Consider the following 57671-nt stretch of genomic DNA (forward strand, 5'->3'; position numbering starts at 1 on the left):
GTTGTACCCCCCCTGCTCTTTCATGGCCTTGCCCACGGGCATGCGCGCCACGTAAATCAACAACGCACTGATAAACACACACCAGAACGGAATACTCATCAAGCAGCCTCTTTGATCGTTTCGGGCAACGGCGCCTCTGTAGGGGTATAGACCATTACATCGAGCACGTCGGAATGAAACTCGCGGCGGTACAACACCAGTACCACACCGGCACTCATCAGCATGAACAGCCACGGGCTGACGAACCACGCCAGCATGCTCATGCCGAAGTAATAGGAGCGCAGACCGAAGTTGAACTGGTTCGCCGCCATCGAAATCACCCGCGCCGCCCGGGAAGCGAACGCCTTGCGCTCCTGCTCGGACACCTGACGCTCACCGATCATCGGCGCCGAGCCCACCAGAACCGCCGCAAAGTTGTACTGGCGCATGCACCAGCTGAAGGTGAAGAAGGCATAGACAAACACCAGCGCCAGGCACAGCAACTTGATCTCCGACATGCCCTGGGAGGCCTGCTGCACCATCGGGATGTCCGCCAGCAACGACACTGCACGTTCCGAAGCACCGAGCACTGTCAGGATGCCGGCCAGGATGATCAGTGTGCTGGACGCGAAGAACGAGGCGTTGCGCTCGAGGTTGCCGATCACACTGGCATCGGCAATGCGGTTGTCACGCAGCAGCATGCGGCGCATCCAGTCTTCGCGGTACAGGTGCAACACGCTGGCCAGGCACGCGGTGTCACGGGCCTTCCAGGTGGCATAACGGGTGTAACCGCCCCAGCAGATGACGAACCAGAGCGCGGCAAGCAGGTGGATCAGGTTGGCTTGGATGAACGACATGCAAATTCCTGTGTGGAAGATTTCGGCTCCCCTTCGACGTTAGCCGAAAGGAAAAGACACTGCCTGACGCCCATAAAAAATGCCCCGTATCGATTGATACGGGGCATTTCTGTTTAATCGCTCAAGCCCGCTTGTGACGGGCCGGCAATCTTAGGCCAGGGCTTCGGCGCGCTTGCCCAGCAGGCGGTCACAAACCACTGCGACCACCAGGGTCATCACGCATGGCACCAGCCACGCCAGGCCCTGCTCGCTCAGCGGCAGGTGGGACAGTTGCGATGGCATCCAGTCAGCCAGACCGGCACCTTTCAACGCATCGATGGTGCCGAACACGAACGACACCAGCATCACCGGGCCCATGATGCGGCTCTGCTCATGCCAGAACGCGGCACAGAAGCTCAGGGCCACCAGCACGATGCACGGCGGGTAGATCGCGGTCAGCACCGGGATCGAGAACGCGATCAGCTTGGTCAGACCCAGGTTGGACACCAGCAGCGAAAATGCCGCGAGGATGATGACCAGAGTCTTGTAGGACAGCGGCACGATGCGGCTGAAGTATTCGGCGCAGGCACAGGTCAGGCCGACCGCCGTCACCAGACACGCCAGGGAGATCAGCACCGCGAGGAAACCGCTGCCCAGCGAACCGAAGGTATGTTGCACGTAAGCGTGCAGCACCGCCGCGCCGTTGGTTGCACCTGCAGCCACTTCATGGCTGCCGGAGCCCAGACGGAACAGGCTGACGTACACCAGCGCCAGACCGACGCCGGCGATCAGCCCGGCGATGATCGCGTAACGGGTGATCAGCGCCGGCGATTCAACGCCACGAGAACGGATCGCGTTGACGATGACGATGCCGAACACCAGTGCGCCCAGGGTATCCATGGTCAGGTAACCATTGATGAAGCCTTGGGAGAACGGCGCAGCGACGTATTCCGGAGTGGCCACGCCGATGTCACCGGCCGGCAGCGCGAACGCGGCAATGCCGAGTACCGCCAGGGCGATGATCTTCAGCGGCGCGAGGAAACGCCCTACGGTATCCAGCAGACGGCCCGGATAAAGCGAGATGAAGAACACCAGCAGGAAATACACCGAGCTATAGAGGAACAGCGCCAGCGGGCTTTCGCCGGTCAGCGGCGCCAGTCCCACTTCAAAGGACACGGTCGCGGTACGCGGCGTGGCGAACAACGGGCCGACCGCCAGGTAGCACGCGGCTGCCAGCACACCACCGGCGATCTTGCCGATCGGCGTACTCAAGGCATCCATCGCCCCGCCGACCTTGGCCAGCGCGACAACGGTGATCACCGGCAGACCGACCGCCGTGATCAGGAAGCCCAGCGCCGCCATCCAGACGTTTGGCCCGGACTGCAAACCGACGATAGGCGGGAAGATGATGTTGCCGGCCCCGACGAACAGGGCGAATGTCATAAAGCCAAGTGCCAGGATGTCCTGACCTTTCAAAACTTTCATTAAGGAAATACCACACTACTGAATCGGAATTTAGAGGGGGATTTCCCTGTGGGGTTAGGGAAATGCTGTCAATCCGTATAAGACTGACCCGTTTAGCGCGTTGCATGCCTTGTGGGCGGCAGACGCAAAAATGGCTGCTAGCCTAACGAATTTGTCTGACAAACGCACTGTTTGAGGGCGAACTATCCGATACGCGACGTGTCTGTGTCGCGTTTTTGCATGTAATTGGGCAGGTGCCTATAAATCGCCATCGTCAAACCGAACATCAGAAACGACAAAGGCCACCCGAAGGTGGCCTTTGTTGCTGGAGCTGAAAAGTCAGCCGAGGCTTACTTCTTCACTTCCCAGCCAGTCAGCTCGGCCAGGGCCTTGCCGATGTCTGCCAGCGAACGCACGGTTTTCACGCCTGCGTCTTGCAGAGCAGCGAATTTCTCGTCTGCAGTGCCTTTGCCGCCGGAGATGATTGCACCAGCATGGCCCATGCGCTTGCCCGGAGGAGCAGTCACACCAGCGATGTAGGAAACAACCGGCTTGGTCACGTTGGCCTTGATGTAGGCAGCCGCTTCTTCTTCAGCCGAACCGCCGATCTCGCCGATCATTACGATCGCTTCGGTCTTCGGGTCTTCCTGGAACAGCTTCAGGATGTCGATGAAGTTCGAACCCGGGATCGGGTCACCGCCGATGCCGACGCAAGTCGACTGACCGAAACCGGCGTCAGTGGTCTGCTTAACAGCTTCGTAGGTCAGGGTGCCGGAACGGGAAACGATACCGACCTTGCCTGGCAAGTGGATGTGACCTGGCATGATGCCGATCTTGCACTCGCCCGGAGTGATCACGCCTGGGCAGTTAGGGCCGATCAGGGTAACACCCAGTTCGTCGCACTTAACTTTCGCGTCCAGCATGTCCAGGGTAGGAATGCCTTCGGTGATGCAGACGATCAGCTTGATGCCGCCGAAAGCCGCTTCCAGGATCGAGTCCTTGCAGAAAGGAGCCGGAACGTAGATCACGCTGGCGGTGGCGCCAGTGGCTTCTACAGCTTCTTTCACGGTGTTGAACACAGGCAGGTTCAGGTGAGTGGTGCCACCCTTGCCTGGAGTCACGCCGCCAACCATTTTGGTGCCGTAGGCAATGGCTTGTTCGGAGTGGAAAGTACCCTGCGCGCCGGTGAAGCCCTGGCAGATTACTTTGGTGTCTTTATTGATCAGGACGCTCATTACTTGCCCTCCGCAGCTTTAACGACTTGTTGAGCAGCGTCGGTCAGGCTGGTAGCAGCGATGATGTTCAAACCGCTTTCTGCCAGTACTTTAGCGCCCAGTTCAGCGTTGTTGCCTTCAAGACGAACAACAACCGGGATTTTCACGCCGACTTCTTTCACTGCACCGATGATGCCTTCGGCAATCATGTCGCAACGAACGATGCCGCCGAAGATGTTAACCAGTACTGCAGCGACATTGCTGTCGGACAGAATGATCTTGAAAGCTTCGGTAACGCGTTCTTTGGTAGCACCACCACCTACGTCGAGGAAGTTGGCTGGCTTGCCGCCGTGCAGGTTGACGATGTCCATGGTACCCATGGCCAGGCCGGCACCGTTCACCATGCAGCCGATGTTGCCTTCCAGCGCTACGTAGTTCAGTTCGAACTTGGCAGCGTGCGCTTCGCGCGGATCGTCCTGGGACGGATCGTGGAAAGTCTTCAGCTTAGGCTGACGGTACATTGCGTTGGCGTCGATGTTGATCTTGGCGTCCAGGCAGTGCAGATCGCCGTCAGCCTTGATCACCAGCGGGTTCACTTCCAGCAGAGCCAGGTCGTGATCCTTGAACAGCTTGGCCAGACCTACGAAGATCTTGGCGAACTGAGCAACCTGCTTGCCTTCCAGACCCAGCTGGAATGCCAGCTCGCGACCCTGGAACGGCTGAGCGCCAACCAGTGGATCGATAGTGGCTTTCAGAATTTTTTCTGGAGTGTCGTGAGCGATTTTCTCGATGTCCACGCCACCTTCGGTGGAAGCCATGAACACGATGCGACGGCTCGAACGGTCAACGACAGCGCCCAGGTACAGCTCTTTAGCGATATCAGTGCACGATTCAACCAGGATCTTGGTGACTGGCTGGCCATTGGCATCAGTCTGGTAAGTCACCAGACGCTTGCCCAGCCACTGCTGTGCGAAGGCTTTGGCGTCTTCTTTGCTGCGAACCAGCTTGACGCCGCCCGCTTTACCGCGACCACCGGCGTGAACCTGGGCTTTGACAACCCACTCGTTGCCGCCGATTTTGTCGCAAGCTTCTGCTGCTGCTTCCGGGGTGTCTACTGCGAAACCAGTGGAAACTGGCAGGCCGTATTCAGCGAACAGCTGCTTACCCTGATACTCGTGAAGATTCATGCTTTTTACCGTCTTCGTTAGGTACTGCGCATTCGGCGCTGCGCTCTTGATGAGTGCCGCGCCACCTGTGACTGCTGCTTGCGTAGCCTTTCCGGATACCCGGTGCAGCTACGCAAGGCTGCGTCCAGCGGACATTCCGCGGTGAGTCTTGCACGCAAGGCTCACGACGGGCCGTACCGCCGTGGTTTCTTATTGTGTCTTAACGCTTCTTGCGGTTGGCAATGTGGATGGCGCCGCCATTCACTGCCAGAGCTGCTTCGTGCAAGGCTTCGGACAGGGTCGGATGGGAGAAAACCATCATGCCCAGATCTTCAGCGCTGGTGCCGAATTCCATACCGATCGCGCCCTGCTGAACCAGTTCTGCAGCGCTCGGGCCAATCACGTGCACGCCCAATACGCGGTCAGTCTTGGCATCGGCGATGACCTTGACGAAACCACCGGTATCGTTGGCGGCCATGGCACGGCCGGATGCTGCGAACGGGAAGGTGCCGACGTTAACTTCAACGCCTTCAGCTTTCAAGGCCTGCTCGGTTTTACCAACCCATGCGATTTCCGGGTGAGTATAAATAACCGAAGGGATCAGGTCATAGTTCATCTGGGCCTTGTGGCCCTTGATGCGCTCGACAACCATGATGCCCTCTTCCGAGGCTTTGTGAGCCAGCATCATGCCGCGAACCACGTCACCGATGGCGTAGACGCCCGGTACGGTGGTGGCGCAGTGATCGTCAACGTGCACGAAACCGCGCTCGTCCAGGGTCACGCCGCTGTCGGCAGCCAGCAGATCAGTGGTCACCGGACGGCGACCAACGGCTACGATCAGCTTGTCGAAAGTGATGGTCTGTTCGCCGTTGGCATCGGTGTAGTTCACAACGACTTCGTCGCCGTTCACTTTCGAACCGGTTACGCGAGCGCCCAGCTTGATGTCCAGACCCTGTTTGGTCAGGGTTTTCAGCGCTTCCTTGGAAACAGCGGTGTCCGCTGCCATCAGGAAGGTGTCCAGGGCTTCCAGGACAGTCACTTCTGCACCCAGACGCGACCATACCGAACCCAGTTCCAGACCGATCACGCCAGCGCCGATCACGCCCAGACGCTTGGGTACGGCCTGGAATTCCAGGGCGCCAGTCGAATCGACGATGACTTTCTGATCGACCGGAGCCGGTGGAATGTCGATCGGACGCGAACCTGGAGCCAGGATCACGTTTTCAGCTTCGATGACTTCAACCGAGCCGTCCGGCTTGGTGACTTCGACTTTCTTGCCGGCCAGCAGTTTGCCGTGGCCCTGGATCGAAGTTACGCCGTTGGCCTTGAACAGGGTGGCAACGCCGCCGGTCAGGTTCTTGACGATGCCGGCCTTGCGGCCAACCATAGCAGCGACGTCCATTTTGACTTCGCCGGTCGAGATACCGTGAACGTTGAAGCTTTCTTTGGCTTCCTTGTATTTCCAGGAGCTGTCCAGCAGCGCCTTGGACGGAATGCAGCCTACGTTCAGGCAGGTGCCGCCCAGGGCTTGCTTGCCTTCAGCATCGGTGTACTTCTCGATGCAGGCAGTGCTCAGACCGAGTTGCGCGGCCTTGATGGCAGCTACGTAGCCGCCAGGGCCGGCACCGATCACTACTACGTCAAATTTCTGCGACATTCAAAAAATCCTCTTTAGCGAAAAGCTTCAAGCCGCAAGCTGCAAGCCAGACTGCCGTTTCCGGCAGCCTGAAACCTGCAGCTCATGGCTGCTTCTATCAGATATCCAGCAACAGACGAGCCGGATCTTCCAGCAGGTTCTTGATGGTCACCAGGAAAGTCACAGCTTCTTTGCCATCGATCAGACGGTGATCGTAGGACAGTGCCAGGTACATCATCGGACGGATAACGACCTGACCGTTGATGGCCATCGGACGCTGGATGATGTTGTGCATGCCCAGAATCGCTGCCTGCGGCGGGTTGACGATCGGGGTCGACATCATCGAACCGAAGGTACCACCGTTGGTGATGGTGAAGGTACCGCCGGTCATCTCGTCCATCGACAGTTTGCCGTCACGGGCCTTCTTGCCGAAGGTGGCGATGCCGCCTTCGATTTCAGCCAGGCTCATGTGTTCGGCGTTACGCAGAACCGGAACCACCAGGCCACGGTCGCTGGAAACAGCAACGCCGATGTCGGCATAACCGTGGTAAACGATGTCGTTGCCGTCGATCGAAGCATTGACAGCCGGGAAGCGTTTCAGCGCTTCGGTGGCAGCCTTCACGAAGAACGACATGAAGCCCAGGCGAACGCCGTTGTGGGACTTCTCGAACAGGTCCTTGTACTTCGAACGCAGGGCCATGACTTCGGTCATGTCGACTTCGTTGAAAGTGGTCAGCATCGCCATGTTCGACTGGGCTTCAACCAGACGCTTGGCAACGGTGGCACGAACGCGGGTCATCGGAACGCGCTTCTCGATGCGGTCGCCAGCGGCGAACACAGGAGCGGCAGCGGCCGGAGCAGCGGCTTTCGGTGCAGCAGCCGGAGCGGATTTCTTCGCTTCAACAGCGGCAACCACGTCTTCCTTGGTCACACGGCCGTCTTTGCCGGTGCCTTTTACGGAAGCCAGGTTGATGCCGTTTTCTTCGGCCAGCTTGCGAGCGGCCGGAGCAGCGATCGCGTCTTCGTCAGCGCCGGCAGCAGCCGGGGCAGCGGCAGCAGCGGCCGGAGCAGCAGCGGCAGCCGGAGCAGCGGCAGCAGCGCCGCCCTCAACGATGGAGCCCAGGACTTCGTCGGACAGGACGGTGTCGCCCTCGCCCTTGACGATTGCGCCCAGCACGCCGTCGGCGGTGGCCAGCACTTCCAGAACGACCTTGTCGGTTTCGATGTCGACGATCAGTTCGTCACGCTTGACGGCGTCGCCCGGTTGTTTGTGCCAGGTGGCAACGGTGCCATCGGCAACCGATTCCGGGAAAGTGGGGGCTTTGATCTCGATAGCCATTGTCTGTGGTTCCTTAAATTCGGTTTCAGGTGCGCGAAGGCGTTAAACGGTAAACGCGTCTTGCAGCAGTTTTTCCTGCTGCTCGGCGTGCATCGATGCGTAACCACATGCAGGTGCAGCAGAAGCCTCACGGCCCGCGTACTCAAGTACGAGAGATTTGTTGAGGTTGCTGATGCTGCGACGCAGGTGGTGCTGGCTGCAGTACCAGGCGCCCTGGTTCATCGGCTCTTCCTGGCACCAGACAGCCGCTTTGGCGTTGGTGTAAGGAGCCAGGACTTCTTTCAAGTCGTCCTCAGGGAATGGGTACAACTGCTCGATACGCACGATGGCGATATCTTCGCGGCCTTCGGCACGGCGTTTTTCCAGCAGGTCGTAGTAGACCTTGCCGCTGCACAGAACCACGCGCTCGACCTTTTTCGGGTCCAGTGCATCGATTTCCGGGATAACGGTCTGGAACGAACCTTCGGCCAGATCTTCCAGCGTCGAGATTGCCAGTTTGTGACGCAGCAGCGACTTCGGAGTCAGGACTACCAGCGGCTTGCGCAGCGGGCGGATCACCTGACGACGCAGCAAGTGGTAGATCTGCGCCGGAGTCGTTGGCATGCACACCTGAATGTTGTGCTCGGCGCACAGCTGCAGGTAACGCTCAAGACGTGCCGAGCTGTGCTCAGGGCCCTGGCCTTCGTAGCCGTGCGGCAGCAGCATGGTCAGACCGCAGAGACGGCCCCACTTGTGCTCGCCGCTGGTGATGAACTGGTCGATAACAACCTGCGCACCGTTGGCGAAGTCGCCGAACTGGGCTTCCCAGATCACCAGCGCGTTCGGCGTGGTGGTCGAGTAACCGTATTCGAACGCCAGTACCGCTTCTTCCGACAGGAACGAGTCGTACAGGTCAAAGCGTGGCTGACCTTCGTACAGGTGTTTCAGCGGAATGTAGGTGCCGGCATCTTTCTGGTTGTGCAGAACAGCGTGACGGTGCGAGAACGTACCGCGGCCGATGTCCTGACCGGTCATGCGGATCGGGTGACCTTCGAACGCCAGGGTCGCGTACGCCATGGTTTCGGCGTAACCCCAGTTGATCGGCAGGCCGCCGGCTTGCATCTTCTGACGGTCTTCGTAGATCTTCGCGACCTGACGCTGAACCACGAAGCCTTCCGGAATTTCCAGCAGCTTGGCGGACAGTTCCTGCAGGGTCTTCAGATCGAAGCGAGTGTCGTGACGCGCAGTCCAGGCGTGGCCCAGATACGGACGCCAGTCCACGAACAGCTCTTTGTTCGGCTCTTTGACCAGCGATTTCACTACGTGCAGACCGTTGTCCAGCGCGTTGCGGTATTCGTCGACTTTCGCCTGAACACGCTCTGCGTCCAGCACACCGCCCTGGGTCAGACGATCAGCGTACAGCTCACGGGTGGTGCGCTGCTTGGTGATCTGCTGATACATCAGAGGCTGGGTGCCGCTTGGCTCGTCGGCCTCGTTGTGGCCGCGACGACGGTAGCAGACCAGGTCGATCACCACGTCACGCTTGAACTGCATGCGGTAGTCGATGGCCAGCTGGGTCACGAACAGTACGGCTTCCGGATCATCGCCATTCACATGGAGGATCGGCGCCTGGATCATCTTCGCAACGTCGGTGGCGTACTCGGTGGAACGCGAGTCCAGCGGGTTGCTGATGGTGAAACCGACCTGGTTGTTGATCACGATGTGCACGGTACCGCCGGTCTTGAAACCGCGGGTCTGCGACATCTGGAAGGTTTCCATCACCACGCCCTGACCTGCGAATGCAGCGTCACCGTGGATGGAGATTGGCAATACCTTCTCGCCGGTCGCGTCGTTGCGACGGTCCTGACGGGCACGTACCGAACCTTCGACCACCGGGGAAACGATTTCCAGGTGGGACGGGTTGAACGCCATGGCCAGGTGAACTTCACCGCCGGCGGTCATCACGTTGGACGAGAAGCCCTGGTGGTATTTAACGTCACCGGAACCCAGCTCGACCTTCTTCTTGCCTTCGAACTCGTCGAACAGCTCGCGCGGGTTCTTGCCGAAGGTGTTGACCAGCACGTTCAGACGGCCACGGTGGGCCATGCCGATGACGACTTCCTTGGTGCCGTACGAGCCGGAACGCTGGATCAGTTCGTCGAGCATCGGAATCAGGCTTTCGCCGCCTTCCAGACCGAAACGCTTGGTGCCCGGGTATTTGGTGCCCAGGTATTTTTCCAGGCCTTCACCGGCAGTCACGCGCTCGAGCAGGTGGCTCTTGATGTCGGCGGAGTATTCCGGACGGCCACGTACGCTTTCCAGACGTTGCTGGAACCACTGGCGCTGCTCGGAATCGGTGATGTGCGTAAATTCAGCGCCGATGGTGCGGCAATATGTCTGCTGCAACGCTTCGTGAATTTCGCGTAGGCTCGCTTCCTCTTTGCCGATGAACAGGTCGCCGGCACGGAAGGTCGTATCAAGATCGGCATTGGTCAAGCCGTAATGATTGATCGACAGGTCTGCAGGTGCAGGACGCTGCCACAGCCCCAGCGGGTCAAGCTGGGCTGCCTGGTGGCCACGCATACGGTAGGCCTGGATCAATCGCAGCACTTCAACTTGCTTCTTCTCGTGCTCACTGCTCACGCTGCCGGCGGAAACCGGTTGGGCGCGGCGCTGGTTCTTCGCCAGCAGCACGAAATGATCGCGAATTGTGGAGTGCGAAACATCGGTGGCAGAGCCGCCGTCGGCGGGCAGCTTCTGAAAGTAGGTGCGCCACTCTTCTGGCACAGCGTTAGGGTCGTGCAGGTAGAGCTCATAAAGCTCTTCCACATAGGCAGCGTTTCCACCTGAAAGGTAGGCGCTGTTCCACATGCGCTGCATCACGCTTTCTTGCATGCTTGGTCACCCTCGGTTAGGGGAACACCATCGGTGTCGACACCGAGCAAACTTGCAGAAGTCCGAATGCAGCGACCAAAACAAGCCACTTAGGATCACACTGATAGTCCGGGTACCAGCCCGGATGCCCCTGCTTGTCTCATTTCTTCAAAATAAGAGCCGCAGCTTATGGCTGTTGCTCTGGTTATAGCCAGGGCGCGGGTTGAAGCCCGCGCCTTGACCTGTACGGTGCAGCGATGCCGCTTTTTACAGCGGCAGTTACAGCTTCTGAATCACACGCCGCTCGAAAGCAGCATGTTACGGATGTGACCGATGGCCTTAGTCGGGTTCAGGCCTTTCGGACATACGTTGACGCAGTTCATGATGCCCCGGCAGCGGAAAACGCTGAACGGGTCATCGAGGGACGCCAGACGCTCGGACGTCTTGGTGTCACGGCTGTCTGCCAGGAAGCGGTACGCTTGCAGCAGTGCAGCCGGACCCAGGAATTTGTCCGGGTTCCACCAGAAGGACGGGCAAGAGGTCGAGCAGCAGGCGCACAGGATGCACTCGTACAGACCGTCGAGCTTTTCACGCTCTTCAGGGGACTGCAGACGCTCGATGGCCGGAGCCGGCGTGTCGTTCTGCAGGAATGGCTTAACCTTCTCGTATTGCTTGTAGAAGATGCTCATATCGACGACCAGGTCACGGATAACCGGCAAACCTGGCAGAGGACGGATGACCAGCTTGTTACCTTTGACGACAGCGGACAGCGGCGTGATGCACGCCAGGCCGTTCTTGCCGTTGATGTTCATGCCATCGGAGCCGCAAACACCTTCACGGCAGGAGCGACGATAGGAGAAACCCTCGTCCTGCTCTTTGATCAGGGCCAGCACGTCCAGCACCATCAGGTCCTTACCACCGGTATCGACCTGGAATTCCTGCATGAACGGCGCAGCGTCCTGATCAGGGTTGTAACGATAAACACTGACTTTCAACATGGCGGTCACCCTTAATAAGTCCGGACTTTTGGTTCGAAAGTCGGAACAGTCTTCGGCGAGAAGTTCACGGCACGCTTGGCGACACGTTTCTCACCCGGGAAGTACAGGGTGTGGCACAGCCAGTTTTCGTCGTCACGGTCTTCGAAGTCTTCACGGGCGTGAGCGCCGCGGGACTCTTTACGTACTTCGGCAGCAATGGCGGTAGCTTCAGCCACTTCCAGCAGGTTTTGCAGTTCCAGCGCTTCGATACGTGCAGTGTTGAACGCCTGCGACTTATCGTTGATCTTCACGTTGGCGATGCGCTTGCGCAGATCGGCCAGCTGGGCAATACCCTTCTGCATGTATTCGCCGGTACGGAATACACCGAAGTAGTTCTGCATGCAGCTTTGCAGCTCGCGACGCAGGGTAGCGACGTCTTCGCCGTCGGTACGGTTGTTCAGCGCGCTCAGGCGTGCCAGGGCAGCTTCGATGTTGGCTTCGGTGGCGTCATCGTATTCGATGCCGTCAGTCAGGGCTTTCTCGAGGTGCAGGCCGGCAGCGCGACCGAAGACCACCAGGTCGAGCAGCGAGTTGCCGCCCAGACGGTTGGCGCCGTGAACCGATACGCAAGCCACTTCACCTACGGCGAACAGACCAGGAATGATCTGATCCACGCCTTCGGCGTTCTGGGTGATTGCCTGGCCGTGAATGTTGGTGGCAACGCCGCCCATCATGTAGTGGCAGGTCGGAACAACCGGAACCGGAGCAACCACCGGGTCAACGTGTGCGAAAGTCTTCGACAGTTCGCAGATGCCTGGCAGACGGCTGTGCAGCACTTCCTCGCCCAGGTGGTCGAGTTTGAGCATTACGTGGTCGCCATTCGGACCGCAACCGTTGCCGGCGATGATTTCTTTAACCATCGAGCGAGCAACCACGTCACGACCGGCGAGGTCTTTGGCGTTCGGAGCATAACGCTCCATAAAACGCTCGCCGTGCTTGTTGATCAGGTAACCACCTTCACCACGGCAACCTTCGGTAACCAGTACACCGGCGCCGGCGATGCCGGTCGGGTGGAACTGCCACATTTCAATGTCTTGTACCGGCACGCCAGCACGCAGAGCCATGCCGACGCCGTCACCGGTGTTGATCAGGGCGTTGGTGGTGGACGCGTAGATACGACCTGCACCGCCGGTCGCCAGCACGGTGGCCTTGGCGCGGATGTAGGTGGTTTCACCGGTTTCGATGCAGATGGCGATCACACCGACGAAGTCGCCTGCGTCGTTCTTGACCAGATCGACAGCGTAGTACTCGTTCAGGAACGTGGTACCGGCTTTCAGGTTGCCCTGATAAAGGGTGTGCAGCAGCGCGTGACCGGTACGGTCGGAAGCGGCGCAGGTACGGGCAGCCTGCCCGCCTTTACCGTAATCCTTCGACTGACCGCCGAACGGACGCTGGTAGATACGGCCGGTTTCGGTGCGCGAGAACGGCAGACCCATGTGGTCCAGCTCGAAAACGGCAGCCGGGCCTTCCTGACACATGTATTCGATAGCGTCCTGGTCACCGATGTAGTCGGAACCCTTGACGGTATCGTACATGTGCCAGCGCCAGTCATCGTTCGGGTCGGCCGACGCGATGGCGCAGGTGATGCCGCCCTGGGCGGATACAGTGTGCGAACGGGTCGGGAAGACCTTGGTGATCACGGCAGTCTTGTGACCGCCCTGTGCCAGCTGCAGCGCAGCGCGCATGCCGGCACCGCCGCCACCAATGATGATGGCGTCGAAAGAAATCGTTGGAATGTTAGCCATGAATCAGATACCCCAGAGAATCTGCACACCCCAGACGAAGTAAGCGAACATCGCGACGCCGCATACTGCCTGGAAAAGGAAACGTACTGCAGTCGCGGACTTGCCCAGCGCCATCGGCGTCAGGTAGTCGGTCGCGATGGTCCACATGCCGACCCAGGCGTGAGCGCCCAGGGCAACCAGTGCCAGCAGACTGAAGATACGCATTCCGTTGTGGGCGAACAGGCCATGCCATTGTTCATAGCCGATGCCCGGGTGAGCGGCGAGGTAGCCGATCAGGAAAATGAAATAAGCCGCGAGAACGACCGCAGACACACGCTGTGCCATCCAGTCATAGAGGCCCGAACGCGAAAGGTTTGTAACGCTGGTTACCATATCCAAACTCCTGCCAGAACGATCAGCACCACGGAAACGGCGATGATCAGTTTCGAGCCCAGGCGGCCGCCTTCCAGCGTCTCACCGATGCCCATGTCCATGATCAAGTGGCGCACACCGGCAACCAGGTGATACAGCAGAGCGGACAGGAGGCCCCATGCTACGAACTTGGCCAGCGGGCTGGTCAAGCATGCCTTCACCTCGACATAACCTTCCTCGGAACCCAGGGATTTGCCCAATGCATAAAGCATGATGCCAAGGCCCAGGAAGAGGATGATGCCGGAAACACGGTGAAGAAACGACGTAACGCCGGTGATGGGGAGTTTGATGGTCCTTAGGTCTAGGTTTACAGGTCGTTGGCTTTTCACGGCTTTTTTTTCACACTGAAGAGCCCCTAACAATCAGGGCAAAGTTGTTGGGGAGTGCACTGGTCAGGTAACCACCACCCAGGGATGCGACCCCCAATGAAAGCAAGCCCAAAAGCCCTTGGCGGTCGGTCGCCGAGTATAGACAGTTAGGCTACTAATGACAACGCAATCGCCTACCCCCAATAGCTGATTGCACAAGTTGTATAAAAGGCGTAAATGGCAGGCAATTTCGAGGAAAAAGTGCGGTTAAAGCCTTCTGGAGCAAGACTTTAGGCAAATTGACATTCGAATTTATCTCACTATAGTGGTGCGGGCCCTGCGTGGGGGGTCTGTCTGATGATTTCAAGCATAAATAGGAGGCCACATGGCTGACAAAAAAGCGCAGTTGATCATCGAGGGCGCAGCCCCCGTCGAGCTGCCCATTTTAACCGGCACCGTTGGTCCCGATGTAATCGATGTTCGGGGCCTCACGGCCACGGGCCGCTTCACTTTCGACCCCGGTTTCATGTCGACCGCTTCCTGCGAATCGAAGATCACCTATATCGACGGCGACAACGGCATCCTGTTGCACCGCGGCTACCCGATCGAACAGCTGGCTGAAAAGTCGGACTACCTGGAAACCTGCTACCTGCTGCTGAACGGCGAACTGCCGACTGCAGAGCAAAAGGCCCAGTTCGTCGGCACCGTGAAGAACCACACCATGGTTCACGAGCAGCTGAAAACCTTCTTCAACGGCTTCCGCCGTGACGCCCACCCGATGGCCGTCATGTGTGGTGTAGTCGGCGCCCTCTCGGCCTTCTACCACGACTCCCTCGACATCAATAACCCGCAGCATCGCGAAATCTCCGCGATCCGCCTGGTTGCCAAGATGCCGACCCTGGCCGCGATGGTTTACAAGTACTCCATGGGCCAACCCATGATGTACCCGCGCAACGACCTGTCGTACGCGGAAAACTTCCTGCACATGATGTTCAACACCCCGTGCGAGATCAAACCGATCAGCCCGGTACTCGCCAAGGCCATGGACCGGATCTTCATCCTCCATGCCGACCACGAGCAGAACGCTTCGACCTCCACCGTGCGCCTGGCGGGCTCCTCGGGTGCCAACCCGTTCGCCTGTATCGCCGCCGGTATCGCCGCACTGTGGGGCCCTGCCCACGGCGGTGCGAACGAAGCCGTGCTGACCATGCTCGATGAAATCGGCGATGTCTCGAACATCGACAAGTTTATCGCCAAGGCCAAGGACAAGAACGATCCGTTCAAGCTGATGGGCTTCGGTCACCGCGTCTACAAGAACCGCGACCCACGTGCGACCGTGATGAAGCAGACCTGCGACGAAGTGTTGAAGGAACTGGGCATCCAGAACGATCCGCAACTCGAACTGGCCATGCGCCTGGAAGAGATCGCCCTGACCGACCCGTACTTCATCGAGCGCTCGCTGTACCCGAACGTCGACTTCTACTCGGGGATCATCCTCAAGGCGATCGGCATTCCGACCAGCATGTTCACCGTGATTTTCGCCCTGGCACGTACTGTCGGCTGGATCTCGCACTGGAAGGAAATGCTCTCCAGCCCGTACAAGATTGGCCGTCCACGCCAGCTGTACACGGGTTATGAGTCGCGGGATATCACCAAGCTGGAAGACCGCAAATAAGACCTGTCTTGCGATAACGTCTTAACGTTGTATCGGAAACGGCCTCCATGTGAATGGGGGCCGTTTTTTTGTGGCTATTTTTATTGGGGGCATATCCGTTTCTTCGGGTGCTGCCGCTGGCGGTTTCGCTCTTACAGCGAGTCACTTTTGACAAACGCCCGGAATGCCGGCCCAGTCAAAAGTAACCAAAAAGTCTTGGCCCCGGCGTACGGCACTTCGCTTAGGCTCAGTGTTCCCTCGCTACGGTGTCCATCAGGGGGCATCGCCTACGGTTTGCTTCGCTGCACCTCCTCTCGATGTATGCGGCTTCGCCGCACGGCGCTGCGCGCCTACCCCCTGATGAACACCTCCGCTCGGCCTGCCGAAGGGGCAAAAAAATCAAAAGCCAGAGCCAGAGCCAGAGCAAAGGCCAGATCAAAAGCTCCTTCTCCCACTCAACACGATGAGCGTTAGCTCAAGTACCGCTTTTGATCTTCGGGCGACGTCGGAAGGCTGAGTGGAGGGATTTATCCGGGGGTGGGAGCGTAGCGACCGTTTGGCGAAGCCAAACACATCGAGAGGAGGTGCAGCGAAGCAAACCGTAGGCGATGCCCCCCGGATGAATCCCGGAGCGAAGGAACCCCGAGCCTCAGCGAGCGGGCCGGACGTAGGAGCAAGACCTTTTGGTTACTTTTGGGGCGTTTGCCAAAAGTGACCCGCCGTAAGGGCGGAACCCTAAGAAGCCGTTACCGCAGCAACGGATATACACCCAACCCCCAAGAACATCCGATAACCGCCCACAAAAAAATGCCCCAATCTCTCGACCAGGGCATTTTCCATTCAACTCATCCTACAAAGCCTCAGTGCGAAACCGCCCCACTAGCCCCCAACCCCGTCTGCGAACGCACAAACTGCGGGAAGAACAGCGCACGCTCGTTCTCTGCCGCCGCCGACTTATCGGTGATCGAGAAGAACCAGATCCCGATAAACGCAATGATCATCGAAAACAGCGCCGGATACTCGTAAGGGAAGATCGCCTTCTCGTGATGCAGAATCTGCACCCAGATGGTCGGGCCAAGGATCATCAGCCCCACCGCACTCACCAGCCCCAGCCAGCCGCCAATCATGGCACCGCGGGTGGTCAGCTTCTTCCAGTACATCGAAAGCAGCAGCACCGGGAAGTTGCAACTGGCCGCAATGGAGAACGCCAGACCGACCATGAACGCGATGTTCTGACTTTCGAACAGGATGCCCAGGCCGATGGCCAGCACGCCCAGTGCGACGGTGGTGATCTTCGAAACGCGGATCTCATCCTTCTCGTTGGCCTTGCCCTTCTTGATCACGCTGGCGTACAGGTCGTGGGACACCGCCGAAGCACCGGCCAGGGTCAGACCGGCCACTACCGCCAGGATGGTCGCGAACGCCACGGCCGAGATGAAGCCGAGGAAGATGCTGCCGCCCACGGCGTTGGCCAGGTGCACCGCCGCCATGTTGTTGCCGCCGAGCAGAGCGCCCGCTGCATCTTTAAAGGCCGGGTTGGTGCTGACCAGCAGGATCGCGCCGAAGCCGATGATGAAGGTCAGGATGTAGAAGTAGCCGATGAAACCGGTCGCATACAGCACGCTCTTGCGGGCTTCTTTCGCGTCGCTCACGGTGAAGAAGCGCATCAGGATGTGCGGCAGGCCGGCGGTACCGAACATCAGTGCCAGGCCGAGGGAGAACGCCGAGATCGGGTCTTTCACCAGACCGCCGGGGCTCATGATCGCTTCGCCCTTGGCGTGAACCTTGATGGATTCGGAGAACAGGGTGTTGAAGTCGAAGTTGACGTGCTTCATCACCATCAGCGCCATGAACGAGGCACCGGACAGCAACAGCACCGCCTTGATGATCTGCACCCAGGTGGTCGCCAGCATGCCGCCGAACAGCACGTACAGGCACATCAGGATACCCACCAGAATCACCGCAACGTGGTAGTCGAGGCCGAACAGCAGCTGGATCAGCTTGCCGGCGCCGACCATTTGCGCGATCAGGTAGAACGCCACTACCACCAGCGAACCGCAGGCCGACAGCGTGCGGATCTGGGTTTGCCCAAGGCGGTAGGACGCCACGTCGGCAAAGGTGTATTTGCCCAGGTTGCGCAGGCGCTCGGCGATCAGGAACAGAATGATCGGCCAGCCCACCAGGAAGCCGATCGAGTAGATCAGGCCGTCGTAGCCGGAGGTGAACACCAGCGCGGAAATCCCCAGGAAGGACGCCGCCGACATGTAGTCACCGGCAATCGCCAGACCGTTCTGGAAACCGGTGATCTTGCCGCCCGCCGCATAGTAGTCGGCAGCCGACTTGTTGCGTTTGGAGGCCCAGTAGGTGATGCACAGGGTCGCGCCGACGAACACCACGAACATGACGATCGCGGAAACGTTGAGCGGTTGTTTGTGGACTTCGCCGGTCAGGGCGTCAGCGGCCCAGGCGGCCGGAGCGAACGCTGCGATGCTCAAAAGAGCCAGTAGACGCCGGATCATTGCTGAGCCTCCTTGAGAATCGCATTGTTCAGGTCGTCGAACTCGCCATTGGCGCGGCGCACGTAGATACCGGTCAGGATGAAGGCCGAGACAATCAGCCCGACACCGATGGGGATGCCCCAGGTGATCGATGAACCGGCACTGATCTTGGTCCCGAGCACTTGCGGCCCGTACGCGATCAGCAGGATGAATCCGGAATAGAGCCCTAGCATGATCGCCGAGAGTATCCAGGCGAACCTTTCCCTTTTTTTCACCAGCTCCTTGAAGCGCGGGCTGTTCTGAATAGAGAGGTAAATGCTGTCGTTCATTGTTTTTATCCTCGCAGCACAGATTTTTATTTTTGGAACGTATCCACTGTATGCGGCTGCGAGCCGGCTTCCAGACGACCTTAGTAGTAGAACGCCATGGCGTTTTTGCCAATTTCCAGACGGCCCGAAAAAGGTGCGCATCCGCCATTAAAAGAACGGCAATAAAAAAGGCCGCCCGACGTGAATGCCGGGCGGCCCTGGGAAGCGCAGACTAGACGCTTCGACTTATATTACTTGGTCCATTCAGCCACGCGGTCCGGGTGTTTGGCGACCCAGTCCTTGGCGGCGGCTTCAGGTTTGGCACCGTCCTGAATCGCCAGCATGACCTGACCGATTTCGTCTTTGGAGGCCCACTGGAAGTTCTTCAGGAACTTCGCCACTTCCGGCGCCTTGGCATCCAGCTCTTTGCTGCCGATGCTGTTAACGGTTTCAGCAGCGCCGTACACGCCTTTTGGGTCGTCGAGGAAGCGCAGTTTCCACTTGGCGAACATCCAGTGCGGCACCCAGCCGGTCACGGCGATGGATTCGTTCTTTTTCTCGGCGCGGGTCAGCTCGGCGATCATGCCGGCGCCGGAACTGGCCTTGAGGGTGTAACCGGTCAGGCCGTAATCCTTGATCGCCTGGTCGGTCTTGAGCATCACGCCTGAGCCGGCGTCGATGCCGACGATGCGATTCTTGAAGCTGTCGTCGGTTTTCAGGTCTTCGATGGATTTGGCTTTGACGTACTCGGGCACGATCAGGCCGATTTTCGCGTCCTTGAAGTTCGGGCCGTAATCGACGACCAGATCCTTGTTCTTCGCCCAGTACTCGCCGTGGGTCACCGGCAACCAGGCCGACAACATGGCGTCGAGTTTGCCGGTGGCAACGCCCTGCCACATGATCCCGGTGGCGACGGCCTGGAGTTTCACGTCGTAGCCGAGTTTCTGCTTGATCACCTCGGCCGCCACGTGGGTGGTCGCGACGCTGTCGGACCAGCCGTCAACGTAACCGATGTTCAGGGTCTGTTTTTCAGCGCTGGCGAAAGTGGAGCTCATCGCAAGCACCAGAGCGGCACCTGCGCCTAAAAGTCGTCGCATCTTCATCGTTACTTCCCCGAAATGCTGCGCCCGACGGATGCCGGGCATCGTCAACGTATTGTTATGGTGCACAGCGCCCCCATCACGCCTGACCGCAAACTCGTTCGAACATCAGCGGAGTACTGATGGCTTTGATCATCAACCTGACGCACACAGCGACCTGCTCTGCCAGCGACCTCGAAGCAACGAGAAACGACATCAGAAAGCCATTAACTGCGTCTGAATATTTGACGCCAGACAATCCGCCCGAACTTTGCATGTCAAAAACATGCAGGCCACCAACCCCTCTATAAATGCAGGTAACATGCGTCGCTTTGCAGCCACTCGGCCTGACCATGTCCGCATCCTCCCGCTTCCCTTTTCTTCCTTATCTGTTCGCCTGCCTGCTCGGCCTGTTTGCGCTTTGCGGCTTCTGGTATGGCCTCGGAAAACCGGTGATTCTGCCGGACGTCGCCACCCCGACCCACAAGTTGCAATGCGCCTCCTACACGCCGTTCGACAAGGATCAGTCGCCGTTCGACGTGCCGTTCAAACTGCGCCCGGAACGCATGGACGCCGACCTCGCCCTGCTCGCCACCCGCTTCGAATGCATCCGCACCTATTCCATGACCGGCCTCGAAGCCCTGCCGGAACTGGCGCGCAAGCATGGTTTGAAGCTGATGATCGGCGCCTGGGTCAACAGCAATCCGATGGACACCGAGAAAGAAGTCGATCTGCTGATCGCCTCGGCCAACGCCAACCCGGACGTGGTCGGTGCGGTGATCGTCGGCAACGAAGCCTTGCTGCGCAAGGAAGTCACCGGTGCGCAACTGGCGAAGCTGATCAACAAGGTCAAAAGCCATATCAAGCAGCCGGTGACCTACGCCGATGTCTGGGAGTTCTGGCTCAAGCACCCGGAAGTCGCACCGGCGGTGGACTTCCTGACCATTCACTTGCTGCCGTACTGGGAGGATGATCCTTCGAATATCGACGCTGCCCTGCAACACGTGGCGGAAGTGCGTCAGGTGTTCGGCAACAAGTTCGCGCCCAAGGACGTGATGATTGGCGAAACCGGCTGGCCGAGCGAAGGTCGCCAGCGTGAGACTGCGTTGCCGAGTCGGGTCAATGAAGCCAAATTCATTCGCGGTTTTGTCACCCTCGCCGAACAGCAGGGCTGGCATTACAACCTGATCGAAGCGTTTGACCAGCCGTGGAAGCGCGGCAGTGAAGGTGCGGTCGGCGGTTACTGGGGGCTGTTCGATGCGGATCGCCAGGACAAAGGCGTGCTGGCCGGGCCGGTGTCGAACGTGCCTGACTGGTCGCGCTGGCTGGCAATCGGCGGTTTGATCTTTTTCGGCACGTTGGTTCTTGGCGGTCGGGTTCGCACCACGGGTTCAGCGCTGGTGCTGCCATTGCTTGGCGCCCTCGCCGCTTGTTCGATCGGTGCCTGGGCGAACCTGGCATGGTTGACCACGCGCTTCGCCAGCGAATGGGTGTGGGTCGGCCTGCTGACCGTATTGAATCTGCTGGTGCTGGCGCACGCCGCGCTGACCTTGAGCGCCCGCAGCGGCTGGCGTGAACGCGCCTTCAATGCCTTCGAACGACAAGCCGGCTGGCTGGTTGCCGCGGCCGGTTTTGCGGCAGCGGTGATGGTGCTGGAGATGGTGTTCGATCCGCGCTATCGCAGCTTCGCGAGTGCAGCGTTCATTCTGCCGGCACTGGTTTATCTGTGTCGCCCGGTGCCGGTGGCCCGCCGGGAAATTGCGCTGCTGACCTTCATCATCGGTGCCAGCATTGCGCCGCAGCTGTTCCGTGAAGGTTTGCAGAACCAACAGGCCTGGGGCTGGGCGCTGGTCAGCGGGTTGATGGTGGCCGCATTGTGGCGCTGCCTCCGGGTTCGCAACCGCTGACCTACAGTAACTAAAAGCATCGCGGGCGAGCCCGCGATGCAGCACTACCAGTCAGTTGGCGACTCGGGATTCCCGCACCAGCCGCAACCCGGCAATTACCACCGCAAACACCGCCAGCGTGGTGTTGTACAACGCCAGCGCCGGAAACCCGAACACCAGCGCCAGCACCGCCAGCCACCACCCTGCCCGCCCCGGCACGACAAAACCGATCACGGCAGTCGCGACCGCCGCCCAGCCGAGCATCTGGAAATGAATCATCAGGCCCAGGTTCGAGCGTACCGAGCATTCCCAGCGGCTCGCCTCGTCAACGCAGATGCCCACCCATTGCGCGTCCTCCATGAAGCCATAACGCGCGCCATAACTGGCGGCCAGCCATAACGGCAACAGAACGAGCAGCAGAATCACGGGCAAGCGGCGGGACATGGAACACTCCAATCGATGAAATCGGCGGCCAGCTTAATCTGCCGCCGCGCATACGCAAGGACTAACAACTCTTAACTGGTCATTCGATCCGCGCAAAGTGTATCGTCCGGCTACTATTACCCCGAATTCCGTCTGATTGGTGCCGATGCATGGCACTTTGGCGCAAACCCAGTGGTCATAGCCTGCGAACCTCATTCGGCACCTTCCTTTAAGGGATTCACTCATGCTCCGATCCTTGCGCTTCGCCGCCCTGTTTGGCGGCCTTATCCTGAGTGCGTCCGCGCTGGCGGTGGATATCGACGCCGCCAGTTATGGCTATCCCCTGACCAATCCGTTCGAAGCGACCATCGCCACCACGCCGCCGGACCTGCGTCCGGAGTTGCCTTCGGACGACGACATTAATCAGACCGACCGCAGCGTCACCCTGCGCCCGGAACGCGAGTTCATCCTGCCGGACAATTTCTGGGCAGTGAAAAAACTCACCTATCGCATCGCCACCCAGGACAAGGCAGCCCCGCTGATCTTCCTGATCGCCGGCACCGGCGCGCGGTATGACAGCAGCCTCAACGAATACCTGAAAAAGCTCTACTACAAGGCCGGCTACCACGTAGTGCAGCTGTCCTCCCCGACCAGTTTCGACTTCATGAGCGCCGCCTCGCGTTTCGCCACTCCCGGCGTGACCAAGGAAGACGCAGAAGACATGTACCGGGTGATGCAGGCCGTGCGCGCGCAAAACCCGAAAGTGCCGGTCACCGACTATTACCTCAGCGGCTACAGCCTTGGTGCGCTGGACGCAGCGTTCGTCGCTCACCTGGACGAAACCCGCCGCAGTTTCAACTTCAAGAAAGTCCTGCTGCTGAATCCGCCGGTCAACCTGTACACCTCGATCACCAACCTCGACAAACTGGTGCAGACCGAGGTCAAGGGCATCAACAACAGCACCACGTTCTATGAACTGGTGCTGGCCAAGCTGACCCGCTACTTCCAGCAGAAAGGCTACATCGACCTCAACGACGCGCTGCTCTATGACTTCCAGCAGTCCAAGCAGCACCTGAGCAACGAGCAGATGGCGATGCTGATCGGCACCTCGTTCCGCTTCTCGGCGGCAGACATCGCCTTTACTTCGGACCTGATCAACCGTCGCGGCCTGATCACCCCGCCGAAATTCCCGATCACCGAAGGCACCAGCCTCACGCCGTTCCTCAAGCGTGCGCTGCAATGTGACTTCGACTGTTACCTGACCGAACAGGTGATCCCGATGTGGCGCGCCCGCACCGACGGCGGCAGCCTGCTGCAACTGATCGATCAGGTCAGCCTGTACGCCCTCAAGGATTACCTGCACGACAGCCCGAAAATCGCCGTGATGCACAACGCCGACGACGTGATCCTCGGCCCCGGCGACCTCGGTTTCCTGCGCAAGACCTTCGGCGATCGCCTGACGGTTTACCCACTGGGCGGCCATTGCGGCAACCTTAACTACCGCGTCAACAGCGACGCCATGCTGGAGTTCTTCCGTGGCTAAATATCTCCTGCTGTTTGCAGCGTTACTCTGTGCAGGCGTGGCCCAGGCCGACAACAGCAAAGCCAATGCACCGGTGGTGGTCGACAGTGACGGTTTCAAGGAGCCGCTGTCCAAACTCAAGTTCAACCCGGGGCTGGACCAGCGCGAATTCGAGCGCTCGACGCTCAACGCACTGAACGTGTATGACCCGCTGGAATCGTGGAACCGCCGGGTCTACCACTTCAACTACCGCTTCGACCAATGGGTGTTCCTGCCGGTGGTCGATGGCTATCGCTATATCACGCCCGGTTTCGTGCGCTCCGGTGTGAGCAACTTCTTCAACAACCTCGGCGACGTGCCGAACCTGGTCAACAGCCTGCTGCAGTTCAAGGGCAAGCGTTCGATGGAAACCACCGCGCGCCTGCTGCTCAACACCACCATCGGCATCGCCGGGCTGTGGGACCCGGCCACCGCCATGGGCCTGCCGCGCCAGAACGAAGACTTCGGCCAGACCCTGGGCTTCTACGGCGTACCGGGCGGCGCCTACTTTGTGCTGCCGATCCTCGGCCCGTCGAACATCCGCGACACCGCCGGCCTGGCCGTGGACTACACCGCCGAATCGGCGATCAACTACCTGAACGTGTCGAAAGTCAGCGAAAACCACCCGGAAATCTGGGCGCTGCGGGCAGTCGACAAGCGTTATCAGACCCGCTTCCGCTACGGTCAGATGAACTCGCCGTTCGAATACGAGAAGGTGCGCTACGTGTACACCGAATCGCGCAAACTGCAGATCGCCGAGTAAACCGGCAGCCACAAAAAAAGGCCATTCGATGCAAATCGAATGGCCTTTTTCATTGAGCCGTAAATCAGCCCTTCAGCGCTTTCCAGAGCTTGCCGACGACCGACACAACCGCCAGCACCACCGCGCCCGCCACAACCCCCGCCACGCCATTGAGCAGCACCGGTACTGCAAACCCTGCACTGCCCGCCGCTGCGGCAACGCTCTCGATCCAGTGATGCACCACCGGTACGCCGTGGGTCAGGATGCCGCCGCCGACCAGGAACATCGCCGCCGTGCCGATCACCGACAGGCCTTTCATCATGTACGGCGCGGCACGCAGGATGGCGTTGCCGATGCGTTTCGCCGCAGCGCCGGGTTTCTGGGTCAGCCACAGGCCGAGGTCATCGAGTTTGACGATGCCGGCCACCAGGCCGTAGACGCCCACGGTCATGACGACGGCGATGCCCGACATCACGATCACTTGCTGGGTCAGCGACGCCTCGGCCACGGTGCCGAGGGTGATGGCGATGATTTCCGCCGAGAGGATCTTTTAACCACCGACTTCTTGCACAATACGTCGGTCAGCTTGACCTGCATGGGCGATGGAGGCTTGTGCATCACCCGATTTAGCACAATGTGGGCTCATCTGCCCCAGCTCGTCCCCCACCAAACGACAAGGCCGTTTTTCCATTAGCGCCGACGTCCTGACGCAGCTAGCGGCCCTTTAGTAATGCCTGCCCTGCTTAGTAAATTTGACGGCACAATGACAATGTCCCGTATTTAAAATTCTCAGAAAATGCCCCTTCAGGCAGCAACGAATGAAGTGAGATCAGTGGTTTCCCCCAGTCTGTCTCTATTGATCATCGCCAACTCCGACTCAGCACCAAATCAAATCCACACGTTGAAAGCCGCACTCATGTGAAACAGATACACTCGACATCGGCAATTTGCCATTACGACTACCATTTCTCGCAACGGACGCAACATGGATTACAGACGCATCAGAGGCATGGATTCAGGGCAGCGCCTCGCCTTTGAAGAACTCATATGCCAGCTAGCCAGACGTGAGCAGCCAGCTGCTGATGCAGAATTTAGGCGAATAGAAGGTGCTGGAGGAGACGGGGGAATCGAGGCGTACTGGTTGCTCAGTGATGGGAGCGAGGTTGGTTATCAAGCTAAATACTATACAAAATCGGGTGATATAGATTGGGCTAACATTGACGACTCAGTACGGCGAGCCTTGGAAACGCACCCAGGATTGTCCAGGTATGTTGTCGCTCTCCCCTGTGACCTGACTGATAAGACTGGCAAGCAAAATGGCGGCAACACAGGTTGGGAACGTTGGCACTCTCGAAAGGAAAAATGGGCAAAGCTCATTGCGCCAGGTAACCATGTCGACTTTATTGCATGGACGGCCTCAGAAATCACGGATCGACTAACTCATCCCAATGCTGAAGGGTTACGCAGATATTGGTTCGGCGACGTTGAATTCTCACCAAAATGGTTTTCCGATCACATTGACCTAGCAGTCAAATCGCTGGACGAAAGATACCACCCTGAAGACCATGTGGAAGTCGGCATTGAGAGAATATTCAAAGTCATATTGCGCGACGGAAGTATTATTACTGAGATTCAAGGGCACTTTTCAAAGATACAGAGCGCTGCGCAACTTGATGGCATTGAGCAGTCATTAGAAGGCAGCTTAGGGCTTATTGAAAGTATACAGACTCATTCAGCTGCCTTGGATAAACTTAGCCTGGCCTTCACTTCAGACGCATGGAGAGTGTGGCCTATAGCGGCAGCCCTGGAGATAATCGAGTCGATTTCAGACTGTGTTCATGACCTAGAAAGGACTCTTTGGCAAGCGAAGCAAGAAAAGACAAAGCAACCGAAATCTGGCAGCCCCTCACTGGACTACGTAGAGCACCGATTACGAGACCTCAGTGATGCATCATACGTCTTCAGGTCACTGATTGAGGGACGATACTTTTCTGCGGAATCAGGCCGCAGTATTTTTATATTTGGAAAAGCGGGAACGGGAAAGTCGCATCTGCTGGGGAGCGTAGCGCAGAACGCCATATCAGAGGGCAGAGCTGTCGTCCTGATCCTTGGCCAACAGCTAAACGGCGACAGCGTCTGGGCTCAGATTTCCAAGCGCCTGGGAGTCGGAGAAATTAATCCTGACGCATTACTACAGGCACTGAGTGCCGCCGCAGACGTTACCGGCAAGCGCGGATTGATCCTAGTGGATGCGGTAAATGAGGGCGCTGGATTAACCCTCTGGCGTAATGAGCTTGCAGAGTTCGTCGCGAGAGTCGAACGCCACCCGAATCTCATGCTGGCTTTCAGTTGTAGGACTGAATACATCCCTTATATTATCCCCCCAACAGTAAGTGAGAAGGTTCCAGCATTCCGAATTCGCGGATTTGAGACGCAGGAAGAGCAGTCCAGGGCGGCTCGCATATACTTGGGAAAGCGCGGTATATCTCAACCGAACACACCGTGGCTAGCTGCCGAGTTTGTAAATCCGCTTTTTCTGCGCAGCGCTTGCGTTGCTCTTGAAAAGGAAAATCAAAAGTGGTTTCCAAAGGGGTTGGTAGGCACAAAGCAGGTTTTTTCGTTTTACACGAAAAGCATTGCTCGCAACCTAGGCGCCGGAAGAGATGGTAGCGATGAACTGGTAAAGCCAACCAACCAAGCACTCGCTGCCATTGCATCGGAGATGGCGATAAATAGACGGGACTACGTGCCCCATAACGACGCTATACGCATCGTCGGTGGGAAATTTCACGCATATCCTGCACCTCCCGGAACCACATGGTTCGAAGTTCTTCAGAGAAACGGATTATTCCGACTTGATCCAGATCCTAGGGAAAGGAGCATCGATCCTTTTGCCGCCCCTGATGACATCGTTCGCTTCAGCTTCCAAAGACTTGAAGATCACTTGATAGCCTCAGTGATTCTGGATACGGTGCAAGATCCTTCTGATGCACTGAAATCTGGCTCCCTTCGATTCATCCATGATGATGATAGTATTCATGGAGACTGGGTTGGATTGGTAGACGCTCTGTCGGTGCAACTGCCTGAGCGTTTCAAGCAAGAGCTCCTCGATCTGCTGCCAGGCGATATCAATGCATGGGCAAATGATCCAGCGGTCAACGATGCCTTCATAGAAAGCATCAGGTGGCGCAGTAATGAGTCGTTCAGCCCCCGGACGCTTGAGCTGTTCAATGCGTTCTTGGAATTTGATGATCGACATTTCGATATTATTATTCAGGTTAGCGCGAGTGCTGGGCACCCCTGGAATGCAAAAGCGCTGCATAAGCGGCTAATCGTCCTTGATATGCCGAAGCGGGACGCAAACTGGACTGTTCACGCGAATACTCTTCCTTTAGATGAGGGGGATACTGCCAGACGGCTCATAGAATGGAGCGCTCTTGAGCAAAGTGAGCAGACAGACCCTGAGGTGCAGTACCTTTGCGCGATAATCCTCACATGGTTTTTTGCTAGCTCTAATCGGGAGCTGCGGGACAAGGCCACCAAAGCGCTTACCTCCCTGATGATCCGCAACCTTTCTCTGTACGCGAAGCTTTGTGATGACTTCGCCGCAGTGGACGACTTGTACATCCTGGAGCGCCTGCACACAGCTGCCTTCGGCGCGTGCTGTGTCAGCAGTTGTGAACGGCTCCTGCGAACCTTTTCTGAGGTAGCCTACACGGCTGTATTCGACCGAGCGGACGTCCCCGCGTCCATCCTGCTTCGAGACGCCGCCCTTGGGGTTATCGAGCTCGCCGATTGCAAAAACTGCTTACCAGAAACTGTGGACATTCAAAAAGCCCGGCCACCCTATAACTCGAAGCTCATTCGGCTTTCCGTTACAGAAGAGGCGGTCGAGAAGGCTGCCAAGCGTGCTGGCGACTCTCAGATACAGAGCTCATGCGCCCAGTGGGGTGGCGACTTTGGCTGCTATGAAATACGACCTCGCGTGACTTCGTTCCTGGATATCTCGCTCAGCACGCCTGAGCCCCTGACCCCTTCTGAAAGATATGAAATCTTTGAGCAAGAAGTCATCGACCATTGCTCTGAACGCGTCGAACTCCTTGAGATGATGCATGCCTTTACGCCCAACCGTTTCCGAGATCTTCTTCAGCGCCGGCAGGGCACTGCTGCACCTGACTACTCTGAAAGCTTTAAAGCGTGCGAGACACTCCTTCTAAGAATGCTGAGCACAGGTGAAAAGGCTAGGTATCGCAAGGAGTACAGGCCGCGATTCAATGCCCCCGAGGAACGGCCTGACCAGCTACCGCATATCGATGTGACTGCAGCCCAGCTCTGGGTTGCGAAGCGTGCCTATGCCCTAGGCTGGACGAAGGATCTGTTCCCCGATGATCGTAGCAGGCGTCATGATTACAGTCGGGACAGACCGTTGGTTGAGCGTATTGGTAAGAAATATCAGTGGCTGGCTTTGGATGAGCTTCTCTGCAGCCTTGCTGATAACAAATGGATGTCCGAACGTGCCCTCCATGGATCGCGTCAGTATGTTGGCCCTCTCGATGTAGGTTTTCATCGGGACATAGATCCAACAATCCTCCTAACTTCCGAAAAGGCGGCGAGTCCGGAAGATCTCATTCCCAGATCCGAAATCACCATGCGACAGACCTCAGAACAGGAACTCGGGAGTTGGCCTTTCGAAGAGGATCCGGCTTTGGGTATGGCAAGCCTTGTCAGCAGGACGGATGCGAAGGGCCGGGCCTGGATAGTCCTGCATGAGCATCGGTCGGTATCGGAGCGCTACAAAGATAAGTCCAGCCGCGAGCACGGGCTTAGAAAGCAGGAATGGCGCTTCCTACTACCTGTGATCGTCAGACGGGAAGATGAGCAGAGGCTCATAAAATACATCCGTATAGAAAAAGAGGTTCGAGTAGACAACTGGTCAACCCGAAACGCGACGGACGATGGCTATCTGCTGGAAGCCCCTTGGCGCTCGACGTGGGAACAGGAACAGTGGTCAACCATGGACTTTCACAATATTGGGGAGATTGAGGTTGCCTACCCGTGTTTCCGTTACCACTGGGAGTCCCATCTAGATGCGTCACTGAACGACGGCGCTCACGCTCTGATACCTGCACCATGGCTCGCAAAACGACTAGGGCTGACGCCGCATCACGCAAACTCAAACAGATACGCTGACAGCTCTGGCAGAACACTTTTCGTCAGTGGGCAGAGTTCTGACGACGGCTCTCATGCCTTTATCGATCAGAATTTGTTTGACTCCTTTCTCGAGGAGGACGGTCTGTCATGTGTATGGATTTTTGTCACAGAACGGGGTGCTTGGCCTGGCGGTGGAAACAGCCATGCCTCCTGGCGTCGATCTGAAGGGGTCGTTTGGTTTAGCAAGCGCGAACCACAGCTGCAACATTGGAAAAGGGATGTGGACAAGGGAGAGCCAGGAGAGCCATTCGACCTGGATTCCTGAGTTAGGGGCAACCGGGGTGGTCATCAGGTCGAGGCTCAGCTTCAGTTAACTGGGCCAGCTTCAACCTTATGGCTGATGACAGTTCGAATAGTGCGTAGCCAAACAGGAAGTAGCTCATGTCTAACAGGAAGAAAAAGCCAAATCGCTCCGGAAAAGTTACGTCGTCACTGGCAGATCACAAAAGGGTAGGAAAAGCGCTCATACCCCCCATTATGCAGCTCACAGGGATGAGCTTCTCGTCATGGGCGAACACTCGCCTACCGGAGATGCTTTGGGCCTGCCTGGTCATTACTGTAATTCCGCGTGAGGAGGCAATCGAGGTTTTTCGGGACATCGCTTCCATCGGCATTCGCTATCGACGTGATGATGAACACGAGCAGGAGCCAAAAGAAGCACTGGGCTGGTCGCTTCGCCACTCTGATTTGCCGAACCAGCCGAGAGAGCTCTTCAACGCCCTCGTGAGCCGGGTGCTCCGCTGCCATTCAGGCTTGCAAGCGTTGCGTCCGTTACTGCTCCTCGAAAACCTTCCAGGTCGCGACTGGTGGAAGGCAACACTCGCTGTTGAGGCAACCGAAGACGACTGGCAAACCCTAGCCCAGGCGGTGTTAAAAACCTTTGATCATCAGTCCCAAGAAGCCACAGATGTGCGCTGGCTAAGCGTGCTGTTCAAGCTAGGCCTAGGGGAGATCTTCGTCATGGAGGAGATGAGGGAGCAGATTCAGGAGATTATCGAATATCCACATCGGGGAGATATGAGATCAGTCCGCCCCTCCATCAGATCGATGGAGATGGCTGTAACCAGCCTCAAACAGGATCGAAAAACGAACCCATGGCCCGAATTATTCTGGGCTGACACATTGGAACATACCCATTGCCTCCCGGCTCCATTGGAGGCCAGAGGCAGGACTACCCACGACCCCAAAATCTTGGGCAAGACGATTAATGATGTTCGCGAAGCTCTACTGGCTCACTGGTTCACAAGCCTGAGCACCACTGGCCTGAATCCGAAACACGATGGCGTTTTTGGGTTCGGGTTCTTCGCTCTCGCCTGCTTAGCCGAAATGAGCATGGGCCCATTGAGCTCAGCAATCACCGGAAGGCTACTGCTTCGATCTCTCACTGAATGCAGGATCTCGCTGGCTTACCTAGTGCGCTGCGGGAACGACGAGATGTGGAAGAAGTTCCGCTCCTATGGTGCCGGCCAAGCCAAGCTAGCCCTGCTCAAGCACGAGGAGATGGCCGGCCAAAAGCCTCGGTTTGTGACCCAAGAGGCTTTGGAAACTTTGGCGAACGAGGACTACTTCCAAGAGTACGTGGAGATCGATTTGGGCCACTGGGCCGGTAAAGATCTTCGCCGGCTGGCAGAGGAGTCAAACACGAAGGATGATTACGACCGGTACTACGGCTGGGCCTCGGGCTTCGTCCATGGTCAGTGGGGTGCGATAAGGGACAGTAACTTCACTCACTGCCTGAATCCGCTACATCGGTTTCACAGGATTCCGCTGCCGATGCACCGCATGCTGGAGCCCACCATTGCTGATGCGATGCACTTGGTCAACTCCATCCTGAATGATGTGAGCACGGCTTATCCTGATTTAGATTCCCGATTTGAGATCGAGGACGTATCGGGGGACAAGGAGGAGAATGTGGAGGCCCCTACGGAACCAGCATAGCCACGAGTCTAGTGCTAAATCTTGCACGTGATACTGCTCCCGAAACGGCACCTTAAACATCAGGGCGTGGTGGAGTATGCCGTTTCGGATTCCTTCCGCGACTTCTCCTCTAGGATTTCAGCCCGCAGAGGGAGCGTTGAACTCAATGCTCGTTGCGATGTTAGGTAGCTGGGGCAGCGTTTAATCTACCTAAGAACCTTCCGGGCTAAGTCCCACACATCAGATGTATTCATAGATATATCAGAACCCTCCGCCTTAATCCTCACTAGCGGCCAAACCCTATCAACATAAAGGTTAAGGGCAGTATATGGGCGTAATGGTGTGGAGCGTTCGTGGAGCCTTAATATCCCGCTGTTCGCTGATGATGTGACCAGACATAGTTGACCCCGTAGCCTTTGACAAGATCTTCTGTCTCAGCAATTAACTGGAAGGCTTTCACCAGCTCGCTTGCCGGCTCGACTTTATAGACAAGCTTATCCTGTGCGTACCGAACCAAGAATCCTGTGAGCACGTCTGCCGCCTGGATGCCCAGGGAGTCTTCCGAGCGTTTGATTGACATCTCCGCTGTCTGCAGGAAGTCATAGTTCGAAGTGGGTGAAACCTTGTGCCCAGGCTTAGAGTCCTCTGCCGCTTTTTTAGCTCCGAAAAGGATGTCATCAAACTGCGTTTGGACGTCGTGCACCAGCTTCACGTGCTCGATATTTCCGTCATGGGCATGGTTTATACGTGCGTAAAGACTAGTAAGGGACGAGTAGTTTGGAAGGATCCATACATCCTTACCTTTTTTTCCTGTGTCAGGACTCGGCAGAAAGCGCTTGATGGTTTCCTCTTGGCTGACTTCTTGCTTGAGCACCTTTTGGAAAGTGCCCATCGCGCTCACAACAGCATCTGCAAGGTATGTGTGTAGCATACTTGAGCCTGACCGAGCAAACTCCAGTAGCGTTTCGAATGCAACGAAAAGTTTTTCCTTATCTTGCGTGTGGCAGGCTTTAAAATAATTCGTAAACACCTCATTTGGCGCATGAAGTGCAATGAACTCAGAAAGCAGGTTACGCGTATATTGTAGGTCTGGATCGGAGTTATCGACAAAGTAAGGAGGGAGAGCCAGGTAAAATATGACGTTCGTTGCGACGAAATATTTCTTTTCAGTTAGCTCAACGAAAAAAGGAAGCTCTTGGTCGACAATAAGTTTTATTAGATCTAGAACAAACTTTGGCTTCCCCTTATAAATCTTGACTGACTTCAAGTCGCTGGATCTAATTCGGTGCTTGTCTTTGAGCATTGAAATTTTGTTTTCGAATTCTTCGATGTTTTTTACGCCGATGCACCCCAAGCCAAAATACGGTTGCTCGCCAAAGCTCAGCGTATCGCCGCCGAGCGTCAAGTCTCCGGTGTTTCCAGACTCATCAATGAAGTAAGTGATTTGCGTGGTGCCGTCAGTGGCGGAATCCTTCATTTTTGCTCCTAGCTAACTACATCCAAATTCGTAGCCATTAAAGCATGCTTGCGTGCTGTAGAGCACGCTATTAGGTCTTATCAGGTCTTCCAGAGCGCGGCTTGACTAAAGGCGTGAGCATTCGATCCTCGTGACTCCAACTCAGAGACCTCAGGTTAGTGAACTGAGCATGTGACTTCTTTAACTCCTGCTTGTGGTGGCATCTCATTCACAGGGCTATAGCTACCTTCAGCGAGCTCACCGCCACAAAATACCCACAAATAAAATGTTTATTTGCATGATTGTTTGGCATCAAAAGCTAACCGGGCCCTAAGCCCCCCTAAAAAATCGATCCTGCAAACAGGACATGTAGCAGCACCCTATTTCTACGCGAATTGCTTATCCGGATGCGGCTTGGGCTTCCTGGGGTGACTATGATGCACGACAGCTTGAGTGAGACGCAGGGTTTGCTGGCTGCCCTTCCCCGCTCGAAGGCTTGCCGCATTTCAATGCCAGGAAATGGCATGCCGGTTTATATGACGATCGACCCAAGTCACTTAAGTAAACAGTTGAGTCGTTGGACTTGGTTTGATTGGGTACCTATTATCGTGGAATAGACGATGCTAGGAACGCTGCATTCATCAATAAAGAAATGCTCGGCTGATCAGCCCCCAGTTACTTCAAACCACAGCTTAGCTATGGGCAAGCGGAATGATTTAAACATAACCTTTCCTCTTACCGCCGGCGAGGTCTACCTGGTGCTGACAGACGTCGTACTTGGTGAACGCCTCATGATGCGAAGCTCTATACAGTCCACGTCCTGAATCTTCTGCGCAAAACACAGATTTCAACCTCAGACGCGAACATTTCTGCGGTGGACACTGAAGCCAACTTTTTCAACATGATCGGCCGATAGCCATATCTCAGTTTGTCGCGCTATAGCGACGAGTTGAGCTCGGAGATTAGCGTCTCACGATACTTAAGCGCTTCTACCGATGCCTCCCCGAGGGAGCTCGCGACTGCACTCAGTAACCCTTGGGCCAGCAACATGAATGCACACATGCTGTTGCTGAAAAAGAGGCTATGGTTAGGCACGTAAAAGCTATGCGTTGCTGTCTTGGCCAGAGGTGAACTGGCCGAGTCTGTCAATGCGATCACCTCAATGCCATGGCGGGCCGCAACTTCAGCGGTCACTAAAACACTCGGTGTGTAGGGGAAACAGCTGGCCACAACCAATACATCCCCCGCGTCCATCTGCGCCAAGGCATCGGCAACACCTTGCCGACTAGAGTCCAGTGTGCTGACGTCCGGTCGAAGCATGCCAAGGCCGTAGGCCATGAACAGGGCGAGCGAGTTGAACTGCCGCATCCCGTGAATTCGCACACGCCTGGCTTCGCTAAGCCGCGCCACGGCCTGATCAAAGACGACCGGGTCGATCTGCTCGATCATGCTAGCGATGTTGGCGCTTTCCTGACGCCCCAGGCGAGCGAGCTGGCTGAGCGGGCCGTTGTCATCAGTTCCGACGACCAGCCTTGAAGCCTGATCGCTGTAAAAGCTCTTGCCCTCAGTAAGCTCCCGGCGAAAAACGTCCTGAAGCTTGCTGAAACCCGAATAGCCCAGGCGCCGAGCCAGCCGCGACAAGGTGGAGGCGTTGACCCCTAACTGCCCAGCCAGCTCAGTAATGGACGATACGGCGGCCCGATGAGGCGACTCGATCAGTGACATCAGTACTCGCGCCGAGCTACTGCCGAGCACGATGTCGACTTCTTGCCGTTCGATAGCGGCCAGCAATTGTTTCAGGCCGGCCACGGTCTCGGGCAAATGTTCGCTGGATTGAATCATCGGGTCATCCACTATCGAGAAACGAAAACCACACCTTCGGCATCGGGACGAGCCGTATCGTGGCGGGTATAAACGCGCCATTCTACAGTGGTCGCCGTCAGCGTGAAGACGGCTGTGGCCAGCGTATTTTCATCGTCGGAATCATCCGGTGCGCAGCGGTAGATTGGCAGGACAGCGTCATGCTCATCGCGCAAAATGCGCAACGCCAGTGATGCATCCAGTTCGCCCTCGGCGTCAGCCAGCAATTTGTCTACGCGGTACTGGCGCGATTCAGAGCTGCCTGTGATCAATTGCCCGACGCTGTCGAGCCCGTCATGCACGATGTGATTGGCGTGGCCGCGTGTCTGGTGCACTTCCATGAGGGCCGTCACAGTCGATGTCGCCTCCGCACTGACAATTCGTGCCAATCCCGCTTGACCGAACGTGTGATGGAAGGCACCAGCGCGAGGCGTTGCGGCGACCGCGGCGATTGCCTCATCGATAGACCTGGCCTCCAGAGAAGCGCGGCCCAGAATCATGCGTGGCAAACCTGCCGGGATAGTCGTTGGTCGCAGGTTGTTGACCGTCGCGACGACGCCAAACTCGTTGACTGCAAACGTATGTCCCGCAATTGAGCCCGGATAAATGAAGCTGACGAAGGCTGCGCCCTCATCGGGCCTGGCGTGGACAATTGCGCAGTCGCCCCGCAGTTGCGGCAAGCCGTCCTCGTTGTGAGCGATCAGCGTCCCTTGGGGCGTCTGGCCAAACACGGTTGTACAGCCATCCACGCTTGGGAGCGCCGCATAGTCGCCACGGCAGTTCCACATGAACACTTCGTTGACGGGTAACTCCAGCCCGGCTGCAAGGCCTTCGATTTCTTGCCAGTAACGCGCAAACCGTTCGCGCACCAACGTTTGCATTTGCTGTGCCTTGTCCGTGTCGGCCTGTGAGGCGAGGTACTGCCAGAGTGGCAGAGGACGCAGCTTGGCGTTGACCGATTCACGACCGAACTCACCCAGGCGCAATCCGAGTTCGAACGCACTGCCGGCGATGTGAAGTTGAGCGAGCATCGCTGTGCCCCCTTATGAAACGTGCTGGAGAAATTCGCGCAAGCGCGGGCTGGGCGGATTCGCAATCAGTTCTTGCGGCTTGCCATCTTCGGCGATGCGTCCCTTGTCAATGAAGATCAAGCGGCTGGCAACTTTGCGCGCGAAGTCCACTTCGTGGGTCACGATGACCATCGTCATGCCTTCTTCTGCCAGTGCCTTCATCACGGTCAGTACCTCATGACGCAGTTCCGGATCCAGCGCGGAGGTCGGCTCGTCGAACAGCATCATCTTGGGTTTCACCGCCAGTGCGCGAGCAATGGCGACCCGTTGCTGCTGGCCTCCGGACAACTGCGATGGATAGTGCTCGGCGCGCTCGGCCAGGCCCACCTTGGCCAGCAATTCACGCCCGAGCGCATGCGCCTCGGCTTTGCTTGCACCGCGTACGCGAATAGGCCCGAATGCTACGTTTTCCAGCGCGGTCATCTGTGGAAACAGATGAAACTGCTGGAACACCATGCCTGCTTCCTGGCGGATGAGACGTTCATCGACCTTGGGGTCGTTGACCTTCAAGCCATCGACGATCAACTCACCCTCGGTGACCTCTTCCAGTTTGTTGATGCAACGCAACAGGGTGGATTTGCCGGAACCCGACGGCCCGATGATGACCACAACCTCGCCACTGGAGATACTCAGGTCGATGTTATGCAGCACCTGGGTGCTGCCGAAGTGCTTGGAAACGTTCTTGAATTCAATCACAGGATTTTCAACCTCGCTTCCATACGGCGCAGGATGTAACTGAGCACCAATGTAATGATTAGGTAGATCACGGCGACGGCAGACCAGACTTCCATCGCGCGGAAATTGCCGGCGATCACTTCCTGGCCCTGGCGGGTCAGCTCAGCCACGCCGATGACGATGAACAGGGAAGTGTCCTTGATGCTGACTATCCACTGGTTGCCCAGCGCCGGAATCATCCGGCGAAACGCCAGAGGCGTGATGACATAACGCAGCGTGTCGCGGCGGGACAAGCCCAGTGCAAGCCCGGCCTCCCGAAAACCATTATTGATCGACAACACGGCTCCTCGGGTGATCTCGCCGATATAGGCGCCCGAGTTGATCATGATGGTGAATACGGCGGCGCCAAACGGATCGATGCGCACCGGAATCATCAGAGGGAGAGCGAAGTAGATGAACATCACCTGCACCATGATGGGCGTGCCACGGATCAGCTCGATGAATACCAACGCTACCCGGCTGCTGAAAAATCCGCCGTAAGCGCGGGCGAAACCCGCGATTACGCCGATGACAGCGCCGCCGATCAGACCCAGGATCGAGATCCAGAGTGTGAGCTTGGCGCCGTCCAGCAGAACCGGGAGCGCATCCCAGATGGCGCTCCATTGAAATTGCATATCGATGAACTCTCAGAAAAAACTCGGGATGATTTACTGCGGTTGGGTGCCAAACCACTTCTCATAGATTTTGGCGTATGTACCATCTTCCCGAAGCTTCTTCAGTGCAGCGTTGACCGGCTCACGCAACTCGCTGCCTTTGGGGAAGCCGATACCATATTGCTGGGCCATCATCTGTGCGCCCACGGCTTTGACCTGGCCTTCGCCAGCGGTCTTGATGTAATAGAGAACGTTCGGTGTATCGTGCATGGCAGCGTCGACGCGCCCGGTGCGCAGTTCCAGGTAAGCGTTGTCGATGTTGGGGAACTGGCGCAAATCCTTGGCCTTGAGGTTGGCCTTGGCGTAATCAGCCGCTGATGTTCCGCTCTTCACTGCCAGGGCCTTGCCGGCAATGTCCGCCTCGCCCTTGATCGTGTCGTTGTCACTTTTCACCATCAGCAGGAATCCGCTGTCGTAGAAGCCGTCAGAGAAGTCGATGGCCTGCTTGCGCTCTTCTTTGATGGTGATCCCGGCCAATGCGGCATCCACGTTGTGGGTCTGCAGTGCAGGAATGATGCCGTTGAAATCCATCGGTTTAAGTTGATAGGTCACGCCCATTTCTTTGGCGATAGCCGCCCAGAGATCGATGTCGAAACCCACGTACTCACTGCCCTGCTTGAACTCGAAAGGCACGAATGCCGTGTCCGTTGCGATCAGAAGCTCCTTGCCGGCGGCCATTGAAGTACCTGAAATGACAAGAGCAACAGCTGCAAACGATACCTTCAGAAATCTTTTCATCGTCTTTCCTCTTTAAGGGGGAGGCTCGGTTGCCGTGGTCGGCCCGAGGGAAAACGGCAGTAGCAATGTATTGGGCAGGCCCCTGATTGTTATGGGCGGCATGTCCATGCCAGTGGTGCGCGGGTCGCGGGGTAAGTGCGAGCGATACTTCGTGCATCGCCATGCAAATATCCGTTGCCTATCGTTTTGATGCAAGTATTATTTGCATCAAATCCGGAGGGTACCATGAGCCACGTACTACATCGAAGCTTCACCCAAACCTATCCCACAGCCGTTGGTGGGGAAGGGCCCTATCTGATCGACAGCACCGGTCGTCGCTACCTGGACGCCAGTGGCGGTGCGGCGGTGTCGTGTCTGGGCCACAGCGATGCCGAGGTGATTGATGCGATCAGGCACCAGGTCGGTCGGCTCGCCTATGCCCACACTTCGTTCTTCACCACCGAGGTCATGGAAGAACTTGCCGACTTTCTGGTTGCTCGCGCGCCTGCCGGACTTGAATCGGTGTATTTCGTATCGGGTGGTTCCGAAGCCGTGGAAACCGCACTGAAGCTGGCGCGGCAATACTTTGTGGAAATCGGTCAGCCAGCACGCAAGCACGTCATTGCCCGGCGCCAGAGCTATCACGGCAACACCCTGGGCGCGCTCGCAGCTGGTGGAAACGAATGGCGCCGCCGGCAATTCGAACCGCTGCTGATCGATGTCAGCCATGTCAGCCCGTGCTATGCCTACCGTGAGCAGCGTGCCGGTGAAAATGACGAGCAGTTTGCCACGCGTCTGGCCCAGGAGCTGGAAGCGGAAATCCTGCGGCTGGGTGCTGACAATGTCATGGCTTTCATTGCCGAGCCTGTGGTGGGCGCCACGTTGGGCGCGGTTGCGGCGGTGCCGGGTTACTTCAGGCAAGTACGTGAAGTGTGCGACCGTCATGGCGTGCTGCTAATCCTTGACGAAGTCATGTGCGGCATGGGGCGTACCGGTTCTCTGTTCGCCGCCGAACAGGAAGGTATTACCGCCGACCTGATCACCATTGCCAAAGGCCTGGGCGCGGGTTATCAGCCCATCGGCGCGACCATGGTCAGCGGCAAGATCCGTGACGCTATTGCCAACGGCTCTGGATACTTCCAGCACGGTCACACGTATATCGGTCACGCCACGGCATGCGCAGCAGCACTGGCGGTGCAGAAGGCCATCGAGACACGCGGATTGCTCACTCAGGTGCAAATGTTGGGTGATGCACTGCAAGCGCGACTCGTGGAAACCTTGGGGAATCACGCGCACGTCGGTGAAATTCGTGGGCGTGGCCTGTTCCGTGGCATCGAACTTGTGGCTGACCGGCAGAGCAAGATGCCTTTCGATCCAGCGCTCAAGCTGCACGCACGGATCAAGAAAGCCGCGATGAGCGAGGGCTTGATGTGCTACCCCATGGGCGGCACCGTGGACGGACAATATGGCGATCACATCCTGCTCGCACCGCCGTTCATCATCGACGCCAGCCATATCGACGAAATTGCACAGAAGCTGGCGAAGGCCATCGATAGCACGATCAACGTGCTCTGACGGGGGGTAATAATGGACATTCGATCACGTCTGACAACACTGCAGCGCGACGAGATGAGCGAGGATCAGCAACGGGTGCTGGCGGACATTCTGAAGGGGCCTCGTGGCAACCTGGACGGCCCGTTCCTGGCCTGGATTCACAGCCCGGCGCTCGCCGACCACGCGCAGCGTTTGGGAGCGTTCTGTCGATACGGTACCGCTTTGGAGCTGCGTCTGACCGAACTCGCCATCCTCACCACGGCCTCGTGGTGGCGCTCCCAGGCCGAGTGGCAGATTCACGAACCCATCGCCAGAGACGCTGGTGTTTCCGACAGTGTAATCGAAGCGCTCAGGCAGCAGAAGACGCCGGCATTTACCAGCGCCGACGAGCAATGCGTTTATGAAATCGGCAAGTCGCTATACGTAACCCGGCGAGTTGATGCTGCGCTCTACGAACAAGGCATCGCGCTTTTCGGCGAGTCGTCGATGGTCGAGCTGGTCGGAGTGTATGGGTATTACTCGTTAGTGGCGATGACGCTGAACGTCTTCGAAGTCACGCGGGATTCCGGATCACCTGTGCCTTTCGACGAATAGTGTACATGCCTTTACACCTTCGATTCGACGGAGGAGAGAGACGCGCCAAGCCGCTGGGGTGCGGCCTCTGACTCCGCAGATTCGAAGTGTCCGCTGCCTGATTGATGATTCATGACCGCTCGGCTAGTGCTTTGGCAGTGGGACGATCTACGCTGCCACGGCTCTGGGCAAGATCCTGGAAATAAAAAAGCCGCCGAAGCGGCTTATCCGACATGTAAACGACTGGTTTGCTGCCCGTCGTGACGTCTCCTGCTACACAGGCCGTTTGGAAAATTGGATGCCACTGTCCGGTTCTGGCCGATTCTGTTGAAAAAGTCGGTCTGTCCAAACTGCCTGATCATTGGCTGGTGAAACGCCTTTTCTGCACGCTGCTACATGAAAACTGAGTCCGGAGGCTTTTGCCAAAAGAAAGGATTTCAATCTCAGACACGTACTTTTCCGATACGCAAACGATGACCGACTTTTTCAACGGAATCGGCCAATTGCAGTCGCTCAGCAGTCAGCAGTCAGCAGTCAGCAGAAATAGCGCCATAGTGTGAAAGACTTAGTCGATAGGAAGCTACCTACAGCACTGGGGGAGAACCTCATTGTAGGTATCAGACTAAGGAACTATCGAATGACGAGGTCGCTCAGCCCCCAGTGCTCATTCAGTTTCGAAAGCAACTACGGATAAATCGGTGGTGTTGATCCTAATTTATCCAGCTATTCACTAAAGCCCTATTGGCATCAATCCACGCTTGTGCGCCTTTTTCCGGTGTGCTGCTGCCGTTCTCGTTAATGGTTGCCATCAGTTCGCCGAGAGACTTCTCATCCATTTTCCACTTTTGCAACCAGCGCTCGGCTTCAGGATGGTCATCTTTGAATGACAAAGCGGCTATGCCATGGATAGCGTCAGTGGTGCCATAGGTTTTCTTGGGATCGTCAAGATACCTAAGGTTCTTTTTAGCCCAAACCCAGTGTGGTTTCCACAACGTGACGACAATGGGTTCCTTGCGCGCCACGGCACGATCCAAAGATTGAAGCATCGCCGCTTCAGACGATTGGACGAGGGTATAGTCCAACATGTAATCAGCGATAGCTTTATCTGTCAGGCCCATAATCCCGGAACCTGCATCAATGCCAAAAATAGAGGCCTTGCCGCGCCGTGTAAATTCTTCTTTACGGGAATTCAATTCGTCGATGCTTTTGATGTCAACGTAGTCAGGGACTGCTAATCCAAGATTTGCTTCACTTAGCCAGGGGCCGATCAGTTGGATTTTGTCTTTGATGCTCTGATAAGGAGCGCTGTCGGCTGATGGAAGCCATACCTCAAAAGTTACGTCGATTTTTCCGAGGGCCACCGAGTTGTAGAGAATTATCTTGGAGGCATTTTCAAGTTTTACGTTGTAGCCTTTCTCCGCCATAAGAATTTTCCACATATTGGCGACAGCGATATTTTCCGCCCAGCTGTTAACACCGATACTTATTGTTTTGGAGTCAGCTGCATATGATGCGGTATGAAAGCCTATGCAAAGTCCAAGTAATACTCCCATGAGTGCTTTTTTCATTTGGTTTGCGCCTTTTCGAATAATGAAGTCACTGGTTATTCAAGCGATAGGGGTAAGCTTTCGGTGAGAGACCCTTGGTATTGGAGCATTGCCGCCACGTTGGTTCATCTCATTATTGGATGCGGACAGTCACTTGGTCTGCGTTTGCATCCATCGAATTGCTGCTACAGCCTTGTGCATGGCTGTAGCAGAGTTAAAAGCGGGCGCCGATTACATCATTCCACGCCCGTGGTGCTCAACGTGGCAGCAGCCTCGGGTCGAATGGGTAGTCAGATAGCAATTCGATGCCGTGTTCATGGATATAGATCTGCTCTTCGAGCTTTACGCCCTCACCGCCCTGATCGTGGCCAATGTAGCTTTCCACGCAGATGGTCATGCCGGCTTCGAATACGCCGTCGTAGCCCAGTGCATCAATGTCCTCGCGGTGCACCACGTACGGGTACTCACCCGTCATGCCAACGCCGTGGGCCAAGGCGAAATAGCGGTTGGACTTGTAGTTGTCCGGGATGCGCCAGGCCAGCTCGGCATATTCCTTGAAGCTTCGACCGGCCTTGAGTATTTCCACGTTGGTCTGCACTTGCTCGTAGGCCAGTTTGTAAAGCTCCTGCTGCTTGGCAGTGGCGGCCTGCTCCCCACAGAGGAACGTCCGCGAGAAGTCAGCGTAGTAACCGAAACGCCCGACCACATCGGTGTCCAGAGCTACCAGGTCACCGGCTTCAATGGGCCGTGTGCTGCATTCCTGGAACCACGGATTGGTGCGCGGCCCGGAGGACAGCAGGCGGGTTTCGACGTAATCGCCGTCGGTGGCGATCACGTGCTGGTGCAGGTGCGACCACAGTTCGTTTTCGCTGATGCCCGGCACCAGTTTGTTTTCCATCAGCCGTACGCCAGCCTCGGTGGCACGCAGGCTGGCACGGATCATCTTCAGCTCGTTCGGCACCTTGATGCAGCGGGCGCGCTCCAGGGGTTCCTGAGCGTCGAAAATCTGGTAGCCGAGTTTTTGCAGTTCAAATGCAGCGGCCGAGGTCGCGCTTTCGATGGCGATCCGCTTGTTGCTACCGCAGTGTTTGCGCACCAGCTCATCGATTTCAGCGGCCCATTCGGCGGTGACATTAGTCAGGAAGCTGTCGCAGAAATAATAGGAGATGGCTTTGGCCGGCCGTACTTCATCGACGGTGTTGAGCTGTTCGGCCAAATGCAGGCAGCCGCCGAATTCGAAGACCACCACTGGGCCCTCTGCGGGTATGAAGGCGTAACGTGCCGGGTTGCGCGCGGAGTACACCTGCATATTGCGCGAGCCTGTTGCGTAGCGCATGTGGGTCGGGTCGAACAGCACGCACGCAGCGTAGTCGCGCTTTTTCAGTTCGTTGCGTACCCTTTGCAGACGGTCGAGCTGGATTTGCTGGATCTCGTCGTACGTCGGTTCGCAGTCGGCGGGGTTGCGGTTAGGGCCGGACATACTCATGGGTGTTCCTCGCAGGGCAAATACGGTTGGTTTTTTTTTAAGTATTTTTAGGTAGGTCAGTCGAGCAACTGGTCGCTACGTACCAGGTTGCGTTCGGCTTGCAGGTGAGCTTCGGACAGCCGTCCGTAAAGCTGTTTGGTGCGCTGGGCACGGCCGATGATTCCGGGCTTTTCGGAGTAGGCGAAGATGGCGGTATTGCGCTCGGTGGCGCCCGCGACCCGGGTTACCCGATGCACCGAAAAGCGGCCCTTAAAAATCTGCAAGTCGCCGGGATTGAGCTCCAACTCCTTGACGCGGCTGCGGTCTTCACCGCGCACCACGTTGCCGACGGCGCCGAGGTTTTCCTGGGTGCGCGTGCGGATCATCGGCGCGTACTCGAACAGGCCGCCGGCCTCAGGCTTCTGGGTCATCATGCTGACGATGAATTCATTGGTATCGAAGTGCCAGGGCTGCTCGGTGCCTTGGGGCATCACATTGATCACCAGCCCGGCGAACGGGTCAGCGTATTCGAAAATCTCTGGCTCGTTGAGGCAGGCACCGATAAATCGCTTCATCATCGGCGAGACGTACATGCGATGAATGATCGCGTCGGGGGCAATCATGTCCCGGGTGACAAAACCGCTAGTGCGCTCCATGAATGTGCGGCGCGGGTCATCTTGGGGCAGGCCGGGGTCGTCTTCAGTGAAGTAGGCGTTGACCTTCCGCACCGAGTAAAAGGTCTTGCCCGACAATGCCTGACCTTCTGCGCGGGCCTGTTCCAGCGCCTCGGGCCGCAGAAAATTCTTCAGTAGGCAGCATCCGTCCTCGGCCAGTTCTGCACGGGCGTGTTCGATCAGCGCGTGCAAACGGACATGGCCCGAATCATGTATGGGGTACAACTCAGTATTAATGATGTCGCTGATATCGCCCACTTCGGCGTCGGCAAGTTGAAGGCTCATGCAAGTCTCCTGAAACTATCAATTAACAGTGTTTGGCGTTGAATCGATAGTTGCTGAAAGAGGTGCGAAGTGGAAATTACAAGTTGTGATCGAATCCATCGACAGGGGCGATAGTTATGTCAGGCGAACTGGATGGGACATTGCTTAAAGTCTTTGTCGCGATTATCGAATGCCATGGGTTTTCCGCTGCGGCCGAGCGCCTGCATAAAACACAATCGACGATCAGTCAGAGTCTGCAGCGGCTGGAAGAGATCGTCGGTACGCCGCTGGTGCAGCGCAACAGTCGCTCGGTGAGCCTGACGCCTGGCGGCGAAACCTTCCTGATTTACGCGCGGCAGATCCTCAAGCTGCACGCGGATGCAATCAATGCCATGAAGTTGCCGGACGAGCAGGTGTACATTCACGTCGGCATGCCCGAGGACTATGCACAGTTCTGCCTGGCTGGGGTGCTGCGGGACTTTCAAACGCAGTTTCCGCACGTGCGGCCGGACATCTGTTGCGAGATGTCGACGGCATTGGTCAGCCGTTTACAGCGTGGCGAACTGGATCTAGTGCTGGGCGTGCAGCACGCTAATTTGCCGCTGGGTGAATACCTGTGCGACGAGCCGCTGGTGTGGGTGGCGGCTGAAGGGTGGCGCGCCGGAGAGGACGTCTCGGTGCCGCTGTCGGTGTATGCCGAAGGCTGCGCCTTTCGCACCAACGCCGTGCGCGCGCTGGCTGAGGCCGGCCGGCCGTGGCACGTGGTTTATACCAGCCAGAGCCCACGCGGCATCGGGATTGCCGTCGAGCAGGGGCAATCGGTGGGCGTCACCGCACGGCGCCTGGTGCCGGCGGGTTGGCAGGTACTGGACGAGGCTCAAGGCTTTCCGCCGATTGAGCCAGCGCGGTTGATGTTCTGGCGCTCTACTCAGTGCAAAGCGCTGGCGTTGGAGGCCTTGGCGGACATTCTGTCGCGTCGCTTAGGCCGTTCAGAATGGCTGGCCGAGCGCGGGCTCACGGCGTTGGCTACGGGCCATCAATCCCAGCAATAACAGGCTGGCCGCCACCCAGCAGACAATCCAGCCGTGCACCAGCGCAAACTGGCCGGTGGCTTGCAGAAGCCAACCGCACAGCCAATTTGCGGTGGCGCTGCCCAGCCCATAACCGACCATGCTCAGGCTCACCACTTGCAGGCTTTGCACCGGGTTCAAGCGTGCGCTTAGGTAAGCGGCCATCAAGCCCCAGACCGGGAAATAAAACAGCGCGAATAGCCCGGCCACCAGCCAGGTCAGGTTCAGGCTCGGTTGCCAGAGTAGTGAGAGCATTGCCAGGCCGAAGGCGCTGATGCTCAATGCCATCACCCTCAATGCCCCCCAGCGATCCGCCAACGAGCCCAGCAACAAACCGCCGATAACCCCGCCCATTCCGATCAGTGTCCACAGTGAGCCGGTAATCTGCGCGGTGGCACCCAGTCGTTCGCTGGCGAACGCCGAGAGGAAGTTCAGGAAGGGGCCGCTGATCCCGCCGATAAAGGCGCTGAGCAGCAGTATATGCAGCGCGACCGAATGCTCAAGGCACAGCTGCAGCCACTGCCTTAACACCTGACGTAATGAAGGCGCACTGCTGGATTTGAGGCCGTGTTCTTTAGCGAGAGGGGCTAAGGCCCAGAAGGTCAGCAAGGTGGCGATCAGCGTTAGCCCGGCGCAAATCATCCAGAAGTGCTTCAACGAGATACCGTGCAGCAGAGCGATCAATACTCCGTTAATACAGATCGCAAACGCTGCCCCCGAAGAGGCCAGCCCCAGCACGCGGCTGCGGTGGGAAGCCGGGATCACTTCGCTAGCCAATGCAGCAATGGCGTTCCAGTTCGACACCGCACAGGCCGATACCAGCGCCAGGCACAACGCAAACGGCAGCGCCCACGGCGTGGCGACTGCCAGGGCCAAAAGCGCCGGGCTCAAGGCCATCGTCAACCGCACCATATTGCGAGGGCTGATCCAAGCCGCCGCGATGCCGCTGACAATCGACGCCCCCATGTAGAAAAGCTGCAACAACGCCGCGATGAACGCGGCCTGGCTGTAGCTCAGCTCGAACACCTGGCGGATCTGGGGTAATAAAGCCGAATACAGGAAAATACTGAAGCCGTGGGTAGTGGCGTTACACGCCGTAAAGATAATCGCCAATAAGACAATACTTCTAGTACGTGAGTTTTTTTTGATTGGCATGTGTTTGGCTCGATAAATTTAATTGCAACAGATTGGGGCGAAACCTCATAGCCCGCACTATGTGGGTGCACTTGTTCAGCCAAGCATTTAATTTAAATAAGACTCGCGCTTATAGAAAGAAAACAGCCAGTGCCTACTAGCCATTAGTGTGCTGCGAAATACTCATTCTATTTATACGTCCGCGACAGTGGCACGGCTGAAACCGACGTAATACGAAGATTGAGGGTTACCTGTGGCGAGGAGATCAGTGTCAAGGCTCACGCCAATACCATTGACATTCGCGCCGTCGCTTACCTCTATTGCGTCGACCTTGAAACACCCTACGATGAGGTTGAAGAATCGGCTAAACCGCTTATCACCGCCTATTTTGGCGACCTTGGCATCACTGACGTGACTGATCAGTTAGCTGACCGTGGTTGGTCTGTGGAGGGCCATCGTCTGTTCATAGCTGATCACTATAGAGCCGCTGCGGACATGGTCGTAAGGTGGGCCTTGAGTGAGTCCAGTCACTGTAACGTCGAGATCGCCGAATGGTTTCCTGATGGGATGGACAGACAACGACTGCTCACTCTCCTCAATGCAGGGATGCCAAAGCTAAGGGTTCTGAACAAGCAGGAAAAGGTAAGCGCCTGGCTGAGCATGCAGTCGCTCGGATAGCGGCGCAAGGTAAGGCACGCTGAGCAAACGACTGTGAATTATTAAAATTATTGGCTAGCCATAATTATTGCCCTGCCATAATTCTCAATAATTTTGCGCGTACTTAAGTCAGAACCTAGCAGGCCGTTTGGGTCACCGGTCATAGGCGGGCACAAGGCCCGAAGGGACGACACCCCCACGTACGGCCCAGCGATTGCGACGCGCTTTTCTACTAAATAGATGCTGCGATGTCGTGTGCCGACCCGCTCCCCACCCTGCTTAATTAGCAGCTCGCTCTGAATGCAAGCGATAATGGAGTTCACTGGATCAAGCTTTCAGAAGTCTTTATGCCACCCCATCCACCCCTACCCTGATTCCAGCCATGCCCCTAGCAACGCTATTGGTGTCGTGCGTCGGCGAAACGACAGGTAAGTCAATGAAGAATGTCAGGCTAGTGCGTCATGGAGAAAGCGCAGCCAATGCCGGTGCAGCTACCCTTGATCATGCAAATATCCCGCTCACCGAAAAGGGCATCGAACAAGCTAAACGAGTGGCTCAATCCGTCGGCCGTGCACCTGAGTTAATCGTTGTCTCCCCTTTCTCTCGGGCTCGAGCGACCGCGGATGCGACCATCTCCGTATTCCCTGATGCACCATTCGAAACATGGCCCATCGAGGAGTTCACCTATCTTGATCCGGCTAGGTGTGTGAATACCACCGTAGGGCAACGGAAGGCATGGGTGGAACAGTATTGGGCGAACGCGGATCCGTCCTACAGAAGGTGCAGAGTCGTTTCTGGAGTTTGTTGATCGCGCGCGATCGTTCCTAGATCGCCTCACCACGCTCCCGGCGCAAGACATCCTAGTCTTTTCGCACGGACAATTTCTCAATGCGGTAGCTTGGCTCATCGAGCGTAAGCCACTCCAGGTTGATGCCCAAGCGATGATCGAATGGCGCAGGTACGAGATCGACAATCACGTTCCTAATGGTTGTGGGTATGTCGTGACCTGTGCTCTAGTCGATACACCGTGGACAGTGAGTGATTCAATCGACATAGATGGGGCGGTTAATCTCAACAATCTCCAAGCAAGGTCTCCCATGCCATGAGCATCCAAGCAAAGTTCCTTCACCTCCAAGCAATCCATAACCTCCTCGCGCCATACCGCTACCTCTATTGCGTTGACCTTGAGGCAAATTGTGACGAGGTTGGAGTGCACGAATCTCCAAGGTCGCTTGTGGTCGTCCCCGATCAGATGGAAACGATTGAGATTGGGCTAGTGGTGATTGATTTGGAATCACTTGAGATCGTCGATGAATTCCAACGTTTCGTCCGACCTCTGATCAATCCCACCCTCACCGATTTCTGCAGAAAGCTTACGTCCATTCAACAAGCAGACGTGGACGGTGCCCGAACCTATCAAGACGTTGGTCAAGAATTACGAACATTTGCTTCGAGTTATCCAAACGCCGCTTGGGCTTCTTGGGGGCACTATGACGCAAGACAGCTTGAGCGCGATGCTGGTTTAGCTAGGTGCCCTTCCCTGCTCGAAGGCTTGCCACATTTCAACGCTAGGAAATGGCATGCTGGCTTATATGACGATCGACCTAATTCACTTAAGCAAACAGTATAGTCGTTGGGACTGGTTTGGCGGGGTATCTATCACCGAGGGATCGACGATGCCAGGAACGTTGCATCCATCCTTAAGGAGATGCTCGGCTAATGAGGTGAGCCGGGCCCGATGGCCCGAATGAGCGACCCTTTCAATTACGTGAAACCACAGCTTAGTTGTCGGCAAGCGATGACTCGCGCACTGAATTTTTTGAACATAACCTCTCCTTGCCGCCCGCGAGGTCTACCAAGCGCTGACGGACGTCGTACTTGGTAAACGCCTCACTACTCGAGGCCCCTACCAATCATGTGCTGAGATCTATCAAAGCCTCATACCCGTTGAGATTGATGGTTGGCGACTCGCACTATTCACTGACTGTGACCCCCCTGTACTACCAGCACTACAGGTCGTCAGTAGCCGAATAGGGACACTCGAACTCTTGCAGCGCGATGGAGCTGATCCTGTCAACTTGGTGAGTACTTGGAGGGGATGACAGCTCGAACATTTGCTCGCCGCGCTCTGAGCCCGCACGCAAAGCACCTTTCCATTGTCGACTCAGAAACAGCGGAGAAACTGCCGCTCTCCATAGTGTTAAACCGCCTCGTCGTCTGACGTCGCTAGTCAGCAGCAATGCTGGTGCTCATCTGCGCAATTGGCTTCTCTCTCACCCCCCAGTTGACCGCAGCAGCAATCAGGCTCAAGGCAACGGCTGCCTGCCAAACCAAGTCATAGCTACCTGTGATGTCGTAAGCCGCTCCGCCAACCCACCCTCCCAGAAATGCACCAACCTGGTGGAACAGGTAAACGAGCCCGCCAAGCATTGAAAGATTGCGAACCCCAAATACCGATGCAACAACTCCATTTGTCAACGGAACGGTCGAGAGCCAAAGGAACCCCATTGCCATACCAAATAGATAGGCCGAGACGTCATTCACCGGTACAGAAACGAAGGCGACAATGACCACCGCCCGCATCAAATAGAGGGCCGTAAGCAGCTTCGGCTTGGACAGGCGCCCGCCTAGCCAGCCGGCTGTGTAGGTGCCAAAAATATTGAATAGCCCAATAAGTGCCAGAACAGTGGTACCCGTTTGAGCAGTCAGCCCCTTGTCCATTAGATAAGCTGGTAAATGAACGCCGATAAAGACGACTTGGAATCCACAAACGAAGAAGCCAAACGTGAGGAGCCAGAAGTCAGGACTGTAGCTGGCAGCTCGAAGCGCTTGTGGCATGGTCTGGTCGCCAGGCTGACGTTCAATTGGTTTGTCTTTCAACATCGCGACCAGCGGAATAATCAGTGACGCGAACAATGCCAGAACCAATAGAGCCTTGTCCCAGCCAATCCCCTGAATTAGCCCCAGAGCGCCTGGGAGCATAGCGAACTGACCAAAGGATCCCGCCGCACTGGCAAGGCCCATTCCCGTACTGCGTTTCTCAGGAGGAAGCGCCCGAGCCACTACACCCAAGATCACCGAGAATGACGTGCCAGACAGGCCAATACCAATGAGTACGCCCGCGCTCATCATTAACGTAGATGGTGAGTCGGAAAAACTCATACATACCAAGCCCACGGCGTATAACACGCCACCCGTTCCTACGACTTTGCCTGCACCATATCTATCGGCGAGAGCACCGGCGAAGGGCTGAGCGAGCCCCCAAACCAAGTTTTGCATAGCAATCGCGAACGAGAAAATCTCACGCCCCCAACCGAATTGGGCGCTCATTGGCGACAAAAAAAGCCCAAATCCGTGTCGTATCCCTAGTGACAATGTGAGAATCACAGCACTGCCTAACAATACCCACCTACTATCTCGCCAAACCTGAGCCATTTAAACCTTCCTAATCGCACCTTACTTATTAGTCACAAAACTTCCGATCGCATCCGTATAAACGGATGACACAGAACAATATCTCGCAAACTCAGTGACGAGTTGACCACCTGCGACATTCCAGGAACTTTTACGACATGGGATCCGAGCATAAAAATAAAAAAACAGAAACAATAGAATTAACGCCTTAGGGTTTACTTTTCTTATACCTAAGACAGGAAAACTTTAAGATAAAAAACGCCCTCAGATCGAGGGCGCTGTCTTCATGAAGATTAAGCAGCTGCTTTTTCAGGCTCATCATCTGCCTTAAGGGATAACGGTAGCGCTGAGAGCTCCTCACGCCCCATTTCAATTTCATGGGCAGGAAAGCTCCCGTAGTCGGCTTTCATCCACCGAAAGAGACCATACATTTTGACGATAAGCACAGCTAGGAACGGGATCGCCGCCACCGTCACAACGGTCTTGAGCGCATGCAATGGGGCACCGATGTAGAGCATTGCCAAGGGAATTGCTGCCAGCATAAGACACCAGAAAAGTCTCAGCGTGGTAGAAGGTTCATCACCTTCTTTCAGATTCCTGGTGCTGGTAGCCGCGACGGCAAACGACACGGCATCCAAGTGCGAGGCTAGGAAAACCAGCATCAACAAGTAATACCCCACCGCCAGGATTTTCCCAAAAGGCAGGCTGAAGAGCAGCAGCGACACCACCTCCTCTCCTCCTACACTGTTAATGAGAGTAGGCGCATCCACAACGCCAGAGATGAACTGGTGTATCGCAAAGCTTTGCAGACTGCCGAAGAAGAACCAGCATCCGCCGCAACCGCCCAGGATCATGGCAGCAACAACCTCTTTGATCTTGCGTCCACGCGATACGCGAGTCACGAAGAGCGCAACCCCAGGGGTGTAGGTAATCCAGTACAACCAGTAGAACACCGTCCAGCCGCGTGCAAACTCACCGTTGCCGGCAGGATCAGTGGAAAGGCTCATGCGCACGAAGTTCTGCATCATGAGGCCAACACCATTGGCAATATTATTGAGCGTGAATCCGGTAGGCCCAAGCACCAGTACGATGACGGCATAGATAACGGTCAAGCCGCAAGCTGCATGCGCAAGCTTTTGCATACCTTTGCCAATGCCAATATAAGAGCTAAGTGAAAATAGTAATGTAACAGACAACACCAGAGACGCTTTCAAGGCGTACCCATCGTCGATGCCAAAAAGCATTGATATGCCTTTACCGACTGTCGATGCCGAAAGCGTAATGGTGAGCACGAGCCCACCAAATGTCGACATCAAAAACACCACGTCCACAAAACGCCCAACAACACCTGTTGCTTTCAACCCGGTGATTGCTTCAACCGCAGCGGATAGGCTGAGGCCCGTGTTTTTTCTAACATGGAAATGATACGCCATTGCCAGCGATGCAATACCGTAGATCGCCCAGGGCGTTACACCCCAATGAAAGAACGAGTAGGCGATACTGTATTCGAGTGCTTCCTTGCTGAGCGGTGCAACTCCCAAACCAGGGGCCGAATAATAATAAACCCACTCCATAAAGGCCCAGTACATTGTTGCAGAGCCAAGGCCGGCACAAATAAACATAAAGACCCAACTGGCATTACCATATTGAGGTGCACCCTCACCGAGCTTAATATTTCCGTACTTGCTCAGAGCAATCCACAATACAAAAACCACACATACAAAACCTATGATTTGCACGATAGAACCAAATAGCCTAGTCACCCCATCAAACACAACGCTGGATAGTTCCAAGGATTGACTAGGATAAAGTGTCAAACCCGCCACACTGAGACTTATCGCAACCAGACTTATAAAAATCAGGGGCAGATCAACCTTAGTCTTATTTTTTTTTGAGTAAGAATCATTGGTGGTCATCATCGCTGCCTTACATTTCTTGTTATCTGGCGATTTGTAATAGACAAGCAAAAGCCGAGGAGGGCTACCCCACCTCGGCTCTGTTAGTTACTTCATCGTCGGCATGGAGAACTCAACGCCTTCGCGAATGCCCGAGGAAGGCCAGCGCTGGGTTACTGTTTTGCGGCGAGTATAGAAACGAACACCGTCTGGCCCGTAGGCATGGAGATCGCCGAACAAAGAGCGCTTCCAACCACCAAAACTGTGGTAAGCGACAGGTACCGGAAGAGGAACGTTGATCCCCACCATGCCTACCTTGATATTGTCGGAGAAGTAGCGTGCTGCTTCGCCGTCACGGGTGAAGATGCACGTGCCGTTGCCGTATTCGTGCTTATCGATCAGCGCCATAGCTTCCTTCATAGTGTTGACGCGCACTACCTGAAGCACGGGGCCGAAAATTTCTTCCTTGTAGCTCTGCATCTCTGGAGTGACGTGATCGATAAGAGTGCCACCTACGAAGAAGCCCTCCTCGTAACCAGCAACGTTTGGCTGACGCCCGTCGACGACTACCGTAGCGCCCTGCTCCTCAGCACTGTTGATATACCCAACGACCTTTTTTTGATGCTGGCGGGTAATCACTGGGCCGAAGTCATTCTTGCTGTCGGTGTAAGCGCCCACCTTCAGATTCTTCATGGCTTCTTTCATTTTGGCGATCAACGCATCGGCTGCCGCGTCGCCGACCGCAACGGCTACCGACAGCGCCATGCAACGCTCACCAGAAGAACCAAATGCAGCGCCCAGTAGTTGGTTCACCGCGTTGTCGATATCGGCATCGGGCATGACGATCGCGTGATTCTTCGCCCCTCCCAGCGCCTGGCAGCGTTTGCCGTGGGCGGTGGCAGTGGCATAGATGTACTCGGCGACCGGCGTCGAACCTACGAAACTGACCGCCTGGACGCGCGCGTCACGCAGCAGAATATCAACCGCTTCCTTGTCGCCGTTCACCACGTTCAGCACACCATTGGGCAAGCCTGCTTCCTGCAGCAGTTGGGCAATGAACAACGTAGAGCTTGGGTCGCGCTCAGAAGGCTTCAGAACAAAGCAGTTGCCCGCCGCAATGGCCACCGGAATCATCCACAGCGGAACCATCACGGGGAAGTTGAACGGTGTGATGCCTGCCACCACACCCAGTGGCTGGAACTCGTTCCAGGCATCGATATTCGGGCCGACATTCTTGCTGTGCTCACCTTTGAGAAGCTCGGCGATCCCGCAGGCATATTCGACATTTTCGATGCCACGCTGCAATTCGCCTGCAGCATCATGAGAAATTTTCCCGTGCTCTTCGCCGATCAGTTTGCAGATCGCATCAGCGTTCTGCTCCAGCAGCTCCTTGAAGCGGAACATAACGCGGGCCCGCTTGATCGGCGGTGTATCGCGCCAGGCAGGGAAAGCAGCCTCGGCGGTGGCAATGGCTTGCTCCACTGTCTGGCTCGATGCCAGCGCAACCTGGCGAGTTACCTGGCCTGTGGCTGGATTGAAGACATCTTGGGTGCGCTTGGATTCGAGAACGATTTCGCCGTTAATCAGATGGCCGACAGTATTCATGTGACACTCCACTTTTGTTATTCAAATATTGTTTTGGTGTTCGATTACCAAAGACTGCGGTAAAGCTCGACCATCTCGGCCTCGGTGGGCACGCGAGGGTTATTGCCAGGCGAACCGGACGCCAGCGCCTGAGCGGCCATGGTTGACATCAGCTCGAAGTATTTTTCACGATCGATCCCAAACTCCGCAGGCGAGGGCACATTCAGTTCATCGTTGATTGCCACCAACTCGTCCAACAGCTTTTCCACCGCCGATTGATCCGTATCGCTTTCAGTCGCAATGCCCATCGCACGTGCGCAATCTGCATACCGATCACGTGCGGCAGGGATTGAAAAGGCAGTCACTTCGGGCAGCAGCATGGCGTTGGACAAGCCATGAGGTACGTGGAATGCGGCGCCAATCGGTCGGCTCATGCCGTGCACCAAAGCAACCGATGAGGCCGAGAAAGCCAGGCCTGCCAGGGTTGATCCGAGCATGACGGCCTCTCTGGCGACACGGTCAGAGCCATCGCGATAGACCTTACGAAGGTTGGGGCCGATCAAGCGCATGGCGGCGAGCGCCTGGGCATCGCTGAACAGGTTTGCTTTTTTGCTGACGTAAGCCTCGATGGCGTGAGTCAGCGCGTCGATGCCGGTATCCGCCGTCACCCGAGCTGGCAACGAGAGGGTCAGTTCATAATCGACCAACGCGGCAACAGGCATGAAGCCTGCGCCGACGCAGAGCATTTTCTCGTCTGTCGACTCATCGGTAATGATGGTGAAACGGGTCACTTCGGAGCCGGTACCTGCCGTTGTTGGAATGGCAATGATCGGCAAGCCCATCTCGGTGACGTTGCGCGGGAATTTGTAATCGCGCATGACGCCACCGATCTTGGCCAGGATGCCAATCGCTTTTGCGCTGTCGATTGGGCTTCCGCCGCCCAGTGCGATGATGCTGTCGTACCCCCCCTCCTTGGCGGTCGACACGCCGGCCTGGATCGAAGCGACTGTGGGCTCCGGCACGGTGTCGGAGAACACGTCAACTTCAATACCGTGCTCAGCCAATACGGCGCTGATACGACCTGCGTAACCCAGCTCGACCATCATTCGGTCGGTGATGATGAGCGGTTTTTGGCAGCCGAGGCTGGCCAGAACTTGGTGAATTTGCTGGCTGGCACCGGCACCGGTTTGCAGGATACGTGGGAGAATGCTGTTGTAAGTCATGGCTCTATCTCATTTCCTGGGCATGAACGCGCCCGCGAGCTGGCTTGGGCTCGTGTTCGCTTGATCGGTGAATCGGAGTGCAAGGGGGACGCTGATGAAGCCTCCACTTGACGACCCTAAGCAGTTAGCTCGGCAGGTATTCCTCACTCCAGGACTCGCCGATTGCGCCGGCATCCAGGAGCGATTGAATCTGCACGTCGGTGTAGCCGTAGCGCCCCAGTACCTTGCGAGTCGAAGCGCCAAACTTCTCAGCGGGTGGCAACGCTCGAATACGCGCTACCCGTGGGCGAATGGCGTAAGGATCCAGCTGCGTCACCCGATGGCCACTTGGATGGTCGCGATAGATGCTGAAGGAATAGCTCCCATTCGCAGTTCCTGGCAGACCATCAGCGGGTCGACTGTATTGGCTGCGCAGGTGATCAATGTTGTCCGGTATCGCCGCAGCAATATTGGCAGCCTGCAGACGCTCTTGTAGAGTCGAACTACTCATGCGGCGGAAGGCGGCCTCCAGATAGGCAATACGATCATTGGCAAACTCCAACTCTGCAAGCTGAGTGATGGCTGCAAACTTGTGCAGCTCTGGCTCAGACGCATCCAGGTAGATCCAGCCATCCGCCGTCTTGTAGAAGCGAGAAAGATCGTTGTAGCCGACTACATCGCGCCCAGAAGGCTCATCGAATGGCGCTCGACCTTCGTAGTCGTAGCAGAACGGGATCTGCACCAGATTTCCCAGAGACGCCAGTGATGTACGAGCCCGGTAAACTTCGCCGGAGCAATATTTGCGATACAGAGCTGTTGCGACGCCCAGAGCGGCAGCAAACCCGCACATCACATCGATGGTGCCGACGTGAGCATGTTCCTCTGGGGTATCCATCCCGCCGCCGAAACGCAACATTATCCCTGTGGTGGCCTGGATAAGATCGTCATACCCCAGATAGTCAGTACGAGGGCCGCGACGTGGCCCGCCGAAGCAGTCCAGTTGGCAGAAGATCACTCCAGGATTCACTGCCTGCAGGCTCGCCTCATCCAGGCCCAGCGGTGCCAGCTGGCGATCAGGTGCGTTCATGACGATCACGTCGACTTCCCGCACCAGACGATTAAATACGTCTCGGCCTTCGGACTTGTTCAGATCAACCAGAACACTTTCCTTTCCGCGTGCCGACGACATGCCGAAGACCACGGTATTCCAGGGATCATAATTGGGCATGACCGGGTCGAGCTTGATGACGTCAGCACCGAAGCGGCCCAAGAACGATGTCGAGTGCGGCCCTGCGATAACGTTAGTCAGATCGAGGATCTTGACACCCTCCAGCCAGCCACCAGGCTTATCGAGTTTGGCAGGGGGCAATGCACGCGCAGGGCTCTCAGACAGCGTTGCCAACGCTTCTTCGAAGCTCACATCACGACGCGAAAGCGGCTTCAGCATTGGCTCGGAACAGCCTTCCAACCATGCGATTGGGCCAGGCTGCTTCATAAGGCCAAACTCGCGATCATTGACCTCAACGATCAACCCAGCAGTATTTGAGTGCTCATCATGGAGCCACTCTTGGGTAGACCTGTGCGGCGCGCCAGGGAAACGCCCTTCACCGAAGATGACTTCCCATTCGGCGGCTGTTTTGGTCAGGAATACTTCTTTCATCCTGGCCGAGATACGTGCCGCCCAATCAGCAGGCAGCGGGTAAACGCCCAAGGATGCATTTCCCTCCCACTGGTCAATCGGCAGGTAGGGGTCATCTACTTTCGGCAAGCCGGCGGCAACCATTTCTTCGTAGATGCCCATTGCCTGCAGGCAGCGCTTGGCATGCTCACGGTGCGAGGGGCACACAGCGTAGAACTTACGGCCATCAGCACATTCATAGGTGCGGTAGAACGGATCGAGGAACTCTTGCAGATCCTGGTAGCTCAGGTTCATCGGCAGGTTTTCGGCCCGACGACGCTCGCTCTCTTTTTCACGCAGTGTTTTGTAGCGCAGCGGATACCCGTCGATCTTGATCGAGTTGTACGACAGTCCTTCCATGACCGCTGATGACAAGGGGACTTCGATCTGATCGCCAATGCCATTCTTTTCACGTGCCTGCAGTGCAAGCACCACGGAAGACACAGCCAGCATGGTGCCATACGCGGACGCCAAAGGAAGTGGCGAGAAGCTGGGGTTGATGCCCATCAAAACGCGGTTCTGCCCCATATCCGTGAACACTCCGGAGGCTGAGGCAATAACCGCTTCAGTAGCCCGCCATTGCGCACGCAGATCGTCATCACTGGCAAACCCGGGGATCGACAACGTGATCAGTTCAGGACGTACACGCCGAAGCTCTCCTAAATCGAGGCCCAGCCTGGACATGACGCCAGGCCGGAAATTCTCGATGACGATGTCGGCACAGCTGATGAGTTGGCGAGCTTGCTGCAACCCCTCAGGAGTTTTCAGATCCAGGCGCATGCAAAGCTTGTTGCGGTTCAGCGTGGCATTCGCTGGGCTATCCCAGAAAGGCCCACCCAGAGGGTCGATGTGAATAACTGTCGCACCCAGATCAGCGAGAATCATCGCTACTGCAGGGCCTGCGATGTACTGCCCGAAATCGATGACATTGACGCCTTGTAAAGGCAACTGGTTGGTGTGTCCCATGACGAAAATCCTACGTAGCCCGAAGCCAGCCTGGTTTGCCGGCGCGGTTATTGTTGTTGTTAAGACTTCGCACAAACTGGCCCTTCGGACTACTGCACCGTCCAAGGGCTTGCGACCTGGCTGCTACTTTCAGAAATTAAATGCTTTCGCAAAAGCAATAAAAAATGGCCCTAAGGGGCCATTTTTTTTATTGCTTGGATCAGCTTCTTATCACTGCATGCGCTCGTCCGCGCTCT

41 protein-coding genes and 2 pseudogenes (1 of these 43 running past the window's edge) are annotated in these 57671 nt (G+C 56.6%); 11 read left to right on the top strand and 32 right to left on the bottom strand.

Annotated elements, in window-relative coordinates:
• The 12 genes from ACKLNA_RS25075 to sdhC all read right to left on the bottom strand — a co-directional run.
• Positions 1–99: the beginning of an MAPEG family protein gene (locus tag ACKLNA_RS25075; protein ID WP_248737923.1), read on the bottom strand. 303 nt of this gene lie to the left of the window's left edge; 99 of the gene's 402 nt are visible here — the first part of the coding sequence; the start codon lies at positions 97–99; the stop codon falls past the left edge of the window.
• Positions 99–836, bottom strand: a complete 738-nt coding sequence (locus tag ACKLNA_RS25080) for a DUF599 domain-containing protein (RefSeq protein ID WP_085710553.1) — start codon at positions 834–836, stop codon at positions 99–101. Before ACKLNA_RS25080 ends, ACKLNA_RS25075 begins: the two co-directional genes overlap by 1 nt.
• A 150-nt stretch (positions 837–986) precedes the next feature.
• Positions 987–2300, bottom strand: coding sequence for a branched-chain amino acid transport system II carrier protein (gene brnQ / locus ACKLNA_RS25085; RefSeq protein WP_085710552.1), 1314 nt, complete (start codon positions 2298–2300; stop codon positions 987–989).
• 329 nt (positions 2301–2629) lie between these two features.
• Positions 2630–3514: a succinate--CoA ligase subunit alpha gene (gene sucD, locus ACKLNA_RS25090; protein WP_011333119.1), complete on the bottom strand. Its 885-nt coding sequence runs from the start codon at positions 3512–3514 to the stop codon at positions 2630–2632.
• The gene (sucC, locus tag ACKLNA_RS25095; RefSeq protein WP_007959029.1) at positions 3514–4680 is read right to left on the bottom strand and encodes an ADP-forming succinate--CoA ligase subunit beta; all 1167 of its coding nucleotides are present in this window, start codon (positions 4678–4680) and stop codon (positions 3514–3516) included. The genes sucD and sucC overlap by 1 nt, the downstream gene beginning before the upstream one ends.
• Before the next feature lie 199 nt (positions 4681–4879).
• Positions 4880–6316, bottom strand: coding sequence for a dihydrolipoyl dehydrogenase (gene lpdA, locus ACKLNA_RS25100; protein ID WP_114881939.1), 1437 nt, complete (start codon positions 6314–6316; stop codon positions 4880–4882).
• A 97-nt stretch (positions 6317–6413) separates the two neighbouring features.
• Positions 6414–7634: a 2-oxoglutarate dehydrogenase complex dihydrolipoyllysine-residue succinyltransferase gene (gene odhB, locus ACKLNA_RS25105; protein ID WP_114881938.1), complete on the bottom strand. Its 1221-nt coding sequence runs from the start codon at positions 7632–7634 to the stop codon at positions 6414–6416.
• Between the two features lie 42 nt (positions 7635–7676).
• Positions 7677–10508, bottom strand: a complete 2832-nt coding sequence (locus ACKLNA_RS25110) for a 2-oxoglutarate dehydrogenase E1 component (RefSeq protein WP_085710549.1) — start codon at positions 10506–10508, stop codon at positions 7677–7679.
• Positions 10509–10780: 272 nt separating this feature from the next.
• Positions 10781–11485: a succinate dehydrogenase iron-sulfur subunit gene (locus ACKLNA_RS25115; RefSeq protein WP_065260469.1), complete on the bottom strand. Its 705-nt coding sequence runs from the start codon at positions 11483–11485 to the stop codon at positions 10781–10783.
• 11 nt (positions 11486–11496) lie between these two features.
• Positions 11497–13269 (bottom strand): succinate dehydrogenase flavoprotein subunit, encoded by a 1773-nt coding sequence (sdhA, locus tag ACKLNA_RS25120; protein WP_085710547.1) that lies wholly within the window; start codon positions 13267–13269, stop codon positions 11497–11499.
• A 3-nt stretch (positions 13270–13272) separates the two neighbouring features.
• Positions 13273–13641 (bottom strand): succinate dehydrogenase, hydrophobic membrane anchor protein, encoded by a 369-nt coding sequence (gene sdhD, locus ACKLNA_RS25125; protein WP_085710546.1) that lies wholly within the window; start codon positions 13639–13641, stop codon positions 13273–13275.
• Positions 13635–14009, bottom strand: coding sequence for a succinate dehydrogenase, cytochrome b556 subunit (gene sdhC / locus ACKLNA_RS25130; protein ID WP_011333113.1), 375 nt, complete (start codon positions 14007–14009; stop codon positions 13635–13637). The genes sdhD and sdhC overlap by 7 nt, the downstream gene beginning before the upstream one ends.
• A 364-nt stretch (positions 14010–14373) precedes the next feature.
• On the opposite strand from sdhC, the gene gltA reads away from it, so the two are divergent.
• Positions 14374–15663 (top strand): citrate synthase, encoded by a 1290-nt coding sequence (gltA, locus tag ACKLNA_RS25135; protein ID WP_007959044.1) that lies wholly within the window; start codon positions 14374–14376, stop codon positions 15661–15663.
• 839 nt (positions 15664–16502) lie between these two features.
• Here gltA and ACKLNA_RS25140 read toward each other — a convergent pair.
• From ACKLNA_RS25140 to ACKLNA_RS25150, 3 genes are all read right to left on the bottom strand, one after another.
• On the bottom strand, positions 16503–18161 hold the full coding sequence (locus ACKLNA_RS25140; protein ID WP_085710542.1) for a cation acetate symporter: 1659 nt from the start codon (positions 18159–18161) through the stop codon (positions 16503–16505).
• Entirely contained in the window at positions 18158–18469 is a 312-nt protein-coding gene (locus ACKLNA_RS25145; RefSeq protein WP_085710541.1) for a DUF485 domain-containing protein, read from the bottom strand. Before ACKLNA_RS25145 ends, ACKLNA_RS25140 begins: the two co-directional genes overlap by 4 nt.
• Before the next feature lie 230 nt (positions 18470–18699).
• Entirely contained in the window at positions 18700–19551 is an 852-nt protein-coding gene (locus ACKLNA_RS25150) for a glycine betaine ABC transporter substrate-binding protein (RefSeq protein ID WP_085710539.1), read from the bottom strand.
• Positions 19552–19838: 287 nt separating this feature from the next.
• Between ACKLNA_RS25150 and ACKLNA_RS25155 the strand changes: the two genes are divergently transcribed.
• Positions 19839–21434, top strand: coding sequence for a beta (1-6) glucans synthase (locus tag ACKLNA_RS25155; protein WP_408987417.1), 1596 nt, complete (start codon positions 19839–19841; stop codon positions 21432–21434).
• A gap of 51 nt (positions 21435–21485) precedes the next feature.
• On the opposite strand, the gene ACKLNA_RS25160 is transcribed toward ACKLNA_RS25155, so the two are convergent.
• Positions 21486–21857 carry a hypothetical protein gene (locus ACKLNA_RS25160; RefSeq protein ID WP_408987418.1) on the bottom strand — a complete coding sequence of 124 codons (372 nt, stop codon included), beginning with the start codon at positions 21855–21857 and terminating at the stop codon, positions 21486–21488.
• Positions 21858–22080: 223 nt separating this feature from the next.
• On the opposite strand from ACKLNA_RS25160, the gene ACKLNA_RS25165 reads away from it, so the two are divergent.
• Together ACKLNA_RS25165 and ACKLNA_RS25170 are read left to right on the top strand one after the other, a co-directional pair.
• Positions 22081–23379, top strand: coding sequence for a serine/threonine protein kinase (locus ACKLNA_RS25165; protein ID WP_085710535.1), 1299 nt, complete (start codon positions 22081–22083; stop codon positions 23377–23379).
• The gene (locus tag ACKLNA_RS25170) at positions 23372–24160 is read left to right on the top strand and encodes a VacJ family lipoprotein (RefSeq protein ID WP_408987419.1); all 789 of its coding nucleotides are present in this window, start codon (positions 23372–23374) and stop codon (positions 24158–24160) included. Before ACKLNA_RS25165 ends, ACKLNA_RS25170 begins: the two co-directional genes overlap by 8 nt.
• Positions 24161–24224: 64 nt before the next feature.
• Here ACKLNA_RS25170 and ACKLNA_RS25175 read toward each other — a convergent pair.
• A pseudogene (locus ACKLNA_RS25175) lies at positions 24225–24686 on the bottom strand (DUF808 family protein); the annotation flags it as partial.
• A 438-nt stretch (positions 24687–25124) separates the two neighbouring features.
• Here ACKLNA_RS25175 and ACKLNA_RS25180 point away from each other — a divergent pair.
• Entirely contained in the window at positions 25125–29615 is a 4491-nt protein-coding gene (locus ACKLNA_RS25180; RefSeq protein ID WP_408987420.1) for an ATP-binding protein, read from the top strand.
• A 116-nt stretch (positions 29616–29731) separates the two neighbouring features.
• Positions 29732–31288, top strand: a complete 1557-nt coding sequence (locus ACKLNA_RS25185) for a DUF5677 domain-containing protein (protein WP_408987421.1) — start codon at positions 29732–29734, stop codon at positions 31286–31288.
• A gap of 340 nt (positions 31289–31628) precedes the next feature.
• Here ACKLNA_RS25185 and ACKLNA_RS25190 read toward each other — a convergent pair whose 3' ends face one another.
• The 6 genes from ACKLNA_RS25190 to glnH form a co-directional block, all read right to left on the bottom strand.
• Complete coding sequence (locus ACKLNA_RS25190; RefSeq protein WP_408987422.1) at positions 31629–32744, bottom strand: DUF3800 domain-containing protein; 1116 nt, start codon at positions 32742–32744, stop codon at positions 31629–31631.
• A 915-nt stretch (positions 32745–33659) separates the two neighbouring features.
• Positions 33660–34565 (bottom strand): MurR/RpiR family transcriptional regulator, encoded by a 906-nt coding sequence (locus tag ACKLNA_RS25195; RefSeq protein WP_408987423.1) that lies wholly within the window; start codon positions 34563–34565, stop codon positions 33660–33662.
• A gap of 11 nt (positions 34566–34576) precedes the next feature.
• Positions 34577–35614, bottom strand: coding sequence for a C45 family autoproteolytic acyltransferase/hydolase (locus ACKLNA_RS25200; protein ID WP_408987424.1), 1038 nt, complete (start codon positions 35612–35614; stop codon positions 34577–34579).
• A gap of 12 nt (positions 35615–35626) precedes the next feature.
• The gene (gene glnQ / locus ACKLNA_RS25205) at positions 35627–36349 is read right to left on the bottom strand and encodes a glutamine ABC transporter ATP-binding protein GlnQ (RefSeq protein WP_408987425.1); all 723 of its coding nucleotides are present in this window, start codon (positions 36347–36349) and stop codon (positions 35627–35629) included.
• The gene (gene glnP / locus ACKLNA_RS25210) at positions 36346–37002 is read right to left on the bottom strand and encodes a glutamine ABC transporter permease GlnP (protein WP_408987426.1); all 657 of its coding nucleotides are present in this window, start codon (positions 37000–37002) and stop codon (positions 36346–36348) included. The genes glnQ and glnP overlap by 4 nt, the downstream gene beginning before the upstream one ends.
• A gap of 33 nt (positions 37003–37035) precedes the next feature.
• Positions 37036–37779 (bottom strand): glutamine ABC transporter substrate-binding protein GlnH, encoded by a 744-nt coding sequence (gene glnH, locus ACKLNA_RS25215; protein WP_408987427.1) that lies wholly within the window; start codon positions 37777–37779, stop codon positions 37036–37038.
• 225 nt (positions 37780–38004) lie between these two features.
• Here glnH and ACKLNA_RS25220 point away from each other — a divergent pair, with 225 nt between their 5' ends.
• Positions 38005–39333 carry an aspartate aminotransferase family protein gene (locus ACKLNA_RS25220; RefSeq protein ID WP_408987428.1) on the top strand — a complete coding sequence of 443 codons (1329 nt, stop codon included), beginning with the start codon at positions 38005–38007 and terminating at the stop codon, positions 39331–39333.
• A 12-nt stretch (positions 39334–39345) separates the two neighbouring features.
• Complete coding sequence (locus tag ACKLNA_RS25225; RefSeq protein WP_408987429.1) at positions 39346–39906, top strand: carboxymuconolactone decarboxylase family protein; 561 nt, start codon at positions 39346–39348, stop codon at positions 39904–39906.
• Between the two features lie 689 nt (positions 39907–40595).
• On the opposite strand, the gene ACKLNA_RS25230 is transcribed toward ACKLNA_RS25225, so the two are convergent.
• The 3 genes from ACKLNA_RS25230 to ACKLNA_RS25240 form a co-directional block, all read right to left on the bottom strand.
• A complete protein-coding gene (locus ACKLNA_RS25230) occupies positions 40596–41453 on the bottom strand; it encodes a glycine betaine ABC transporter substrate-binding protein (RefSeq protein WP_408987430.1) in 858 nt (285 codons plus the stop codon).
• A gap of 235 nt (positions 41454–41688) precedes the next feature.
• Positions 41689–42918: a M24 family metallopeptidase gene (locus ACKLNA_RS25235; RefSeq protein ID WP_408987431.1), complete on the bottom strand. Its 1230-nt coding sequence runs from the start codon at positions 42916–42918 to the stop codon at positions 41689–41691.
• A 56-nt stretch (positions 42919–42974) separates the two neighbouring features.
• Entirely contained in the window at positions 42975–43856 is an 882-nt protein-coding gene (locus ACKLNA_RS25240) for a hypothetical protein (RefSeq protein ID WP_408987432.1), read from the bottom strand.
• A 116-nt stretch (positions 43857–43972) separates the two neighbouring features.
• Here ACKLNA_RS25240 and ACKLNA_RS25245 point away from each other — a divergent pair, with 116 nt between their 5' ends.
• A complete protein-coding gene (locus ACKLNA_RS25245; protein WP_408987433.1) occupies positions 43973–44887 on the top strand; it encodes a LysR family transcriptional regulator in 915 nt (304 codons plus the stop codon).
• Here ACKLNA_RS25245 and ACKLNA_RS25250 read toward each other — a convergent pair.
• A complete protein-coding gene (locus ACKLNA_RS25250; RefSeq protein ID WP_408987434.1) occupies positions 44825–46060 on the bottom strand; it encodes an MFS transporter in 1236 nt (411 codons plus the stop codon). The two genes, ACKLNA_RS25245 and ACKLNA_RS25250, sit on opposite strands and share 63 nt — an antisense overlap.
• A gap of 1072 nt (positions 46061–47132) precedes the next feature.
• Between ACKLNA_RS25250 and ACKLNA_RS25255 the strand changes: the two are divergent.
• Together ACKLNA_RS25255 and ACKLNA_RS25260 are read left to right on the top strand one after the other, a co-directional pair.
• A pseudogene (locus ACKLNA_RS25255) lies at positions 47133–47802 on the top strand (histidine phosphatase family protein).
• Positions 47799–48326, top strand: a complete 528-nt coding sequence (locus ACKLNA_RS25260; protein WP_408987435.1) for an exonuclease domain-containing protein — start codon at positions 47799–47801, stop codon at positions 48324–48326. Before ACKLNA_RS25255 ends, ACKLNA_RS25260 begins: the two are co-directional and overlap by 4 nt.
• Positions 48327–48922: 596 nt before the next feature.
• Here the strand turns inward: ACKLNA_RS25260 and ACKLNA_RS25265 are convergent.
• The 5 genes from ACKLNA_RS25265 to ACKLNA_RS25285 all read right to left on the bottom strand — a co-directional run bounded on the left by ACKLNA_RS25265 (position 48923) and on the right by ACKLNA_RS25285 (position 57435).
• Positions 48923–50131: an MFS transporter gene (locus tag ACKLNA_RS25265; protein ID WP_408987436.1), complete on the bottom strand. Its 1209-nt coding sequence runs from the start codon at positions 50129–50131 to the stop codon at positions 48923–48925.
• Between the two features lie 272 nt (positions 50132–50403).
• Positions 50404–52026 (bottom strand): BCCT family transporter, encoded by a 1623-nt coding sequence (locus ACKLNA_RS25270; RefSeq protein ID WP_408987437.1) that lies wholly within the window; start codon positions 52024–52026, stop codon positions 50404–50406.
• An 87-nt stretch (positions 52027–52113) separates the two neighbouring features.
• Positions 52114–53610, bottom strand: a complete 1497-nt coding sequence (locus ACKLNA_RS25275) for a CoA-acylating methylmalonate-semialdehyde dehydrogenase (protein WP_408987438.1) — start codon at positions 53608–53610, stop codon at positions 52114–52116.
• 44 nt (positions 53611–53654) lie between these two features.
• Complete coding sequence (locus tag ACKLNA_RS25280; RefSeq protein WP_408987439.1) at positions 53655–54812, bottom strand: iron-containing alcohol dehydrogenase; 1158 nt, start codon at positions 54810–54812, stop codon at positions 53655–53657.
• Between the two features lie 124 nt (positions 54813–54936).
• Positions 54937–57435, bottom strand: coding sequence for a CoA transferase (locus ACKLNA_RS25285; RefSeq protein ID WP_408987440.1), 2499 nt, complete (start codon positions 57433–57435; stop codon positions 54937–54939).
• Positions 57436–57671 lie beyond the last annotated feature (236 nt).

It is taken from the genome of Pseudomonas sp. UV AK001 (assembly GCF_046097675.1).
Taxonomy (GTDB): Bacteria; Pseudomonadota; Gammaproteobacteria; order Pseudomonadales; family Pseudomonadaceae; genus Aquipseudomonas; species Aquipseudomonas kribbensis.

What these genes read in the sequence shown, in the direction of transcription:
- ACKLNA_RS25250 (WP_408987434.1), bottom strand. Translation starts at nt 46,060, where the DNA reads ATGCCAATCAAAAAAAACTCACGTACTAGAAGTATTGTCTTATTGGCG.
- ACKLNA_RS25260 (WP_408987435.1), top strand. Translation starts at nt 47,799, where the DNA reads ATGAGCATCCAAGCAAAGTTCCTTCACCTCCAAGCAATCCATAACCTC.
- ACKLNA_RS25230 (WP_408987430.1), bottom strand. Translation starts at nt 41,453, where the DNA reads ATGAAAAAAGCACTCATGGGAGTATTACTTGGACTTTGCATAGGCTTT.
- ACKLNA_RS25280 (WP_408987439.1), bottom strand. Translation starts at nt 54,812, where the DNA reads ATGACTTACAACAGCATTCTCCCACGTATCCTGCAAACCGGTGCCGGT.
- gltA (WP_007959044.1), top strand. Translation starts at nt 14,374, where the DNA reads ATGGCTGACAAAAAAGCGCAGTTGATCATCGAGGGCGCAGCCCCCGTC.
- ACKLNA_RS25190 (WP_408987422.1), bottom strand. Translation starts at nt 32,744, where the DNA reads ATGAAGGATTCCGCCACTGACGGCACCACGCAAATCACTTACTTCATT.
- ACKLNA_RS25180 (WP_408987420.1), top strand. Translation starts at nt 25,125, where the DNA reads ATGGATTACAGACGCATCAGAGGCATGGATTCAGGGCAGCGCCTCGCC.
- ACKLNA_RS25240 (WP_408987432.1), bottom strand. Translation starts at nt 43,856, where the DNA reads ATGAGCCTTCAACTTGCCGACGCCGAAGTGGGCGATATCAGCGACATC.
- ACKLNA_RS25140 (WP_085710542.1), bottom strand. Translation starts at nt 18,161, where the DNA reads ATGATCCGGCGTCTACTGGCTCTTTTGAGCATCGCAGCGTTCGCTCCG.
- ACKLNA_RS25160 (WP_408987418.1), bottom strand. Translation starts at nt 21,857, where the DNA reads ATGTCCCGCCGCTTGCCCGTGATTCTGCTGCTCGTTCTGTTGCCGTTA.
- odhB (WP_114881938.1), bottom strand. Translation starts at nt 7,634, where the DNA reads ATGGCTATCGAGATCAAAGCCCCCACTTTCCCGGAATCGGTTGCCGAT.
- ACKLNA_RS25245 (WP_408987433.1), top strand. Translation starts at nt 43,973, where the DNA reads ATGTCAGGCGAACTGGATGGGACATTGCTTAAAGTCTTTGTCGCGATT.
- ACKLNA_RS25145 (WP_085710541.1), bottom strand. Translation starts at nt 18,469, where the DNA reads ATGAACGACAGCATTTACCTCTCTATTCAGAACAGCCCGCGCTTCAAG.
- sdhD (WP_085710546.1), bottom strand. Translation starts at nt 13,641, where the DNA reads ATGGTAACCAGCGTTACAAACCTTTCGCGTTCGGGCCTCTATGACTGG.
- ACKLNA_RS25275 (WP_408987438.1), bottom strand. Translation starts at nt 53,610, where the DNA reads ATGAATACTGTCGGCCATCTGATTAACGGCGAAATCGTTCTCGAATCC.
- ACKLNA_RS25265 (WP_408987436.1), bottom strand. Translation starts at nt 50,131, where the DNA reads ATGGCTCAGGTTTGGCGAGATAGTAGGTGGGTATTGTTAGGCAGTGCT.
- ACKLNA_RS25285 (WP_408987440.1), bottom strand. Translation starts at nt 57,435, where the DNA reads ATGGGACACACCAACCAGTTGCCTTTACAAGGCGTCAATGTCATCGAT.
- ACKLNA_RS25270 (WP_408987437.1), bottom strand. Translation starts at nt 52,026, where the DNA reads ATGACCACCAATGATTCTTACTCAAAAAAAAATAAGACTAAGGTTGAT.
- glnP (WP_408987426.1), bottom strand. Translation starts at nt 37,002, where the DNA reads ATGCAATTTCAATGGAGCGCCATCTGGGATGCGCTCCCGGTTCTGCTG.
- ACKLNA_RS25150 (WP_085710539.1), bottom strand. Translation starts at nt 19,551, where the DNA reads ATGAAGATGCGACGACTTTTAGGCGCAGGTGCCGCTCTGGTGCTTGCG.
- ACKLNA_RS25165 (WP_085710535.1), top strand. Translation starts at nt 22,081, where the DNA reads ATGCTCCGATCCTTGCGCTTCGCCGCCCTGTTTGGCGGCCTTATCCTG.
- sdhA (WP_085710547.1), bottom strand. Translation starts at nt 13,269, where the DNA reads ATGGCTAACATTCCAACGATTTCTTTCGACGCCATCATCATTGGTGGC.
- ACKLNA_RS25185 (WP_408987421.1), top strand. Translation starts at nt 29,732, where the DNA reads ATGTCTAACAGGAAGAAAAAGCCAAATCGCTCCGGAAAAGTTACGTCG.
- ACKLNA_RS25235 (WP_408987431.1), bottom strand. Translation starts at nt 42,918, where the DNA reads ATGAGTATGTCCGGCCCTAACCGCAACCCCGCCGACTGCGAACCGACG.
- sucD (WP_011333119.1), bottom strand. Translation starts at nt 3,514, where the DNA reads ATGAGCGTCCTGATCAATAAAGACACCAAAGTAATCTGCCAGGGCTTC.
- ACKLNA_RS25080 (WP_085710553.1), bottom strand. Translation starts at nt 836, where the DNA reads ATGTCGTTCATCCAAGCCAACCTGATCCACCTGCTTGCCGCGCTCTGG.
- ACKLNA_RS25225 (WP_408987429.1), top strand. Translation starts at nt 39,346, where the DNA reads ATGGACATTCGATCACGTCTGACAACACTGCAGCGCGACGAGATGAGC.
- ACKLNA_RS25115 (WP_065260469.1), bottom strand. Translation starts at nt 11,485, where the DNA reads ATGTTGAAAGTCAGTGTTTATCGTTACAACCCTGATCAGGACGCTGCG.
- glnH (WP_408987427.1), bottom strand. Translation starts at nt 37,779, where the DNA reads ATGAAAAGATTTCTGAAGGTATCGTTTGCAGCTGTTGCTCTTGTCATT.
- lpdA (WP_114881939.1), bottom strand. Translation starts at nt 6,316, where the DNA reads ATGTCGCAGAAATTTGACGTAGTAGTGATCGGTGCCGGCCCTGGCGGC.
- brnQ (WP_085710552.1), bottom strand. Translation starts at nt 2,300, where the DNA reads ATGAAAGTTTTGAAAGGTCAGGACATCCTGGCACTTGGCTTTATGACA.
- sucC (WP_007959029.1), bottom strand. Translation starts at nt 4,680, where the DNA reads ATGAATCTTCACGAGTATCAGGGTAAGCAGCTGTTCGCTGAATACGGC.
- ACKLNA_RS25195 (WP_408987423.1), bottom strand. Translation starts at nt 34,565, where the DNA reads ATGATTCAATCCAGCGAACATTTGCCCGAGACCGTGGCCGGCCTGAAA.
- ACKLNA_RS25220 (WP_408987428.1), top strand. Translation starts at nt 38,005, where the DNA reads ATGAGCCACGTACTACATCGAAGCTTCACCCAAACCTATCCCACAGCC.
- ACKLNA_RS25110 (WP_085710549.1), bottom strand. Translation starts at nt 10,508, where the DNA reads ATGCAAGAAAGCGTGATGCAGCGCATGTGGAACAGCGCCTACCTTTCA.
- ACKLNA_RS25200 (WP_408987424.1), bottom strand. Translation starts at nt 35,614, where the DNA reads ATGCTCGCTCAACTTCACATCGCCGGCAGTGCGTTCGAACTCGGATTG.
- ACKLNA_RS25155 (WP_408987417.1), top strand. Translation starts at nt 19,839, where the DNA reads ATGCAGGTAACATGCGTCGCTTTGCAGCCACTCGGCCTGACCATGTCC.